This window comes from Kitasatospora sp. NPDC089509, assembly GCF_044749365.1.
In the GTDB taxonomy this organism is placed as follows: domain Bacteria; phylum Actinomycetota; class Actinomycetes; order Streptomycetales; family Streptomycetaceae; genus Kitasatospora.
The window spans coordinates 1-57,671 of sequence record NZ_JBIVHS010000002.1; the positions used below are offsets into that span (position 1 = coordinate 1).

Annotated in this window: 26 protein-coding genes and 2 rRNA genes (1 of these 28 running past the window's edge); 21 read left to right on the forward strand and 7 right to left on the reverse strand. The window is 73.9% G+C overall.

The window, feature by feature from the left end; all coding sequences use genetic code 11:
* The 3 genes from ACIP4P_RS03865 to ACIP4P_RS03875 all read left to right on the forward strand — a co-directional run.
* Nucleotides 1-1,028, forward strand: a 23S ribosomal RNA gene (locus ACIP4P_RS03865); the annotation flags it as partial.
* Between the two features lie 71 nt (nucleotides 1,029-1,099).
* Nucleotides 1,100-1,216: ribosomal RNA gene (rrf, locus tag ACIP4P_RS03870) — 5S ribosomal RNA — on the forward strand.
* A gap of 220 nt (nucleotides 1,217-1,436) precedes the next feature.
* Nucleotides 1,437-3,545: a phosphocholine-specific phospholipase C gene (locus tag ACIP4P_RS03875; protein WP_400914460.1), complete on the forward strand. Its 2,109-nt coding sequence runs from the start codon at nucleotides 1,437-1,439 to the stop codon at nucleotides 3,543-3,545.
* A gap of 79 nt (nucleotides 3,546-3,624) precedes the next feature.
* On the opposite strand, the gene ACIP4P_RS03880 is transcribed toward ACIP4P_RS03875, so the two are convergent.
* Together ACIP4P_RS03880 and ACIP4P_RS03885 are read right to left on the reverse strand one after the other, a co-directional pair.
* The gene (locus ACIP4P_RS03880; protein WP_350516630.1) at nucleotides 3,625-4,284 is read right to left on the reverse strand and encodes a hypothetical protein; all 660 of its coding nucleotides are present in this window, start codon (nucleotides 4,282-4,284) and stop codon (nucleotides 3,625-3,627) included.
* Between the two features lie 194 nt (nucleotides 4,285-4,478).
* Nucleotides 4,479-5,240: a hypothetical protein gene (locus ACIP4P_RS03885; protein ID WP_400914462.1), complete on the reverse strand. Its 762-nt coding sequence runs from the start codon at nucleotides 5,238-5,240 to the stop codon at nucleotides 4,479-4,481.
* 255 nt (nucleotides 5,241-5,495) lie between these two features.
* Here ACIP4P_RS03885 and ACIP4P_RS03890 point away from each other — a divergent pair, with 255 nt between their 5' ends.
* Both ACIP4P_RS03890 and ACIP4P_RS03895 read left to right on the forward strand, forming a co-directional pair.
* Complete coding sequence (locus ACIP4P_RS03890) at nucleotides 5,496-6,188, forward strand: LPXTG cell wall anchor domain-containing protein (RefSeq protein WP_400914464.1); 693 nt, start codon at nucleotides 5,496-5,498, stop codon at nucleotides 6,186-6,188.
* A 32-nt stretch (nucleotides 6,189-6,220) separates the two neighbouring features.
* Nucleotides 6,221-6,742 (forward strand): hypothetical protein, encoded by a 522-nt coding sequence (locus ACIP4P_RS03895; RefSeq protein ID WP_400914466.1) that lies wholly within the window; start codon nucleotides 6,221-6,223, stop codon nucleotides 6,740-6,742.
* 66 nt (nucleotides 6,743-6,808) lie between these two features.
* On the opposite strand, the gene ACIP4P_RS03900 is transcribed toward ACIP4P_RS03895, so the two are convergent.
* From ACIP4P_RS03900 to eccCa, 3 genes are all read right to left on the reverse strand, one after another.
* On the reverse strand, nucleotides 6,809-7,711 hold the full coding sequence (locus tag ACIP4P_RS03900) for a chitosanase (RefSeq protein ID WP_400914468.1): 903 nt from the start codon (nucleotides 7,709-7,711) through the stop codon (nucleotides 6,809-6,811).
* A gap of 93 nt (nucleotides 7,712-7,804) precedes the next feature.
* On the reverse strand, nucleotides 7,805-10,678 hold the full coding sequence (locus tag ACIP4P_RS03905; RefSeq protein ID WP_400914469.1) for a hypothetical protein: 2,874 nt from the start codon (nucleotides 10,676-10,678) through the stop codon (nucleotides 7,805-7,807).
* 193 nt (nucleotides 10,679-10,871) lie between these two features.
* Nucleotides 10,872-14,840 carry a type VII secretion protein EccCa gene (gene eccCa, locus ACIP4P_RS03910; RefSeq protein WP_400915331.1) on the reverse strand — a complete coding sequence of 1,323 codons (3,969 nt, stop codon included), beginning with the start codon at nucleotides 14,838-14,840 and terminating at the stop codon, nucleotides 10,872-10,874.
* 241 nt (nucleotides 14,841-15,081) lie between these two features.
* On the opposite strand from eccCa, the gene eccD reads away from it, so the two are divergent.
* From eccD to ACIP4P_RS03960, 10 genes are all read left to right on the forward strand, one after another.
* Entirely contained in the window at nucleotides 15,082-16,449 is a 1,368-nt protein-coding gene (gene eccD, locus ACIP4P_RS03915; protein WP_400914471.1) for a type VII secretion integral membrane protein EccD, read from the forward strand.
* An 80-nt stretch (nucleotides 16,450-16,529) separates the two neighbouring features.
* Entirely contained in the window at nucleotides 16,530-17,999 is a 1,470-nt protein-coding gene (gene eccB, locus ACIP4P_RS03920; RefSeq protein WP_400914473.1) for a type VII secretion protein EccB, read from the forward strand.
* Between the two features lie 105 nt (nucleotides 18,000-18,104).
* Nucleotides 18,105-18,437, forward strand: a complete 333-nt coding sequence (locus tag ACIP4P_RS03925; RefSeq protein WP_400914475.1) for a hypothetical protein — start codon at nucleotides 18,105-18,107, stop codon at nucleotides 18,435-18,437.
* Nucleotides 18,438-18,536: 99 nt separating this feature from the next.
* Nucleotides 18,537-18,836 carry a hypothetical protein gene (locus ACIP4P_RS03930; protein WP_400914476.1) on the forward strand — a complete coding sequence of 100 codons (300 nt, stop codon included), beginning with the start codon at nucleotides 18,537-18,539 and terminating at the stop codon, nucleotides 18,834-18,836.
* A 16-nt stretch (nucleotides 18,837-18,852) separates the two neighbouring features.
* Entirely contained in the window at nucleotides 18,853-19,335 is a 483-nt protein-coding gene (locus tag ACIP4P_RS03935; protein WP_400914478.1) for a hypothetical protein, read from the forward strand.
* A gap of 164 nt (nucleotides 19,336-19,499) precedes the next feature.
* A complete protein-coding gene (locus ACIP4P_RS03940) occupies nucleotides 19,500-21,683 on the forward strand; it encodes a hypothetical protein (RefSeq protein WP_400914479.1) in 2,184 nt (727 codons plus the stop codon).
* A gap of 44 nt (nucleotides 21,684-21,727) precedes the next feature.
* Nucleotides 21,728-22,210, forward strand: coding sequence for a YbaB/EbfC family nucleoid-associated protein (locus ACIP4P_RS03945; protein ID WP_400914481.1), 483 nt, complete (start codon nucleotides 21,728-21,730; stop codon nucleotides 22,208-22,210).
* Nucleotides 22,203-22,520: a hypothetical protein gene (locus ACIP4P_RS03950; RefSeq protein WP_400914483.1), complete on the forward strand. Its 318-nt coding sequence runs from the start codon at nucleotides 22,203-22,205 to the stop codon at nucleotides 22,518-22,520. The genes ACIP4P_RS03945 and ACIP4P_RS03950 overlap by 8 nt, the downstream gene beginning before the upstream one ends.
* A gap of 11 nt (nucleotides 22,521-22,531) precedes the next feature.
* Nucleotides 22,532-43,492 carry a toxin glutamine deamidase domain-containing protein gene (locus tag ACIP4P_RS03955; RefSeq protein WP_400914485.1) on the forward strand — a complete coding sequence of 6,987 codons (20,961 nt, stop codon included), beginning with the start codon at nucleotides 22,532-22,534 and terminating at the stop codon, nucleotides 43,490-43,492.
* On the forward strand, nucleotides 43,489-43,926 hold the full coding sequence (locus ACIP4P_RS03960) for a hypothetical protein (protein WP_400914487.1): 438 nt from the start codon (nucleotides 43,489-43,491) through the stop codon (nucleotides 43,924-43,926). Before ACIP4P_RS03955 ends, ACIP4P_RS03960 begins: the two co-directional genes overlap by 4 nt.
* An 87-nt stretch (nucleotides 43,927-44,013) precedes the next feature.
* On the opposite strand, the gene ACIP4P_RS03965 is transcribed toward ACIP4P_RS03960, so the two are convergent.
* The gene (locus ACIP4P_RS03965) at nucleotides 44,014-45,987 is read right to left on the reverse strand and encodes a hypothetical protein (RefSeq protein ID WP_400914489.1); all 1,974 of its coding nucleotides are present in this window, start codon (nucleotides 45,985-45,987) and stop codon (nucleotides 44,014-44,016) included.
* Nucleotides 45,988-46,202: 215 nt separating this feature from the next.
* Between ACIP4P_RS03965 and ACIP4P_RS03970 the strand changes: the two genes are divergently transcribed.
* The 5 genes from ACIP4P_RS03970 to ACIP4P_RS03990 all read left to right on the forward strand — a co-directional run bounded on the left by ACIP4P_RS03970 (nucleotide 46,203) and on the right by ACIP4P_RS03990 (nucleotide 53,799).
* Nucleotides 46,203-47,735, forward strand: coding sequence for a hypothetical protein (locus tag ACIP4P_RS03970; protein WP_400914492.1), 1,533 nt, complete (start codon nucleotides 46,203-46,205; stop codon nucleotides 47,733-47,735).
* A gap of 46 nt (nucleotides 47,736-47,781) precedes the next feature.
* Nucleotides 47,782-51,147, forward strand: coding sequence for a right-handed parallel beta-helix repeat-containing protein (locus ACIP4P_RS03975; RefSeq protein ID WP_400914495.1), 3,366 nt, complete (start codon nucleotides 47,782-47,784; stop codon nucleotides 51,145-51,147).
* Nucleotides 51,144-52,400, forward strand: a complete 1,257-nt coding sequence (locus tag ACIP4P_RS03980; protein WP_400914497.1) for a S8 family serine peptidase — start codon at nucleotides 51,144-51,146, stop codon at nucleotides 52,398-52,400. The genes ACIP4P_RS03975 and ACIP4P_RS03980 overlap by 4 nt, the downstream gene beginning before the upstream one ends.
* Nucleotides 52,401-52,588: 188 nt before the next feature.
* Nucleotides 52,589-52,993, forward strand: coding sequence for a hypothetical protein (locus ACIP4P_RS03985; RefSeq protein ID WP_400914499.1), 405 nt, complete (start codon nucleotides 52,589-52,591; stop codon nucleotides 52,991-52,993).
* A gap of 218 nt (nucleotides 52,994-53,211) precedes the next feature.
* Nucleotides 53,212-53,799 carry a sigma-70 family RNA polymerase sigma factor gene (locus tag ACIP4P_RS03990; protein ID WP_400914501.1) on the forward strand — a complete coding sequence of 196 codons (588 nt, stop codon included), beginning with the start codon at nucleotides 53,212-53,214 and terminating at the stop codon, nucleotides 53,797-53,799.
* On the opposite strand, the gene ACIP4P_RS03995 is transcribed toward ACIP4P_RS03990, so the two are convergent.
* On the reverse strand, nucleotides 53,739-56,726 hold the full coding sequence (locus ACIP4P_RS03995; RefSeq protein ID WP_400914502.1) for a BTAD domain-containing putative transcriptional regulator: 2,988 nt from the start codon (nucleotides 56,724-56,726) through the stop codon (nucleotides 53,739-53,741). The two genes, ACIP4P_RS03990 and ACIP4P_RS03995, sit on opposite strands and share 61 nt — an antisense overlap.
* A gap of 323 nt (nucleotides 56,727-57,049) precedes the next feature.
* On the opposite strand from ACIP4P_RS03995, the gene ACIP4P_RS04000 reads away from it, so the two are divergent.
* Nucleotides 57,050-57,671: the start of a BTAD domain-containing putative transcriptional regulator gene (locus ACIP4P_RS04000; RefSeq protein ID WP_400914504.1), read on the forward strand. 1,769 nt of this gene lie beyond the right edge of the window; 622 of the gene's 2,391 nt are visible here — the first part of the coding sequence; it begins with the start codon at nucleotides 57,050-57,052; its stop codon lies beyond the right edge, outside the window.

Consider the following 57,671-nt stretch of genomic DNA (forward strand, 5'->3'; position numbering starts at 1 on the left):
GGCGAAGCTGAGAACTTAAGCGCCAGTAAACGGCGGTGGTAACTATAACCATCCTAAGGTAGCGAAATTCCTTGTCGGGTAAGTTCCGACCTGCACGAATGGCGTAACGACTTCTCGACTGTCTCAACCATAGGCCCGGTGAAATTGCATTACGAGTAAAGATGCTCGTTTCGCGCAGCAGGACGGAAAGACCCCGGGACCTTTACTATAGCTTGATATTGGTGTTCGGTTCGGCTTGTGTAGGATAGGTGGGAGACTTTGAAGCAGCAACGCCAGTTGTTGTGGAGTCGCCGTTGAAATACCACTCTGGTCGTGCTGGATGTCTAACCTGGGTCCGTGATCCGGATCAGGGACAGTGTCTGGTGGGTAGTTTAACTGGGGCGGTTGCCTCCTAAAGAGTAACGGAGGCGCCCAAAGGTTCCCTCAGCCTGGTTGGCAATCAGGTGTTGAGTGTAAGTGCACAAGGGAGCTTGACTGTGAGACTGACGGGTCGAGCAGGTACGAAAGTAGGGACTAGTGATCCGGCGGTGGCTTGTGGAAGCGCCGTCGCTCAACGGATAAAAGGTACCCCGGGGATAACAGGCTGATCTTCCCCAAGAGTCCATATCGACGGGATGGTTTGGCACCTCGATGTCGGCTCGTCGCATCCTGGGGCTGGAGTAGGTCCCAAGGGTTGGGCTGTTCGCCCATTAAAGCGGTACGCGAGCTGGGTTTAGAACGTCGTGAGACAGTTCGGTCCCTATCCGCTGTGCGCGTAGGAGTGTTGAGAAGGGCTGTCCCTAGTACGAGAGGACCGGGACGGACGAACCTCTGGTGTGCCAGTTGTCCTGCCAAGGGCATGGCTGGTTGGCTACGTTCGGGAGGGATAACCGCTGAAAGCATCTAAGCGGGAAGCCTGCTTCGAGATGAGCACTCCCACCTCCTTGAGAGGGTAAGGCTCCCAGTAGACGACTGGGTTGATAGGCCGGATATGGAAGCCCTGTGAGGGGTGGAGTTGACCGGTACTAATAGGCCGAGGGCTTGTCCTCAGTTGCTCGCGTCCACTGTGTTGTTCTGAAACAACGACCGCCTTGCCGGCGGGTCGACAGTTTCATAGTGTTTCGGTGGTCATAGCGTGAGGGAAACGCCCGGTTACATTCCGAACCCGGAAGCTAAGCCTCACAGCGCCGATGGTACTGCAGGGGGGACCCTGTGGGAGAGTAGGACGCCGCCGAACAATTCTTCAGAAAAGCCCCCGCCGGGTGAACCGGGCGGGGGCTTTTCGCGTTTCCGGCCCCCGGGCTTCCGGCCGTGCGGCCGTGTCGGGAAGTTGGCTGGACAACAATTGGCCGAAAGCTCACGCGGCGTTCGCTGGAGGACTGTGTTCGACCCGCGTGCGATGTCTATGTTCGAGCCTTCTTCGTACTTGTGCAGTGCACGACTCGGAAGGACATCACGTGGCCTCCATCGACAGGCGTCGGTTCCTCCAGCTGGGCGGCGCCTCCGCGGCCGCCGCCGGCCTCGGGGCGTTCCCGCCCGCGGTCAGCAAGGCGTTGGCCCTGCCCGCGATCAGCCGGACCCGTTCGATCAAGGACGTCGAACACGTCGTCATCCTGATGCAGGAGAACCGTTCCTTCGACCACTACTTCGGCACCCTCCGCGGGGTTCGCGGGTTCGGCGACCCGCGCCCCACGCTGCTGCCGGACGGTCGGCCGAACTGGCACCAGCCCGCCGCCGCGGTGAAGACCGGCCGCTACCACGACCGCGGTCTGCCGGCCTCCGAGAAGGAGGTGCTGCCCTGGTACATCGACCCCAGGAACACCACCGAGTACCAGGCCGGTACCGACCACGGCTGGAGCAGCGGCCACCTCGCCTGGAACGAGGGGCGCCACGACCAGTGGGTGAACCAGAAGCAGGACGTCATGACGATGGGTCACCTCAAGCGCCAGGACGTGCAGTACCACTTCGCGCTGGCCGACGCGTTCACCGTCTGCGACTCGTACTTCTGCTCCGTCCACGCCGACACCGCCCCCAACCGCATCTACCTCTGGACCGGCACCAGCGACCCGCGCAACGTCTACGGCCGCAAGCCCAACGGGCCCGGCCTGGAGGAGCGCAACAACAAGAACGGCTACACCTGGACCACCTACCCGGAGCGGTTGGAGGACGCGGGGGTCAGCTGGAAGCTGTACCAGGGTGGTTCGGGTGAGCCGGGCACCCCGACGGACAACTACACCGACAACTCGCTGATGTTCTTCGAGCGTTACCAGACCGCCGAGGGCGCGTCCGGGCCGCTGGTGGAGAAGGGCGCGAGCGACCACACGCTCAAGGAGTTCCGGGCCGACGTCCAGCAGGGTCGGCTGCCCCAGGTCTCCTGGATCGTCCCGCCGTACAAGTACAGTGAGCACCCGTCCGCCACGCCCACCGACGGCGCCTACTACATCAACCTGGTGCTGGACGCGCTCACGTCCAACCCCGAGGTGTGGGGCCGGACCGTCTTCCTCATCAACTACGACGAGAACGACGGGCTGTTCGACCACGTCGTCCCGCCGATGCCGCCGGTGGTCAGCCGGCCGGGCGGCCAGGGCATGGTCTCCACCGACCTGGAGGCCAGCCTCGCCGACGAGTTGCTCGACCTCGCCAAGTACCCGGGCGAGATGAGCCCGCTGGTGCCGGGCGCGGACCGGGGCGGGCTGCAGCCGATCGGGCTCGGCCCACGGGTGCCGCTGCTGGTCATCTCCCCGTGGTCGCGCGGTGGTTGGGTCTGTTCGGAGACCTTCGACCACACCTCCGTGCTGCGGTTCCTGGAGGCCCGGTTCGGCATCGAGGAGCCCAACATCAGCGCCTGGCGCCGCGCGGTCTGCGGTGACCTCACCTCGGCGCTCGACTTCTCCGGCGCCGACCCGCGCCCGGTTTCGATCGCGGTGCCGGCGCCGATCGCCTCGCGGGGCAAGCCCTACCAGGTGCCGCTGCCCCAGCAGCTGCCCACCCAGGAGCCGGGCACCCGGCCGGCCCGCGCGCTCCCGTACGACCTGCGGGTCAACGAGGACGAGACCGACGACGCGACGGTGTTCCAGCTCAACATGGACAACCAGGGTGCGGCCGGCGCCTGGCTCTACGTCTACGACCGGACGGCGCCGACGGGGGCCCCGCGCCGCTACACCCTCTCGGCGGGCGACAGCTTCGAGGACCACTGGCCGCTGGTCGACGGCCGCTACCACCTGGTCGCCCACGGGCCGAACGGCTCGGTGCAGGAGTTCGAGGGCAAGACGGTGGGCGGCCTGGTCGCCCGCTTCGAGCCCGCGAAGAACAAGGTGCGGGTGACGGTCTCCAACCACGGGGACACCACCCGGACGGTCACCCTTGAGAACGCCTACGCCAAGGGCGCCAAGCAGGGCCGCACCATTCGGCCCGGTGACGACGCCCGGTTCACCTTCGACCTGGGCGGCGACAGCCGGTGGTACGACGTCACCGTGACGGGCACGGACGGACCGGCGTTCCGCCGCCGCTGGGCCGGGCACGTCGAGAACGGCCGCCCGGGCACCAGCGACCCCGGCCCGCGCTGACCGGATCCGCGTCGGCCCCGCTGAGGGACACCTGACCGTGGGCCCTGGCAGCACTGCCAGGGCCCACGGCCGTTCGCGGTCAGCCCGCGGGCTGCCAGGGGCGGCTGGGGACCCACAGCGGGACGGGGCCGCCGCGCGGCATGGCGCGCGCCGCGTCGTCCTCCAGCCGGTCGTCCACCCGGTCCGGATCGCCCTCGCTCAGCTCCACCAGCGCGGCGGCGGCGATCCGGGCGCAGCACAGCACCAGCGCCAGGGTGTCCTGGCGGCGGTGCCGCTCCCGGACGTAGGCGTCGACCCGCTCCTCGATCCGGGCGCGGTGGGACGGGCCGTCCCCGGCGGCCAGCGCCTGCACCCCGTGCCAGACCAGGGTCAGCGCGCAGGGCTCGGCGGGGTGGCTCACACCCTCCCGGTCCGCCTCCTCGCGGGCCTCGGCCGAGCGCTGCCCGAGCCACTCCAGCGCCGCCGGCCCGTCCTGACCGCAGGACCGCAGGAGCAACTCGGCGGCGTGCTCCGCCACGGCGGGCAGCACGGCCGAGGCGGGCACCCGCAGCCCGGGCGCGGGCGCGTCGCCGAAGGACAGCCAGGTGTCCGCGAACGAGGCCGCCCGCAGCCCGCCCACCCACGCCGGCGCCCCGCCGGTCGCCCCGAGCCACTCCCCGGCCCCCAGCCGGATCAGCCCCACCGCCACCAATCGCGCCGCATCCCCGTCCAGCCCGAGCAGCCGTCCACTCCGCACCACGCACCCCCGCCTGCGATCGTCACTCCTTGGCCACATCCCATCACAGCGCGACGGGAACGAACTAGGCAGGGTCACGTCACGAATCGGTGCCGGTGTGGGGGAGCCCTCCGGGCGGGCGGCGGGACGAGTCGGTGCCGGTGTGGGGGAGCCCTCCGGGCGGACGGCGGGACGCGGGTGGGGGCCGGGGCCCGGGGTCAGGTGGCGGTGGCCGTGGGGCGGCGTCGGCGTTCGGGCCAGGGGTAGCCGAGTTGGGCGGCGTACGCCCGTGAGCCTCCGCAGACCTCGGCGGTCGTGCGCGGGTCCTCGGCGGAGAGGCGCGACACCAGGGCCTCGGCCTGGGCGGCCGGGTGGTCGTCGGAGACCGGGATGCTCAGCCGGAACTGGAGCCACGGGTGGCCGTCCCGGATCGCGGGGCGACCGGGGTGGAGCAGGACGACGGTGAGCCGGTCGGGTTCCGAGGGCCAGGCGGCGACGGAGAGCAGCTCGCATTCCCAGGCGGTCAGCCAGTCGGTGCGCCCGTGGACCCGTTCCTCCAGCAGCCTGGCGACCGTACGGGCCGGCCACTCCCAGCCGTGGTCGGCGGCGGCCCGGTCGAGCTCCGCTTCGTACCGGTCGATGTCGAACCGGAGTTCCGGGAGGTCGACGGACGCGGCCACGGGGTTGCGCCAGCCGTTCCAGACCACGTGCCGCCCCTCGCGCCGGACGGTCACGCTGATGCCGCCGCAGCAGGCGTCGGCGCAGTGGGCCTCGGCGAGTCGGACCGTGCGCGGGGTGTCGGTCGCCCGCAGCGGGGTCCCCGGGGCGAGCAGGAACCGGGGGTCCTCGGCCGGTCCCGCGTCGAACACCTCGGCCAGGACGTCCCGGCCGTCGACGATCGGGCGGCACTCCACCGGGCCCTCGGTCCCGAGCGGCGGTACGACGATGCGGAGGGAGAGCAGGTTCGGTGCTGTGGTCACGGCCCGATGGTCCCGGAGTCGACGGGGCTTGTCAGCCGGGTTTCCGGCGGGAGGCGGCTGACCAGGGGCGTTGCCGGGCGGGTGAACCCCGCGGGCCGTGCGGGCCGTACTTGACGGTGACGGCCCCTGTGCCGTCCGTCGCCGCCTCGCGTGCCCACCGCTTCCCACGGGCGGAGTGGCCCGGGGCGGCCCTCGTGACCCCCACGAACCCTCAGAACCCTCAGAACCCTCCCAACCCTTCGAGGAGATGCACAGATGAAGCACGTACGCCGCGCTGCCGCGGTCACCGGTGGTGCGGTCGCCGCCCTGGCCCTGGCCGGTACCGGGCAGGCCTTCGCCTGGCACCCGAGCGACGCCTCGCTGACGATCGGCTGCCGGACGGACGCCGGCCACGTCGAGCTGGTGCTCGGCAACAACTACAAGGACGCGGGGGACTACACCCTCAGCCTGGTGGGCGGCACCGAGACGTACCACGGCACGCTCGGCGCGCACGCGACCGCCAAGGTGACCGTCGGCTACTCCGGCAAGGGCGACGACTGGCGGTTCACCCTGGCGGACACCCACGTGGACAAGCACGTCGCCGACGTGCCGCTCTGCCCGTCCGCCACGCCGACCCCGCCGGTCACGCCGACTCCGCCGGTCACCCCGACCAAGCCGGCGACGCCGTCCGCGACGGCCACCCCGACGCCCACCCCGACGTCGAGCCGTACGGTGACGCCGTCGCCCAGCGGCAGCCCGTCGGCGACCCCGACCGGCACGCCGTCCTCGCCCGCCGCGCACCCCTCCGTCTCGCCTTCGGCTTCGGAGAGTGCGAGCGCCGCCCCCGCCCTGGCCCAGACCGGTGGCGGCGGCAACACCGGCCTCGCGGTGGCGGGTGCCGCCACCCTGGTCGCCGGTGCCGGACTCGTCGTGGCGGCCCGCAAGGTCGGCGCCCGCCGCAAGGCCTGACGGCCGGCCGGGAACGCGGAAGGGGCGGCGGGATGTTCGTCGACGGGGCGTGGCGCCTCACGGTGGTCGGCAAGGACGCCGACTTCGACCAGCGTGCGGTGGTCCGTACGCCGTACGGCGTGCAGGTGCTGGCCGGTGTGGTGGGGGAATCCCTGGTCGTCGACGCGGACACCTGGGAGCTGCGGCTGGAGCACCTGTGGCCGGGCGGCGGCTGGCGGCCGGACGTCGAGGTGGCGCCCGGTCCGGTGACCGTCGAGGGCGGCCGCCGCACCCGGGAGGTCCGGGCGCGGGACTGCCGCTGGCCGGGCCGGCCGGCGTCGGACGTGCTGCACAACCTGGTGCTGCGTCTGGACGCGCTCGGCGTCGCGGCACCGGAGCGGTCGGCGCTCGGGTCGGCGCTCGGGTCGTCGGTCGGAGCGGAGGCGATCGGTCCGGCCTCGACGCCGTCGGTGCGCACCAGCGGCGGGCCGGGGACGGTGACCGCCCCGGCGGTCACGCGCGGCACGGCGACGCCCGGTACGACGAAGTACGGTGCGGCGACGGCTGGTTGGTGACCCGCCGGACGAGAACGGAGAGGGGCGGCTGCGCGAGCAGCCGCCCCTCTCCGCGTGGCCGGGCCGTCAGTTGTCGATGTGGTACGACTCGCCGTAGACCTTCCACACCAGCGGGGTGTGGAGGTCGAGGTTGCCCGCGCGCAGGAACACCTCCTGCTCGGTGTCCACCCGGTCGGTCTCCTCGTGGGCGGCCTCGGTCTTCATCGCGGCCCGGCGGGCGTCGAGGAAGGCCGCGAGGTAGGTCTTCTCGTCGCCGCCCTGGGCAGGGGTCCTGGCCTTCTTCATCGCGGCGGCGCGGATGCCGCCGAAGCTGACCGGCTCGTCGCCGGGGCCGTGCATCACGATGGCGTCGTAGTAGGCGAACTGGCCGAGGGCGTGCAGCCCGTCGGTCTGCGCCTGCATGACGGCCGGGTTGAAGTAGACCCGGTCCCGCTCGTCCGTCTGGGCCTGCTGGAAGGCCGGGTCCTGGGCGGCCTTCTTCCAGTCGGAGACGAAGTCCGGGTCCAGGCCGGAGTGGGAGGCGGAGCCGTTCACCTTCTGCAGCGCGGGGAGGTACTTGCTGAGCGGATTGCCCGGCTTGAGCTGCTCGTAGTGCTTGACCAGGTCGAGCATGTCGCCGGTGCCCGAGCAGAACCCGATGATGCCGCCGGTGTAGCCGCGGCCGTCCTTGATGTCCTCGATGTACGAGAACTGCGCCTGCCAGTTCAGCGAGGAGTTCTCGGCGCTGGACACCAACTTCTGGGCGATGTCCTTCATGTGGGGGTCGTTCAGGCCGGAGGCCGAGCCGGGGTCGGCCGTGGCGCTCGGGGTGCCGCCGGCGGACGGCGTCCCGCTGGCGGACGGCAGGGGCTGGGTGGTGCGGTGCGGACGGGCGCTGGCCACGCTCGCGGTGACGGCGGTGATCAGCACGGCGGCCGTGGCGATGTGCAGGGCCTTCGGCCGGGACGTACGGGAGTTGGCGGGCGGCATGCGGGCTCCGAGGTCGAGTTCGTCGGGTGCGTCGAGTCGTCGGGTGTGTCGAGTGGATCGAGAGGCGGGAGGACGGCGCCGTCCGGCGTCCGGTCAGGCCTCGGTGGCCGGCCCGGGGTCGGGATCGGCGGGGACGGTCGGGGGCTCGGGACGCGGCGCGGGCAGCGCCGCGCCCGGGGTCAGCCGGAAGCGCTCCGGGCGGGCGACCGCCCGGCGGTCGGCCGGGGCCACCCGGTCGCGGCGCTCCAGCCAGGCCCGCAGCCGGTCCCGGGCGCTGCGGTCCCGTTCGGCGTCCGGCCCGGTCGTGGCCGATCCGCCGGTCTCGCGCAGCAGCACCCGGGCGGGCCGGGCCGGGCCGTCACCGGGGACGGCGTCGACCACGGTGAAGCCGGTGCCCGGGGGGAAGGCGACCTGCGGCACGTCGCCGTCGGCGCCGAACACGGCCGTCCGGCGTCCGGTGGTCGACCAGACGACGAACTCGACGGCGGTGCCCAACTCGGCGGCGGGCGAGGACAGACCGGTGACCGGTGCCGGCTCGACCAGGGTCAGACCGGGCGGGTACGCCTCCAGCACCTCCGACGGGAGGTCGGTGCCGAGCAGCACCGCGCCGTGATGGCTCGGCAGTCGGCGCAGACCGGACGCCAGGCAGGTGAAGTACGGGGCGAGCGGACCGGGGGTACCGCCACGGGCCTCGGCGATCACCGCGTCCCGTCCGGCGGGCACGTCCGCGCCCTCGTGGTGCAGCAGGACGGCGACCAGGTCGGGCTTGACGTCGTCCCGGCCGGTCGAACGCAGGCCGGGAAGCCGGGTGACGGCGGGTTCGACCCGCCCCGCGCCGCGCTGGTACTGCTCGCCGAGGAGCGCGCGGAAGGCGTCCCGGTCCGCGGCACTGCTCACCGAGGGGAGCGCCATGGCGTCGGCCGGGCCGAAGTAGCGCGCGGCGAGGGCGAGCGACGGGGGAGGGGCGGGGGTCGGGGCGGCGGGCGTCTCGGCCACCTCCGGCGTCTCGGGCGCCTCGGCTTTGGCGAGTGCCGCGGCCGCCGTGGGCGTCGCGGCCTCGGTGGGTGTCGGTACGGGCGCTTCGACGGGCTCCTCGACCGGCGGCTCGGGTTCGTCGGCCGACTCCGGTGCGGGAACGGCCGGTTCGGCGGCCACCGGCGGGGCGGCGGGGCGTTCGGTGGCGGGAGTCCCGGCTGCGGCGGACGCCGTCGCCGTCACCTCGGCGGGGGCGGCGGGACCGCCCACCGGGCCCGCACCGCTGCTGGTGGCGAGCCCGGCGGGGGGAGCCGTCGGCGGGAGCAGGTCCGGGTCGGCAGAGGTGGGGATCCCCGGGGCGGCCGGTGCGACCGGCCCGGTGACGAATCCCGGGCCCCCGCCCGCCGGCAGGGTGGAGCGCGGCGGCGCGGACGGCCCGCCGAAGCCGCCACCGCCCACCGCGTAGCCCGTCGGCAGGGCCGGCGCCGGACCGGCGACACCGGCGACACCGCCCGGCCCGCCGGGCCGACCGCCCACCGCCCGGGCCGGCGGATTGAGCCACACCAGCCCGTGCATCCGGGCGAAGAACCGGGCGCTGCTCTCCGAGGCCGCGTCGACCAGACCGTGCAGCAGCAGCCCGAAGCCGCGCACGCCCGGGGCCGGCAACTGGTCGAGCAGGGCGGAGAGTTGTTCCCAGGTGTCGTGGGTGATCAGCCGGGCCCGTTCGCCGACCACGAGCAGCGGGCGGGCCGGATCGGGCCGCAGCAGCCGCGGTGCCCAGGCGTACGGCGGTTCGGGGCGCAGCCAGAGCCCGGCCGGGACGGCCTCCAGGCACCAGAACGGGAAGGCGTGGAAGACCGCCGGGCCGACGGTCTGCCAGGAGGCGCCGCCGTTGCGCCAGGCCGCGCCGACGGTGTCGTGGCGGCTGGTGGAGGTGAGCCGGATCAGGTACGGCTCCCAGGTGGTGGCGCCGCGGTGGTCGAGCATCCGGGCGGTGTGGACGCCCTCGTGCGCGACCGGCAGGCCGATCGAGGCGTGCACGGGGCGGCCGAGCCGCTCGGCGAGGGTGCCGGAGAGGACGGCGAGGGCGCCCGGGTCGGCCCAGGGCGCGGTGACCACCAGCTGGTCGGTGCCGGTCGGCAGGGAGAGCGCGGCGTCGGCGAACTCCTCCGGGGCGAGCACCGGTTGGGCGGGGGTGCCGACCAGCAGCGGGGTGGTGCCGGGCGGCGTGGCGAGCTCGCGCAGGAACGGCATGGCGGGCTCGGGCCGGGCGGTGACGTGACTGAGCCAGAACCCGGAGGCCAGCCGGTGGACGGCGACGGAGGCGGGCGGCGCGGTCGGGCCGGGCGCGGCGACGGTCCGGGAGGGGACGGCGGGCGACGGCCAGGCCCCGGCGTCCGGCGGGGCGGCTGCGGGCGGGACCGGGCCGGCGGCCTCGACGGTCTCGCGCAGTCGGCGGGGACGGCCCCCGGGCGGGCAGTGCCACCAGGTGGCGGGCTCGCCGGAGCCCTCGGGCGCGGTCACCTTGAGGGTGCCGTCGGGCTGGATGGCGACCAGGCCGTCCGGGGCGACCACCGGGATCCCGGCCTTGTCGGCCACCACCTCGGCGGGCCGTCGACCGCCGGGGCCGAGCGCGGCGAGGCCGGAGGCCGCCAGGATCAGGCTGGACGCGCCGCGGGTGCGGGCGATCGAACCGAGTTCGGACATCCGCTCGCGCAGGACCGGGGCGGCGTCGGCGGCCGCGGCCACCACCACGAGGGCGTTCGGCACCGGGCGCAGACTGCCCATCGCGGTGGCCAGTTCGGCGTCGCTGACCTCGCGCGGGGCGATGACGTAGTGCGGGCCGAACGGCCGCAGGACGGAGCGGGACGGGGTACGGCGCGCGGGCGCCGCGGCCGGCGCCGGGGACGGCGCGTTGCGGCGGCCGAACCGTCGGCGCGGTGCCGACTCGGTCGCCGGTCGGTCCGCCGCCCCGGACGGTGCCGCGCTCATCGCGGCCCCCCGGCGGTTGACGGGTGAGGCTCCACCTCAGCCATCGGCGTACGCCTCCCTGCTCGATCGTCGGGACCCGCACGAGCGGCGTCCCGGGCAGCTATACGGCGCCGGTACGGTCCGCGGTTCACCGGATCCGACGGCCCGACGCGGCCCCGCGCCGGGCCGTCGGATCCGGTGAACCGCACCGGACCTACGACGCCCCCGCCTCCTCCGGTTCCGGCACCAGCGCCGTCTGCAGCTGCACCGTGCGCCGCCGGGTGATGTGCAGCGCCCGGCCCGGCGGGAGCTGGCGGGGCTTCACGTTGCCGAACAGCACGCCCTCGCTCGGCGGGCAGGAGAGCAGCACCGCCGGGGTGTTGACCTCCTGGAGGCGGCGGATCAGCGGGTCGCTCATGCTCCGGGCGATGCCGTTGGCGCTGCGGGCGACGATCAGGTGCAGGCCGAGTTCGGTGCCCTGGGCGAGGTGGTCGAGCAGCGGGGCGAAGGGGTGGCCGGTGAGCGGTGCCGCGATCAGGTCGTAGTCGTCGACCAGGATGAACAGTTCGGCGCCGGTCCACCAGTCGCGCAGCTTGAGCCGGGCGGGGCTGATGGACTCGCCGGGCACCCGGCCCTCCATGGCCCGGGCCGCGCCCTGGACGATCTGCTTGAGCACGTCCACGGCGACCGCGTAGCCGAGCCGGTACTCCTCCGGGACGAGGTCGAACAGGCCGCGCCGGAAGTCGATCAGCATGATCCGGGCCTCGGCGGGGGTGTAGGCCGAGGTGATGCCGTTGACCAGGTGGCGCAGCAGGTTGGTCTTGCCGCTCTCGCTGTCGCCGAACACCATCAGGTGCGGCGTCTCCTCGAAGTCGTGCCAGAGCGGGGAGATCTCCCGGTCCTCCAGGCCGAGGGCGATCCGCAGCCGGCCCTCGGGGGCGGGCAGGGCGGCCGGTTCGAGCAGCAGCGGCAGCATCCGGACCTGGGGGGCGCGCGGGCCGGTCCAGTGGTCGTTGACGGCCTCGACCAGGTCGGCGACGCCGTCCGCGAGGTCGTCCGGGTCGCCGGTGCCGTCGATCCGGGGCAGGGCGGTGAGGAAGTGCAGCTGTTCGTCGGTCAGGCCGCGGCCGGGCACCTTGGGGACGGTGGCGGCGGCCCGCATGTTGATCATGGAGTCGACCGAATCGCCCAGCCGGAGCTCGAACTTGGTGCCGAGCTGGTCGCGCAGCGCGCTGGTGACCTCGGCCCAGCGGGTCGCGGTGACCACCAGGTGGACGCCGTAGTTGAGGCCGCGCCCGGCGATCAGGCCGAGCACCTGGACGAGTTCGCCGAACTCCTGGCGCAGGGTGTTCCAGCCGTCCACCACGAGGAACACGTCGCCGTGCGGGTCGTCCGCCAGTTCCGGGTCGCCGGCCGCGCGGCGCCGGCGGAAGGAGGCCGCGGAGTCGAGGCCGAGCCGGGCGAAGCTCTGCTCGCGGCGCGCGATGATGCCGTTGATCTCGGCGATCGTCCGGCCGACCCGCTCGGGGTCGTGCCGCCCGGTGACCCCGCCGACGTGTGGCAGGCCGCGCAGCGCGGAGAGCCCGCCACCGCCGAAGTCCAGGCAGTAGAACTGGACTTCGCGCGGGGAGTGGGTGAGCGCCAGGCCGGTGATCAGGGCCCGCAGCAGGTTGCTCTTGCCGCTCTGCGGGCCGCCGGCGATGCCGACGTGGCCGCCCGCGCCGGACAGGTCGGCGGTGAGCAGGTCCCGCATCTGCTGGAACGGCCGGTCCACCACGCCGATCGGCACCGACAGTGCGCCGCGCTGCGGCCAGCCCTCGGTGGTCAGGCCGTGCTCGGGGTGCGGGGCCAGCGGGGGCAGCAGCTCGTCCAGGGTGGGCGGCACGTCCAGCGGCGGCAGCCAGACCCGGTAGGCGGGCGGGCCGGCGTCGGTGAGCCGCTCGGCGGCGAGTTCCAGCAGGGAGGCGGTCGGCTCCTCCGCGAGGGGCTCGGGCTCGGCCGCCACCGGCTGCTGCCGCGGTGCCACGTACTCGGTGCCGTACGCGACGACCTGCCCGGCCATCGCGGCCTGCCGGGCCGGGCTGGGCCGCTGCTGGCGGTACGGGCCGGAGACGTAGGCGGCCTTGAAGCGGGTCAGGGTGGAGATGTCGCTGCGCAGGATGCCGTTGCCGGGCTGGGAGGGCAGGTGGTAGGCGTCCGGGACGCCCAGCACGCCGCGGCTCTCCATCGCGGAGAAGGTGCGCAGGCCGATCCGGTACGACAGATGGGACTCCAGGGCGTGCATCCGGCCCTCGTCCAGGCGCTGGGAGGCCAGCAGCAGGTGCACCCCGAGCGACCGGCCGAGCCGGCCGATCATGATGAACAACTCCATGAAGTCGCGGTGCGCGGCGAGCAGTTCGGAGAACTCGTCGACCACCACGAACAGCGTGGGCAGCGGGTCCAGCTGGACGCCGGAGGCACGGGCGGCCTCGTAGTCCAGCAGCGAGGTGTAGTTGCCCGCCGAGCGCAGCAGCTCCTGGCGGCGCATCATCTCGCCGTGCAGGGCGTCGCGCATCCGGTCCACCAGCGCGGCCTCGTCGGCCAGGTTGGTGATCACGGCGGAGGTGTGCGGGAGCGCGTCCAGACCGAGGAAGGTCGCACCGCCCTTGAAGTCGACGAGCACGAAGTTGAGCGTCTCGGAGGAGTGGGTCAGCGCGAGCGCCAGCACCAGGGTGCGCAGCAGCTCCGACTTCCCGGAGCCGGTCGCACCGATCAGCAGGCCGTGCGGACCCATGCCGCCCTGGGCGGACTCCTTGATGTCCAGGTCCACCGGGGTGCCGTCGGAGCCGAGGCCGAGCGGCACCCGCAGCCGCTGCTCGGCGGGCCGGTCGGACCAGGCCCGGCGGACGTCGTGCCGGTGCAGGTCCTTGATGCCCAGCAGCGAGGTGAGGTCGAAGTCGGTGGCGAGCGGCTCGGCGCCGTCGGTGGCGCTGCCCAGGCGGTACGGGGCCATCGTCGCGGCGTAGCGCCGGGCGGCGGCCGGGCCGAGGGCGTCGGGGCGGCCGAGTCCGGTGACGCTGTCCTTGCGGTTGCGGTCCGAGCCGACCAGCTCCAGTTCGCCCGCCGAGGTGATCCGCAGCCGCAGCTTGTGCTTGGCGTGCTTCCACTCCAGGGCGCCGGAGACGTCCAGCACGGTCGCGTTGCGGTAGCCGGCCAACACGGCCCGGCCGCCTGCGGGCAGGGTCGCACCGTCGACCACGATCAGGGTGTACGGCTCCTCGCGGCCGGGCTGGACGTCCGGCTCCCACGGCCCGCGGGCGGCGAACTCGGTGCCGAGCAGCTGCTCCAGTTCCACCACCGAGGAGGCGACCAGGCGCGCCGGGCCGGCGCCGTCGGTCTCGTTCGGGTGCAGGGCGTGCGGCAGCCACTTCAGCCAGTCCCAGTCGGCCCGCCGCTCCGGGCCTGTGACCAGGGCGATCCGCAGCTCGTCCGGGGCGTGGAAGAACGCCAGCTGCGCCACCACCGCCCGGGCCAGGGCGCGCCGCGCCTCGGCGTCGTCCGGGGCTCCGGCCTCGGGCTCCGACTCCTCCGGCCCGCGCAGCAGGACGTGGGCGTAGCCGCGCACGTGCACCGCGATCGGCTGCTCCTTGAGCGTGCCGTAGGCGTGGATGAACCGCCGCAGCGCGTGGGCGCACAACGGCTCCAGGTCCTCGACCGGCTTGGTGGCCAGCGGCGCCAGCCGCACCGCGAGGCGCTGGGCGCCGACCGCGATCCGCACGTCGCCGAAGTCGGGGTGGCCCGCCCGGCGCTCCCACAGCCGGGAGCTGCCTACCATGGTGGCCAGCGCGGCGGGCTCGGGGTGGCGCCAGGCCAGCGCCTGCTGCTGCTTGACGGTGTGGCGGCGGACCTGCCGGCGGATCTGGGACAGGTAGCGCAGGTAGTCCCGGCGCTCGCCGCGCAGCTGCCGCTTGCGGTCGCTCTCGCCCCGGATCAGCTGGGTGACCAGCATGCCGACGGCGGACAGGCCCATCATGCCGATCGCGACGTAGGTCATCGGACCGTTGGCGGTGTTCGGGTTGAGGAAGATGAACACCATCGACAGCGAACTCAGCGCCATCGGCGCCATGGTGAGCATCGTGGCCAGCCCGCCCTGCGGTTCGGGCAGGCCGGGCGGCTCCTGCAGCTGGATGTCCCCGTCCGGCATCTCCGGCCCGGAGCGCCGGGGCGGACGGTCGACCACGACCTGGCTCAACGGGGCTCTCCTCACACACGCGCGGGTTCGTCGACCCATCGCACGGACCGCGCCCCCGCCGCGGTTCACCGACCGGCGATCCGCCTGCGATCCGCCTGAGATCCGGGTGAACCGCGAACGCCGGGACGCACGTACAGCCCGTCGGAATCCGGCGGACCGTTCGGAGGACCAGCGGACCGGAGAGTGGGAGAGCATGAGTGGTGCAGTCGTCGCCGGCCTGGTCAGGCTGAGGTTCCGCGCGCCCGGGACGGCCTTCGAACTGGCCGTGCCGTCCGACGTGGTCCTCGCCGACCTGATGCCGGCCGTGCTGGGACACGCCGGCGCCGAGGCCGCCGAGGCCGGCGCCGAGCACTCCGGCTGGGTGCTCCAGCGGCTCGGCGGCGAACCCCTCGACGAGGAGCGCACCCTCGACGCGCTCGGGCTGCGCGACGGCGAGGAACTGCACCTGCGCCCACGCACCGCCGAACTGCCGCCGGTCCACTTCGACGACCTGGTCGACGGCGTGCGCACCGGCATGCTGGAGCGCCGCGACTCCTGGCGCCCCGAGCTCACCCACCACCTCGCGGTGGCCGCCGCCCTGGTCGCGCTGGCCGGCGGGATCGCCCTGCTGCTCCTGCCCGGCCCCGACCCGGTCCGCTGCGCCGCCGCCGCGACCGCCGCCGTGCTGCTGCTGTTCGGTGCCGGGGGCGCCGCCCGTACCGTCGGCGACGCCGGTGCGGGCACCGCCCTGGGGGCCGCCGGGATCGGGTACGCCGTCACCGCGGCGGCCCTGGTGCCCGGGCTGGACGGGGCGGACCGGCTGCTCGCGGGCGGCTCCGCCGGGGCCGGTGCGGCGGTGCTGGCGCTGGCCGCGGTCGGCGCCTCGACGCCGTTCTTCCTCTCCGCCCTGGTGGTCGCGGTGGTCGGGCTGGGGGCCGGGGCGATGGCCGTCCGGGACGTGCCGCCGGAGCACTCGGCCGCCGTCCTGGCCTGCGCCGCCGTGCTGTTCGGCGCCTTCGTGCCCGGGCTGGCCTTCAAGCTCGCCGGGCTGCGGCTGCCCGCGCTGCCGCGCAACGCCGAGGAACTGCAGGAGGACATCGAGCCGTTCCCGGCCCGGGACGTGCTGGCCCGCAGCAACGTCGCCGACGGCTACCTGACCGGCTTCCTGGTCAGCATCGGGCTGGCCTGCGTCGGCTGCCTGAGCCTGCTGGCCGGCGCCGACGGCTGGGGGCCGGCCGCCACCGCCGCCGACCTGTCGGTGCTGCTCCTGCTGCACGCCCGGGAGATCGGCAGCCTCTGGCAGCGGCTCGGAGTGATCCTGCCCGGCCTGTACGGGCTGGTGCTGCTGGCCGGGCGGCTCGGGCTGCGGAGCGGCCCGCAGGGCCGGCTGACGCTGCTGGCCGGCCTGTTGGTGGTCGCGGCGGTGCTCCTGGTGGTCGCCTGGACGGTGCCCGGTCGCCGACTGCTGCCCTACTGGGGGCGCGCGGCCGACCTGCTGCACTCGCTGGCGGCCGTCGCGCTGCTGCCGCTGGCCCTCCAGACGCTCGGCTTCTACCACGGGCTGCGGGCCGTCTCCGGCTGACGTGCAACGCCCAACCCCCTGCAACGCCGAACCCCCTGCAACGCCGAAGACCCTGACCCCACCGACCCCGGGAGACGTCCATGCAGTCCAGACGCGACCAGGTGCAGGCCCACCTGTTCGTGATGAGCCGGGTCTCCTCCGGGATGCTGCGCGGCGAACCGGACGCGCCCGACACACCCGTCGCCCGGACCACCCGGGGCGCCGTGGTCGGGCTCGCCGTCGGGCTGCTGGTCGGCGTCGGGGTGGGGGTCTACGGGCTGGTCAAGCCCGGTGGTGCGACCGGCTGGCAGAAGCCCGGCACCCTGGTGGTGGTCAAGGAGAGCGGCGCCCGCTACCTGTTCGCCGGGGGGCAGCTGCACCCGGTGCTGAACCAGGCCAGCGCCCGGCTGCTGGCGGGGGACCAGTTCCGGTCCGTCCAGGTCAGTGCCGCCTCGCTGGCCGGCGCCGCGCGCGGTCAGGCGGTCGGGATCGTCGGCGCCCCGGACGGGGTCCCGGCCGAACGCGACCTCGGCCCGGCGGACTGGTCGGCCTGCGCGGTCACCGTGGCCCAGGGCAACCGGACCGTACCGGAGTTGGCGCTGTCGGTCGGCCTGCGGCCCGGCGGGCGGGCGCTCGCCGACGACCAGGCGGTGCTGGCGGCCGGCGCCGACGGCGCCCCCCAACTGCTGTGGCGCGGGCACCGGTTGCGGATCGACGCGGCCGACGGGGGCCTCCGGGCGCTCGGTTACGGCACCGCCGTCCCGCGCCCGGTAGCGGCCGGGTTCCTGGACGCCCTGCCGGTCGGGCCGGACCTCAAGGCCCCCGACCTGCCCGGCCGGGGTACCGCCGGACCGGCGCTGGCGGGCCTGCCCAGCAAGGTCGGCCAGCTGTTCGCCGGCGCCGGAGGGGAGCACTACCTGCTCACCCAGGACGGGCTGGTGCCGCTCGGCGAGACGATGTTCCGACTGGTCCAGGGCGACCCGCGGACCCAGCAGGACGCCTACGGCGGCGCGGTGGTCACCCCCGGCCAGGTCGGCCCGGCCGACCTGGCCGCCCACCCGGCGCCCGCCGCCGTCGCGGCCGCCTGGTCGGGTGCCGAACTCCCGCCCAAGCCACCGCAGTTGGTGGCACTCGGGGAACGGCAGGCGCCGTGCGCGGAACTCCACCCGGCGGCCGGCCCGAACGCCGTCGCGCTCACCCTGGCGGACGGCGCCGGCGGAGCGCCTCCGGCCGCCCAGCCGGGCGTCGTCCCGGCCTGCGGCGGCGCCGACCTGATCGCCGTCCGACCGGGGGGCGGCGCGCTGGCCGTGGCCGCCACCGGCTCCGGTGCCGGGTCGACCCTCTACCTGGTCACCGATGCCGGGGTGAAGTACCCGCTGCCCTCGCCCGGTGCCGCCAAGCAGCTCGGCTACGCCAAGACCGTGCCGACCGCCGTCCCGCACCGGCTGCTGGACCTGCTGCCCACCGGGCCGAGCCTGGACCCGGCCGCGCTGGCCGGCGGCGGCGTGTCCGGCGGTGGAGCAGGCGGTACGGCCGGCGGAACCGCCGCCGGAAACCCCTGCGGGAGCTGAACCGCACCACCCCGCGCGCCCGTTCACCATGCCGGTCGCGCCCGCCCGCCCCACCAGGAGGCGTCGGCGAACGGCCGACGCCCACACTTCGAGAAGGGAACACGCATGGCCGGCAACAACATGCTCAACGATCCGGCGGTAGTCCAGCAGGTGCTGACCACCGTCGAGGCGCAGGACCAGCACATGCAGGAGACCCAGCGCCAGATCAACGCCATCACCGAGGAGGTCAACGCGCACTTCCAGGCCGCCGCCAGCACCGTCTTCGTCGAGAAGATGCAGGACTGGCAGGCCAAGTACGACCAGGTGCGCCAGCAGTACAAGACCTTCCACGACCTGCTGACCAGCGGTTCCGGCCTGATCCAGGGCTCGGGCCAGGACGCCGTCCAGATCGTGTCCGGCCTCGGTGCCGGCGACGACATCGTCAACGGCCTGAGCTGACCGGGTCCTTCGCCCCGACGCCGGCCGGCGGGCGACACCGCCGGCACCACCACCGACCGGCCGCGGGCCGGGACCACCACTGATCGAAGGGGACGAACGATGTCCGACGGCAGGATCGAACTCCACCACCAGCAGATCGACGAGGCTGCCGCGATGCTGCGCCAGCAGAGCCAGATGATGCACGAGATGATGCAGCAGACCCAGACCTTCCTCACCCAGGGCCTCGGCCACGAGCTGCACGGTGACTACGCCGACGGCGGCCAGGCCTACGCCGACGTGCTGGCGAAGGCCGACACCGCCATGACCGACGACATCGCCAAGGCCGCCGCCGCCCTGGACGAGGTCCACGGCCTGATCCGGGACTCGGACAAGCGCGCCGGCTCCAACTTCAGCTACTAGGACCGGGTGAGCCGCGGTGTCCGACGACAAGCCGGCCGACGACGACCCGAAGAAGAAGCCGGGCGACGACCCCGAGAAGAAGGGCGGGGAGGACGACGGCAACACCTTCAAGGTCACCGACTCCTACCTGCTCGACTTCGCCCAGACCAAGCTGACCAAGATGCTCCAGGACCTGAAGACCCACCCCACCCGGGTGGCGCTCCAGCAGTTCGTCCTCGGCATCGGCGGCGGGCAGTTCCCCGGCGACTACGCCAGCCTGCTGGCCGGCGGCGGGACGGTGCTGCCGAGCGTCAAGCAGATCGAGTCGCAGTTCGGCAAGTACTGCCAGTCCCTGGAGAACCAGTTCAAGTCGCTGGAGGACCAGGTCCAGAAGATGATCGACGACCTGTCGAGGGCCGAGCGGGACCTGAAGAACGGCGCCGACGACGCCCTCTCGGCCGCTCAGATGATGTACCTGGTGCAGGACGTCCTCGGCGGTGGCGGCGGCCTCAAGGTCTGACCCGCCCGCCCCCGACCGAGCCCCGTCCGACGGCCCGTGCGCCGTCGCCCCCGACCCGCGGGGCGGACCGGCCCTCTCCCCCCGGCCCGCCCCGCGACCCCCGCGCCCGACCCGACCAGTCCGACCAGACCGACCCGACCGACGCCCCTGGAGTGGTGACCCGCATGGCCGACAAGACCTGGGAAGACGTACTGACGGTCTTCGCGAACTCCGGTCAGACCACCTTCACCCAGCGCTCCGCCGTCACCGGTGACGACAAGGTCCAGTGGATCGCCAACCACAAGGTCGAGACGCTGAACTACTTCAAGCAGACCGGCAACGACAACTACGACTGCTGGTGGTCGTACAACTTCACCGGCAGCGACGGCGGGCAGTGGAGCTACGTCATCGGCTGCAACCTCAACTGGGGGCAGTTCCAGGCGGAGACCACCGACCTCGGGAAGTGGATCCGGCAGGGCTACGACGTCCTGATGCCGCTCGCCCACTCGCCCGCCGAGAACGACACCATGAGCGTCTGGAGCTTCGACACCGCCGTCTCGACGCTCCAGGGCGCCGAGCAGCTGCTGTCCACCTGGGCGCCGACGGTCAACGGCTGGGCGGGCGACATCGCCGCGCCGGGCTCCGACTGGCAGGGCAGCGCGGCCGGCCAGTTCAAGACCATGCTGAGCATGTTCGGCGGCGAGATCCAGGACCTCGTCAAGGACCTCCAGGACAAGCACGTCGCCAGCTACCTCAAGGACGCCCGCGACGCCATCGGCAACGCCGTCCTGAGCATGTGGTACGGGCAGGACAACTACCGCAACAGCCGCAACGCCTGGCCGGTCAACCCGCTCTTCGACGCGCTGATGGAGGGGATGTCCACGGCGAAGGTCACCGTCAACGAGACCACGATCACCAACTCCTTCTCCGACGGGCCGACGACCACCGCCTACGGCACCCCGCAGTTCACCATCACCACCGCCTGGGGCGACCCGAACGGCGACGACTTCTGGAAGAAGGCGGAGAAGCGGGCCAAGGAGGTCTGGCTCAAGAACGTCGCCGACTACCTGGACAAGGCCGCCAAGGACGCGTCGACCACCCTCGACAAGGCGTACGTCCCCGCGATCAAGGCGCTGGGCGCGGGGGTGAAGACCCCCACGATGCACACCCCGTACAACCCGCCGCCGACGGACGACACGTCGAAGAACGACCCCTTCTCCGACATCAGCAAGAACCTCAGCGACATGAACGACAACATGAACAAGTCGCTGAACGACATGAGCAAGGGGATGAACGACAACTTCAAGAGCCTCACCAGCGGCGGTCCGAACGGCCCGGACGGCCTCAAGGGGCTCGGCGACGGCCCCGGCTCCAAGGACCTCGGCCCCGGCCCCAGCCTCACCACCGGCCCGAACGGGGTCGGCGGCCTCGGCGACCACGGCGGCCCGGGCGGCCTGCCCTCGCTGGACGGCGGCGGCTCCGGCGTCCCGCTGCTGGACGGGAACGGCAAGCAGGTCTACGACAGCAACGGCAACCCGATCACCGTGCCGCCGGGCAGCCACATCGACCCGACCACCCACCAGGTCATCGGCCCGGACGGGCGGCCCGTCCTCGGCCCCGACGGCAAGCCGATCACCGCCCCCGACGGCGCGAGCGTCGGCACCGGCTCGGGCGAGCACATGAAGGTGCCGCCGGGCTCCCACGTCGACGACCAGGGGCGGGTGATCGGCCCGGACGGCCAACCCGTGCTGGACGGCAACGGCAACCCGGTGGTCGTCCAGCCCGGCTCCCGGGTCGACTCCGACGGCACCCTGCTCGGCCCGGACGGCACCCCGATCTCCGAGGTCTCCCAGCTGCTCGCCGACCAGCGGCACGCCTTCGACAACGGCTTCGCCGGCAGCGGGGGCGGCGACGGACTGCTCCCCGGCAGCGACTTCGGCGGGGGCACCTACCACCCGTCGACGCTGTCCTTCGGCGACTCCGGGGGGATCGGCGGCGTCGGCGGTGGCAGCGGCTTCCCCGGCACCGGCCTGATGCCCGGCGGCCGCAGCGGCATGAGCGCCAAGTCGCTGGCCGCGGGCGGCGATCCGAACACACTCCAGGCCCGCACCGCGGCCCAGGCGGCCGCCGAGGCCGAGAAGGCCGCCGCCGCCAAGGCCGCGGCCGAGGCCGAACAGGCCGCGCTGACCGGCAAGGGCATGTCCACCACCGGCGGCATGCCGCCGATGATGCCGCCCGGCGGCGCGGGCGCCGGAGCCGGTGCCCCCGGCCAGAAGGACAAGGACCGTCAGCGCACCACCTGGCTGGCGGAGGACGAAGAGGTCTGGGGCACCGAGTCCACCGCCGTCAGCGGCGTCATCGGCCGCTGAGGCCCGACCCCCCCACCCACGCACCGACCCGAAAGGACCCCCCCATGCCCGCCACCGCCGACCCCTTCGGCCCCGACGGCCTGTTCGGCTCGATGAGCGCGGAACTGGAGGAGGCCATGGAGGCCCTCCGGGCCCAGACCGCGAAGGCCGAGGCGGTCCAGGCCGACCTCGCCAAGTCCTCGGCCACGGTCACCTCCAAGGACCGGATGGTGACCGTCAAGGTCGGCCCGCAGGGCCAGGTCCACGCGCTGACCTTCCACAACACCGCCTACCAGGAGATGGCCCCCGCCCAGCTCGGCGGCCTGCTCACCGACCTGCTCAACGAGGCCCGGGCGCAGATGGGCGACCAGGTGATCCAGGCGATCAAGGGCTTCGAGGGCGTCGGCGACATGCTGCGGATGTCGATGACCGGCGGCAGCGACCTGGACCGCCTGCTGGAGCCGCTGCGTTCGATGCGCCCCGGCTACGGCGAGGACGCGGAGGCCGAGCGCCGCCGGGCCGGACGCCAGGAGGAGTTCCGTGAGTAGCTCCGACAACGTCTTCGCCAAGACCCAGGACCTCAAGCGGCGGTTCGCCGAGTTCGGCGACCTCACCAAGCTGATCGACAAGATCTCGGACGAGGTCAAGGGCATCAACGACGCCAACAAGAAGGTCGGCGGCGACGACGACATCGGCAAGCAGTACCACTCCCAGGTGGACCAGGCCACCAAGGACCTCGAAGACCTGATCAAGAAGATCAGCGAGCTCGTAGCCAAGGCCGGCGACAGCGGCATCAACCTGGTCGCGGAACTCGACAACGCGGAGGACACCGCGAACGACATCATCAAGAGCCTGTAGGAGAACCACCCTTGTCGTACTCGTCGATCGATCCCGGTCCGAAGCTCGCCAGTTTCTTCGGCGTGGTCTCGGGCTCGCCCTGGCCCGAGGTCCACGAGGGCGACCTGCGGGAGATCCGCGACGCGTACGAGCAGTTGGCGAAGGACCTGCCGGACCTGCGCCAGCTGATCGCGACGGTGGCGGTCAAGGCCCGGCAGGAGTTCGAGGGCGAGGCCGCCCAGCAGTTCAGCGTGGCGATGAACCAGTTCATCGGCGTCGGCGGCGGCTCCGACTACGTCTCGGCGGCGGCCGACACCGCGAAGGCGCTCGCGGACTGCGCGGGGGACGTCGCCAACCAGGTCGAGTACACCAAGTGGATGGCGATCGCCCAGCTGGTCGACCTGCTGTTCGAGATCGCCCTGGCGACCTTCTGGGCGCCCTTCACCTTCGGCGCGGACTTCGCCGGGCTGTCGCTCAAGTACTTCTTCACCCGCGAAGCGCTGTGGCTGCTGCTGAAGTACCTGATCAAGACCATCCTGATGCACACCTTCTCGGGTCTCGTGAAGGGCATCCTGATGGACTCGATCATCCAGGGCATCCAGATGGACCAGGGCAACCGGCACTCCTACGACATCGACGCGTTCAAGCAGAGCGTGCTGAACGGCGTCATCGGCGGGCTCATCTCCGGCCCGGTCAGCGTGTTCGGGATGGGCCTCGGCAAGCTGATCGGCAGCCTGGTCGGCAAGAGCGGCGGATCGATCCTGGCCAAGGAGCTCGAAACCGTCCTCAAGAACGGCGACAAGGAGGCGCTCAAGCACCTCCTGGACACGGCGACCAAGCACGTGGGCGACACGGCGCTGGCGGACCTGGAGAAGGCCGGCGCCAAGTCGATCGGCAAGGGCCTGGGGGACGGTCTGGGCGACGGCGCGGGCAAGGGGCTGGGCAAGGGCCTCGGTGACGGGCTCGGCGAGGGGGTCGGCAAGGGCCTCGGCAAGGGCGTCGGGAAGGGCCTGGGCGACGGCCTCGGCGAGGGCGCCGGCAGCGGCCTGGGCAAGGGCGTCGGCAAGGGCGTCGGCGAGGGCGCCTCCGGCGCGGCCGGGAAGGTGCTGAGCGACGCGGAGGCGAAGGCCTTCGCGAAGTCGATCGGCAAGGAGATGTTCCACCTCGAACCCTTCCTCAAGCAGGGGTTCGGCACGGGCACCGGCTCGCTCGTCCGGAGGTTCGGGGACACCCTCGCGGACAGCTTCGAGAAGCACCTCGGCGGCGTGCTGGGCAAGGACGCGGCCAAGAGCCTGGGCAAGGAGTACGCCGAGGCGTTCGTCGCCGGCTGGACCAAGCACGGCGCCGCGAACGACTCGCTGAGCACCGTGCTGCGGAGCGTCCTGGAGCACGGCGGGTCGGACCTCGGGGAGCACGGCATCTCCGCGCTGGCCGACCACCTGCCCAACCTGGCCGCCCACATGGGGGAGGGCAACCGGCTCTACCGGCTGGGCGTCATGTTCGGCGAGCAGCTGGTGGAGGGGGCGCAGGGCAACCTCTCCGAGGGCCTCTACAACCTGATCTTCGGCGACAACCACCAGTTCACGACCAGCTTCAACACCTTCGGCGCCGGCATGACGATGGGCCTGGTCGGCAAGGGCGTGCACCACCTCGTCCACCTGAGCGGGGTCGGCCACAAGTGGGCGTCCTACATCGAGCACATCCAGACCAAGGCGCTGGACGACGGCAAGGGCGCCTACTACCCGGCCCACCACCCGCTGACCCTGCTCTCGCTGGCCAGCAACCTGGTCGGGCACGCCGCGCCGTTCCCGGTGCCCCGGTACGGGCCGGGCCAGGAGAAGGTGAACGCCGGTCACGTCCTGGCCTACTCCCGAGGGACGGGCGAGGCGCCGGACGTCGAGTACGCGGCGCTGTTCGCCAAGGCCTTCGGCCGGGCCGATCTGGAGACGTTGTTCGCCGACCCGGCGCCGAAGCCCGTGCCGACCACCTCGGGCGGGGGCGCGAGCACCACGGCCAAGGGCAAGCCGGATCTGCCCGGCGCCGGCGGCGGGAAGGTCGGCCGGCCGACCCCGGTGGCGACCGAGGGCGGCGGCAAGACCGTCACCGACCGCCCCAAGCCGGTCCGGACGGGCAGCAGTTGGAGCGACACCACGCTGGTCGACGAGCCGGTGGGCCAGGCCCGTCCGGGCAAGACCGTCGGCGGCCTGGACGAGACGAAGCACGCCACCGCCACCACCTCGCCCCAGCCGGCCCCCGAGCAGCCCCGGCCCGGACGGACCACCGGCGGCGGCCCCGAGCACGGCCCCGCCGACCCGCCGCAGCCGCCCACGCGCAAGCGCGGCCGGGACACCTACGAGAGCGGCTCCGGCGGCACCGACCTCCCGCTCCCGCCGGAGCCCGCCAAGCGCCCCAGGGCCGGGCAGGACGCGGCCCCGCGCCCGCTGGACTCCTTCCTGCACGAGTTCTCCGACGGCGGCTACCGCGAGCCCGGCCCGGCGGCCCGGCACGCCCTGGAGCAGGCGGTGGCGGGCCCGGACGGACCGAAGAAGTTCGCCCACCCCGAGGAGTTCGTCAAGCTGATCAACCCGGACGGCGGCCACAGCCTGCTCGGGGACGTCAACTGCGTGGCGGCCGCGATGGCCTTCCACTCCACCTTCCGCGGTGAGCCGCAGGTCGCGCCGACCCTGGCCGAGCCCCACCCGGGCGCGGCCGGCGACCTCCAGCACTGGGCCGGGCACTCCGCCGAGTACCTGGGCCTCGGCGACGCGGCGCTCGACGAGGTGGCCCTGCGGGTCGCCGCGGGCGGGCCCGGCTCGGCCGCCGTCGTCCTGGCCTGGACCGAGGACGGCCGGGGGCACGCCTGGAACCTGGTCAACGTGCCCGGCGACGGCCTGGTCTGGGTCGACGCCCAGCAGGGCCTGCACTCCCCGGGCGACCGGCCGCTGCCGCAGGACGTCACCCGGGTCTGGGCGATCGCGCACGACGCCGACAACTGGCCGCTGCGCGGTGACGGCCCGTTCAACAGCGCCGCCGACCACCCGGACGAGCAGTCGGCCCGCCCGAGGCCGGCGGACGCCTTCACCGGTACGGACGGGCCGTCGCACCCGGGCGCCGACGACACCCACCTCACGCACGTCGAGCCCGTCCACGTCGAGCCCTCGCACGTCGAGCCCCCGCACGTCGAACCCGCCCGCCCGGAACCGGCGTTCGCGCCGCCGGGCGAGCGCGTCCCGGTCGACCCCGACGGCCTCTGCCTGCTCCACTCGGTCGCCGTCGGCCGCCCCGAGGCGCCGATGACGGTCGACGCGATGAAGCGGGCGGTCTCCGACCACCTCGCCGAGCAGGGCCCCGGAAAGCTCCCGCCCGAGGTCGCCCGCGGCTACCGCAAGATCGCCACCGCGGACCTGAGCGAGCAGTTGACGAAGCAGACCCGCCCCGAGCTGCTCAACGGCCTGCTGGACCTCGGCGTCGCGGACGTCGGCACCCACGAGGTCGTCCCCGCGCCGCTGCTGCGCGACCGCTACGTCACCGCGCTGGCCAAGGAACTCGCCGGTCCAGAGGGTGACTCGGCCGCCGCACGGGCCCAGGCCGAGCAGACCGTGAAGTGGAAGTTCAAGGACCCGGAGGCCCAGCGGGCCGCCGAGCAGTACCTGCGCGACCACGGCCAGGAGCCGGCCGCCGACCCGCACGACCTGCGCCGCCAGTACGTCGACGAGCGGGTGGCGCAGGGCGAGGACCGCGGCACGGTCGAGCAGGAGGTCGGCTGGAACCTCGCCGACGGCGCCGTCGGCTCCCGCGAGCAGTTCGAGTTCCTGCTCGGCCGCCCGGAACGGATCGGGCTGCACGACCTCTCCGACGCCGACCTCGCCGACCTCCAGGTCTGGCACCGCACCATCTCCGACGCGCCGCTCTCGCCCGCCGAGTTCGCCGGCCTCCAGGACGCCGTCAAGAACTGGGAGCGCTCCTGGTGGCGCGGCTTCGGCGAGACCTTCCCGCCGCTGCTCGCCGACGCCCTCGGCCTGCGCCTGCGGATCCTCGGCCCGAACGGCAGCGGCGGCCACACCGAGTACCTGCGCTACGGGCCCACCGACGGCCACCAGGTGACGGTGTACTACAACGGCACCAACCACTACGACGGCAGCCGCACGCCGCTCCCGGCGCCGACCGTGGACACCTCGGCACCGAAGCGGACGGCCGGGCACGACGGCCCGGTGCTGCCTCCCGTCCCGCACAGCGTGGCCACCGTCAGCGGCGGTGCCGGCGGCGAGCTGGGGCCGACGGCGGGAGTCCCGAAGCCCGAGGTGAAGGCGGAGAGCACGCCCGCGCCCAAGGTCGAGTCCGCGCCCACCTCGACGGAAGCCCCGAAGGAGACCCCGAAGGAGACCCTGAAGGAGGCCCCGAAGGAGACCCTCGCCCCCAAGGCCCCCGAGACCGAGCCGCACCGCCCCGAGGTGCCGAGCATCGTCATCACCGAGGCGGAGCACGACCCGCTGCTCCACCCCGCCCCGCCGGCCTCCCCGCCGGCCTCGGTGCTCGCCATGTCCGTGTTCTCCACCGAGTCCGGCGGCAGCCACCACAACCCGTACGAGGACCCGGCGTTCACCCCGAAGAAGCCGCTCGGCCCGGACGAGCTGCGGCTGCCACCGACCCGGATCTCGAACCACCGCCGGCTCTCCGCCTCCGACCTGGTGGTCGGCCTGCACCACGGCGACACCGCCGTCCACGAGGAGATCGTCAAGCTCTTCGAGTCCGCCTTCAAGAACGACCTGCCCGCCGCCCGCACCCTCGCCAAGGACTACTTCGACCCGGACGCGCTGCGCCCCCGGCTGACCGCGCTGTCCCGGGGCGACGTCTGGGAGGCGCCGTTCAGCGCCAACGGCTGGGCCGGGAAGATCTCCGTCCGGGTGGACGTGGACGGCCTGGTGCACCAGGACACCGCGAAGAGCGTCGAGTTCGAGAACGGCTCGGACCGGCACGCCTCCATCGGCCTCCAGGACGACACCCTGCACCGCTTCAACGCCTCCGTGCAGGCGAAGGCGAAGGCCGGGAAGGTCGACGTCACCGAGACCGTCGGCTACCAGCACGACACGGTGCAGGGTGGCACCTCGGTCGAGTTCGGCCGCTCCATCGCCCGCGGCAAGACCGTCGAGCCGGGCGCCCTGTTCGCCGGGAAGCTGCACCTCGCCGTCGACTTCTCCGAACTCACCCACCACGGCGAGCCGGTGAGCACCGAGCCCGGCGGGCAGGTGCACCGGCTGGACATCGGCGCCACCGTCGGCATCCCGGTCCGCGACACCCTGGACGCCCACGGCACCCCGGTGCCACCGGACCGGGACAAGCTGTTCGCCCCGCCGCAGCGGGTCGTCGACGGCAAGCGGCTCGGCGGCTCGGACATCGTGCTCGACGTCTCCACCCACCGCCACGGCCGCCCGGACGCCGACCACCCGATGCAGGAGGTGCTCGACGGCGTCGAGAAGACCGCCGAGGAGACCCTCGGCGACCTGTGGCCGGCGCTGCGCGAGAAGCTGACCGCGGAACTGGACACCACCCGGCTGCAGCAGGACCTCAAGAGCATGATGTCCGGCGAGCCGACCCGGATCGAGGTGGTCGACAGGACCGGCCTGGTCACCGGCTCGGTGGAGATCACCGCCTCGGTCAAGGCGATGTGGCAGCACGGGAACACCCCGCAGACCGAGTTCAACGTCGGCACCGGCGTCCAGCGGGTCCGCACCGAGCAGGAGAGCAGCGCCGACGGCCTGCAACTCCCGCTGCCCGGCGTGCTCTCCGGCAGCGCGGTCGACAAGTCGACCGGCTCCGGTGGCGGCGGCCTCCAGCTGATCAAGGACACGGTGCAGATCTCCGGCAGCAGCCAGGAGGTCCTGCTCACCACCAAGACCAAGGGCCCCGGCGTGGTCTACGACGGCCGGGCCGAGCTCACGCTGACGTTCGAGAAGGACTCCCCGTTGGGGAAGAGCGGCGGCACCGCGACGACCTCGGTCGACTTCCGGACCCTGATCGAGCAGGCCGAGGCCCGCAACGTCAAGGACACCGGCACCGGCGACCCGACCCTCTTCGTCGCGACCGAGTCCGCGCCGCCGAACCGGCCGAAGACCTTCGAGCCCGGCAAGACCGTCCCCAGCCCGCCCGACGGCGTCTGGCGCCGCCCCGACGGCACCGGCGGCGGCTTCGGCGACACCGCCACCGTCCGCGACCTGCCCACCGTCGGCCCGCTCCACCACGAGGTCGACCGGCTGGGCCGGGAGGTGCTCGGCGGCGCCTGGAAGGACGTCGAGCGCGACGTCCAGCAGCTGTTCAGCCACCCGATGGTGGCCTCCCACCTGACCGCGATGACCCGCGGCACCAAGCTGGAGCTGCCCGAGCAGACCGCGGCCGCGCTGCTCAAGCACGGCGTCAAGGTCTCCGCCACCGCGCACGTCACGGAGCTGGAGTACAAGCGGCCCAACGCCAAGGCCGAACTCAACCCGGTCGACGAGACCACCTCCTTCAGCTCCGGCCGCAAGCTGCTCTCGGACACCAAGTCCGGCCAGGGCGCGGCCGGCGGCACCGCCACGCTGGTCGGCAAGAACACCCTGGACGTCAGCGGCGGCTACTCCCGCCAGGTCCGCGACCGCGACGGCTGGCGCGACGGCAGCTCCCACAAGGTGTACGCCAACGGCAAGTACGCCCGCCCGCAGGAGATCTACGACGCGGGCATCGGCGTCGAGGTCAAGCTCACCGTGGACGGCAAGGAGCACACCGTCACCGTGCCGATCCGGGCCGAGGTCAGCCTCGACGCCACCGAGACCGGTCACCACACCGTCGGCGCCGACGGCCGGGCCCTGTTCACCGGCCCCGGCACCGGCACCCCCGTCCCCCACAAGGGCCCCGCCGAGCCGCACGACCCGCCCGGCCGGATCGCCGACCGCGGCGCGATGAGCGCCTCCGACGTGGTGCACAGCCTGGGCAACGGCGACACCGCCGTGCTGAACGGCATCGAGAAGACCCTGCGGCGGGAGTTCGGCCACGTCCCGGACGACGTGCTGAGCAAGATCAAGAGCCGCTTCGACCCGATCGCCCTCAAACCGCAGCTGTCCAAGCTCAGCCGCGGCGGCCGGCTCACCGAGCACCTGAAGATCCACGGTTGGGACACCACCGTCACCGTCAAGGCCGGCCTGGGCAAGGACTTCCGGCACACCGACACGGTCGAGAAGTTCGAGTTCGAACTCGGCACCCAGACCCGGGTGTCCACCGGTGTCAGCAAGGACCGGCGGGTCCGCGACGTCTTCTCGGTGCCGCTGCGCTTCAAGCTCCCGTACGTCGACCTCGGCCTCAACCTCGCCCGCCGCAACGACTTCGTGCACGGCTCCACCGTCGACACCACCGGCGCCGTGGTCTCCAAGGGCAAGACCGTCGAACCGGCCGGACTGTTCAGCGGCACCGCCGAGTTCACCGTCCACATCGAGTCGAAGAAGCTCGGCCAGAAGGTCACCGCGCCCGACCTCACCGTGCCCGTGCACACCACCGTCGCCGTCCCGCTGCGCGACGCCCCCAAGCACGGCGAGAGCGGGCCGGCGCCGCTGAAGCAGCCGCTCGACCCGCCCGCCCGGATCGAGCGGACCCACCGGCTCGGCTCCTCCGACGTCGTCACCGACGTCCACCCGCTGCGCCGAAACCCCGGGGACGAGCACCGGTCCGTCGGCGAGACCGCCGTGGCCGGGATCGACCGGCGCGGCGCGGCGGTGCTCGGCTCCGACTGGGGCGGGATGAAGCAGAAGATCCTCGCCGAACTGGACCTCACCAAGCTCCAGCCGCAGCTCAAGTCGATGATGTCCGGCCACGAGATCGTGGTGAAGCACGGCCGCAGCACCGTCCGGATCACCGCCGCCGTCTCCCGGCTGGAGCACACCGGCGAGACCGCCCAGACCGAGTTCAACACCGGTACCCAGGTGCAGAAGACCGTCGCCAGCTCGGACGGCGTCACCAGCTACGGCGCCGGGCGCGGCAACACCATCAGCGCTTCCGTCCAGGGCACCAGCAACCCGCTGCCGGTCGGCCCGGCCGTCACCGCCGGCGGCTCGGTCACCCACTCCTGGGGCCACGACCAGCTCGACGTCCAGGCCCAGCGCAGCACCGCGGGCGCGGCGACCAAGACCAAGCTCGCCGGCAGCAGCTACACCGGCGAGGCGACGCTGTACTTCCGGATGGAACGCCGCCCGCTGCTCCCCCTCGGCGACCCGAACCGGCTGGTGCCGCCCGGCGACGGCCACACCCCGGCGACGACCGTCGACCAGCTCAAGTCCGCCGCCGGACAGGCCTGGCGGGACCTCCGCAAGCTCGGCACCACCGTGCACGGCGTCGACACCGCCAAGGTCGGCTTCGAGGTGTCGGTCGAGGCCGGGGAGGGGCGCCCGTCCAAGGGGCCCGCGCCCACGGCCTTCGAGGCGCCCGAGCACCGCAGCGCCCCCGCCCCGCAGCCCGCGCCCACCGAACCGCCGGTGGAGACCGTGGTCAAGGCGCCGCCCGCCCGGGTCTGGAGCGAGGGCCTGCGCGACATCGACGTGATGCGCTGGCTCGGCGACGCCGGCGGCGTCCAGGACATCCTGCGGCTGCGCGGGCCCGAGTTCTTCGGCACCCGCACCTGGGAGCGGATGGAGGGCGTCGCCCGCAACACCGCCGACCACGCCCAGCTCGCCAGCCACTTCGGCTCGGCCACCCGCGGCGAGCCGCTCGGCACCCCCTCGCCCGGCCGCCGAGCGCTGGTCCCGGACGGCGGCGTGCAGGTCAACCTCAAGGTCCTGCAGCTGGAGTACGACCGCTCCGACGGCAAGGTCGAGCTCAGCCCCGCCAACGCGACCTCGACCAGCTCCACGAAGACCCGGCTCGACTGGTCGCTCTGGGGCGGCCAGGTGCAGGGTGGCGTCAAGACCGAACTCGGCCCGGTCGAGGGCACCTTCCAGGGCATCGTGGGCGGCTCGCACCGCAGCCGGGAGGGGCTGTCGCTCGGCGACTCCGGGCAGGTGGTCTCGCACGCGAAGTTCAACACGCCGATGGCGCGGTACGACGGCTTCGCGGAGGTCGAGGTCGTCTTCTTCAAGGGCGACCAGCGGGTGGTGGAGAAGGGCGTCATCCCGATCACGGTGGACATCCCGGAGCGGGAGACCACCGACGCCACGGTGATGAGCGACCACTACCTGGCGTTCAGCGCCGACCGGCCGGACGGGCTGGCGACCCCGAAGCACCCGGCGCCCGAGCCGGCGCCCACGCCCGCGCCGGAGGCGGAGCCCGCCGCGAAGCCGAAGGCCGAGCCGAAGGCCGAGCCGAAGCCTGAGCCGAAGCCTGAGCCGAAGCCCGAGTCCAAGCCTGAGCCGAAGCCTGAGCCCAAGCCCGAGCCGAAGCCCGAGCCCAAGCCCGCCTCCGCCGAGGAGGACGTCTTCCGCTCCCTCACGGACGAGCCCCGGCCGTCCGCCCCGTCACCGGAGCCCACCCCGACCGTCGGCCACGTGAAGACCGGCCGGCCGACCCTCGTCGACGCCGGCCCGCACGAGCCGCAGGTCGCCGTGATCGAGACCGTGCCGGAGCCGGCGCCCGCCCCGGCGCCGGTGCACAGCACCCCCAAGCTGTCGGACCTGCTGCCCAAGTCCTCCTGGTGGCGCCTGTTCATCGACCCCAACGTCCACGCGGCGGCGCTCTCCCACTCGCCGGGCGACGCGGCGAACTACCTGGACGCGACCAAGTACCCGGGCTTCCGCCGGGGCATGACGGAGCTGTTCCGCGAGGTGCTGGACGGCTCGCCCGGCGGCCGCGACTGGTCGCGGATCGACGTCCGCGCCTACGAGGAGCTGCACGACCTCGCGACCCGTCACCTGGTGGTGAAGAAGGAGCCCGACGGCCCGGAGGCCGCCAAGGTCTGGTCCGGCTCGAACGTGGCCTCGGTGTGGTCCGGTACCAAGGACGACACCCTCACCACGATGCGCGGCACCGGCCGCACCACCGTCGCCTCCGACCTCGCCGACGAGCGGATCGGCGGCCACAAGCTGGTCGCCGACTTCACCTCCGGGGGCCCGGTCGCGCGCGAGGACAAGCAGCCGCTCGTGCTGTTCACCCGCGGCAAGAGCCGCGAGGGCATGATCTCGATCAACTACCCGCACGGCACCGCCCCCGAGCACGTCCAGGCCGCGCTGGACCACTACTACGCCGAACTCGGTGCGGCGACCGACGACCGCGGCAGGCTGGTCGCGATCGCCCGGGTGACCAGGTCGCTGCAGATGATCCAGCCGTTCACCGACGCCAACAGCCGGGTGAACGTCAGCGTGCTGATGCAGAAGTTCCTGCTGGAGAACGGCTTCCGGCCCGCCGTCCTGACCAACTCCTTCGAGCTGTTCCTCGGCGGCTACACCGCGCACGAGATCGCCGACCACCTGGTCCAGGGCATGGACCGGTTCGACAAGCTGGCCGCGGGCGCCGAGGGCGACCTGTTCAACACGGACACCGGCCCGGGCGGCCACGTGCTCACCCAGGTCGCCGACGCCATCGGGCTGCCCGGTGGAACGGGCCCCGGCGACGAGGCCGTCCAGCACCACCAGGTGCTCGCCCTGGTCCGGCTCGGCCGCTCGCTGTACGGCGACGGCGTGCCCGCGCTGGACGAGTCGGGCGTGCACCTGCTGCGCAGCGTCCACGGTCTGTCCGGCCTCGCGGAGGCGAAGTTCCCCGGTAGCCCGATCGCGCCGGCCGTGGCGTCCTACGCGCACCACCTCCACGGCCTCGGCGGCGACGCCGTGACGACGGAGCACCTGCGGACGACCGCCGACGCGGTCGGCGACGTGCTCGCGGAGGGGCTCCCGCTCACCGAGGACAACATCCGCGCCAAGCTGCGCCCGGTCACCACCTCCGACCTGCTCGACGACGCCGAGCTGAAGAACTGGCGGGGAGCCGCGCACGAGGAACCGGCGCCCGCGACCGTCCCCGACTCCGGTGCGCGGAAGGTCTCCTGGGACGCGGTGCAGTACCGGGCCCCGGAGGACGGCAAGGCCCCGACGCCGTTCGACGTCCACGAGCTGTCCGACGGCACGCTGCTGAACGCGGACGGGCTGGCGGAGAAGCTGATGCCGAAACTGTCCGACCTGGACCCGGGCTCGTTCCGCGTCGTGTTGAAGGCGGAGCACGGTGCGCTGGGCGACGACCCGCTGTCGGTCGTGCGGCAGACGGCGGACCGGCTGATGACGCCGATCGACCTGCTGCTCGCCGACCACGAGGGCGCCGTCCGCCTGGTGAGCTTCGACGACTTCGGCCGGCCCAGCGCTCCGGTGCTCCTGGAGACGGTCCACCCGGCCGGGACGGCCTGGGAGACGGTGCAGTACCACGCCCCGGAGGACGGCAAGGCCCCCACGCCGTTCGAGATCCGCGAACTCTCCGACGGTGGTGCGCCGTTGACCGCGGACGTGCTGACGGAGAAGCTGATGCCGAAGCTGTTCGACCTGGACCTGGGGTCGTTCCGGCTGGTGCTGAAGGCGGAGCACGGTGCGCTGGGCGACGACCCGTTCGCGGTCGTGCGGCAGACGGCGGACCGGCTGATGGCGCCGATCGACCTGCTGCTCACCGACGGCTTCGGCGCGGTGCACCTGGTGAGCTTCGACGACGCGGGGCAGCACGGTGCGCCGAAGCTCCTGGAGCTGCACCACCCGACCCCGACCGAGCACCCCACGCCGACCTCGACCGAGCACCCGACCCCCGCCGACCGCTGGACGCCCGACGAGCACACGCCGCACGGCGTGCCCAAGCCCATCGAGCCCCACGTCGCCTTCGACACCTTCGACGCCACCGAGGGCCCGCGCGGCCCCGGCGGCACCAAGACCCCCCGCCCGAGCCTGCGCCCCGGCACCGACGGCCCGGCGCCGAGCCTCAGCCCCAGCTCGTCCAGCCGGGTCCGCCGCCTCAAGCACGCGGGCCCCAGCCCCAGCCACTCGATCGACGACCGCTGGCGCCGGCTGCGCCCGTCCACCAGCGGCGGCACCCAGGGCGACCAGTTCACCGTCGGTGGGCCGATGGAGACCACCGGCCCGCACGACCAGTCCCCGCCGCTGCGCCCCTCGCAGTTGCTGCGGGTGCCGACGCCCGACCACGAGACGGAGCTGCGCCCGCTGTGGGCGTCGGACTCCGCGTCGGAGAGCGGTTCCGACTCCGCGATGGACTTCGTCTGGGAGACCGGTGACGGCCACGTCCACCACCCCGAGCTGTGGCAGGACGGCGCCTCGTACCTGACGCCGTTCCTGCCCTCGTCCAAGGACGCGCAGGGCAACCTGGTCCACCGCGGCGACGTCGAGGAGGTGTCGATCGGCGGCCAGGGCTTCGTCCGGCTGTACCTGGTCTCCTCGGGGGACGCCCTGCCGCTCGGCCTGCACGACGGCGGTCACCTGGAGCTGCACACCGGGGACGAGCACGCGCTGCTGGTCATCGGCAGCGAGGACACCGCCGTCCGGGTCGCCAACGGTCTGACCGGCGGCGACCTGGGCCGGACGAAGATCTCCTCCGTCCTGGTGGACCGCTCGATCGCCGTCGACCTCAGCCTGAAGGCCGGCCACGGCCAGGACGGCCACGTCTCCCCGGCGTACTCGCTGACCGAGGCGAACGTGGTGCGCGCCGACCACGAGGCGCTGTCGCACGCCCTGGAGCACGCCGTCGGGGCCTCGCTGCAGCACCTCGACGGCTCGTCCGACCCGGCCCGCTCCGGCGGCGGCCCGGTGCCGGTCTCCGGCCTGCCGGCCGGTGCCGCGCGGCCCTGGCTGGAGAAGGAGAACCCTTACCCCAAGCAGGAGTTGACCACCCAGGCGGAGCTGGACGACCACCTCAAGAAGGTGGCCGAGCAGCGCGCCGAGTGGGCCCGGCACGTCGCCACCTGGGAGCAGTACGCCCAGAAGTCCGACGAGCGGACCGGTCACCCGCTGCTGGACGCGGCGGCCGCCGCCCGGCCGCTGGACGAGCGGGTCGACGAGCTGAAGCAGTTCCTGCTCGACCACGGGGTGCAGCCGCCGAACGGCAAGAGCCGGATCAACGCCAAGCTGGACGGCTGGATCCAGCGCATCGACCACAAGATGCGCCAGGTCGCCGACTGGATCGGCGCCGCCGACCACGTCACCGAGGCGCTGAAGGAGGGCCGGACCCTGCACCAGGGCCTGGACACCCTCCCGCAGTCCCACGACCTCCCGGACGCCGTCGACCACCAGGCCGCCCTGGAACTGCTGACGATCCGGCAGAACCACGCGGCGGCCGAGCTCACCAAGCTCTGGGAGGACCCGAAGACCCCCGCCGAGACCCTGGTCGACACGATCGGCGCCGCGCTCGGCACACCGCTGACCACGCCCCCGCCGGGCGCCGTCGAGCGGGTCCGGGCGCTGCGCGACCACGCGGAGCAGCACGCCGCGCAGGACCTGCTCGGCAGCCGTCCGCTCACCGAGTACGCGACGGGCCTGGTGCTGTCCGCCCAGGCGGAGCACGACGGCACCCCGGTCCACGAGCTGATCGCCGCCAACCGGAGCCTGCTGACCTTCGACGCCGACCGCACCATGCTGATGTTCGGCAACGGCACCGAGAAGGTCGTCCGGGACTACCTGGACGGTCGGTACGCGGGCGAGCCCGACCAGGGCGTGGGCCGCACCCTGCGCGAACTCACCGAGGCCAGCCGGTTCGTGAACGACTGGCCGAAGCTGGACGCCGGCAACCTCAGCCCGGCCGTCGCCGGAGTGGTGGGCCGGGACGTCCGCCACCACCTGGTGCTCGACCAGGTACGCCGGATGGCCGACGCCGGGAGCGGCCCGCTGCCGCCCGGGCTGATGCGCGACGGCCGCGAGCTGTCCTTCGACCCGACCAGCGCGATCGGCAAGCGCCGCCAGGCGCTGCTGGACCTGCTGGACGAGCGGAAGCTGCCCACCGCGTTTCTGACGGCGGACGCGGCCCACACCGCGGAGCGCAACGCCGCCAAGGCCGCCGAAGCGGCCAAGTACCCGGGCGCGTCCGTCCACGACCTGTTCCAGGGCCCGGTGGACACCGCCGACCTGGTCGGCACGGCGCTGCGGGTGAGCCGCGAGAAGCCGCTCTACCCGCCGGTCGACACCCCCGTCCCGGGCGGCGACGTCCAGCCGGAGGCGCCGCACCCCGGCGAGTCCGCCCCGGTGCTGCCGACCACCCGGCCCGGCGGCGCGCTGATCCTCGGCCCCAAGCTGGGCGCCGACCCGGCGGCCCGGCAGGAGGCGCTGCTGCGCGGCCCCAACGTGCCGGGGGAGCGGATGGTGACCGTCGAGTCCGGTCCGCACGGGCCCTGGTTCACCACCGAGCACGGCGAGGTGCGGCAGCTGACCCCGGAGGCCTTCGCCGAGGCGCTGACCGGGCTCGGCGTCCACCCCGGCGAGACCGTCACCGTCCACTTCGCCGGGGAGGCCCCCTCGGACGACGTCCGCCGGGCCCTGACCGGGCACGCGAGCACCGCCACCGGCGCCCGGGTGCGCACCGACCTGTACGGCGGCGAGCGCACCGACGCCGACCTGCCCCAGTACACCGAGGCCGGGGTGCTGATCCCCGGCCCCGGCCGGTACGGCGACCACCTCAAGGTGCTGGAGAAGCTCCCCGGGCTGGCCGACGAGAAGCTGCTGGTGCTCTCGGCGCAGGGCGGCGGCTTCGTCGACCGCGCCGGGCAGCCGCTGACCGCCGCCGAGGCCGCCGAACTGCTGCTCGCCAAGGGCTCCGCTCCGGACGCCCCGGCCCTCGCCGTGGTGGTCACCGGGGAGGAGGCCGGGGTCGGCGAGGCCGCCCGCAAGGCCTTCGGCAAGGAGCTCAGCCAGGCGCTCAAGGACAAGGACGTCCACGTCGAGGTCCGGATCGCGCTGCCCGACGAGCGGGTGGCCCGCTACCACGACGGCGCGCTGATCACCGACGGCCACGCCAAGGAGCCGGACCCGCGCCCCTGGGACGGCTCCGGGCCGACCGGCGGCGGGCAGAAGTCCGTGTTCACCAGCGGGGACGTCCGGGTCGAGGTGGAGACCACGAAGGACGGCCGCGGCTTCCTCTTCGCCGACCTGACCGCCCCCGGCACCGACGGCTACCGCACGCTCGACACCAAGCAGGAGTACCTGGAGTACACCCAGCGGAGCCGCACCGGCCTGGAGACCGTGCACCGGCCCGAGGTCGACCTGCCGTGGGCCTCCGCGATGCGCGGCGACGCCGACGGCAAGGGCGCCAAGGGCATCGCCGTGGTCGTGGTCGACGACCGGCGCGGTGGACTGACCGTCACCAAGCCCGACGGCGGCACCGTCACCCTGCCCTGGCGCGACGGCGCGAGCCTGATCGGGCACGTCCTCAAGGAGAGCGGCTTCCCGGCGGACGGCGAGGTCGGCCTGGTCGGGATGCACGGCGACCTCACCGAGGGCCCGCACCTGGAGCAGCTGGCCCGCTGGATCAGCGCCGACACCGGCCGCACCGTCCACTTCAAGGCCAACCCGATGACCACGGTCGAGACCGGCGACGGCACCGGCAGCACCAAACTGTCCGTCACCGCCCGGCTCGACCACGACCTGCCGCCGCGCGACTTCCGCACCGGCGCCGCCGACTTCGACGCGGAGAAGTTCAAGGAGAGCGGCTTCTTCGTCACCGACAGCCTGAGCGGCGAGGGCGGCAGGCTGCCCTGGAAGATCCCGCTGCCGGACCGCGGCACCGTCTCCTACCCGCTGTACACCCGCCCGGAGGGCGACCAGGGGCCGCAGCACGTGGGCCGGTCCACCTGGAACATCAAGGACCAGTGGAAGTTCTGGGGCTTCGACCAGGGCGTGCCGCTGGACGTCCCGTACGTCGGCGTGGTCGAGAAGCTCAAGGACTCCACCCTGCCCTCGGGGCGGATCCACGACCCGCGGCTCGGCGGCGTGGACGTGTTCCAGGGCGTCGAGATCAAGTGGAACCCGGACGCCCGCCGGTACGTGGACGAGGGCCACGGCGACCCCGAGACCGCCAAGGTCGAGGTGGGCACCCACACCCCCGGCACGTACTCGGTGACCGCCCACGTCGGCGGCGAGGCGCTCGGCCGCTCGGTGCGCCGCCGGGCCAGTTTCGACGACGGCGCGGTCAACTCGCTGGGCAGCGGCGCCCACAAGCGGCAGCAGACCGATCTGCTGCTGGCCCGCTGCTTCGCCTCCGACAAGGACGTGGCGGCGACCTTCGCGGCCTCCGCCAAGGTGCGCACCGTCGCCGTCGACGGCCTCTTCTACAACGCCGGCAAGCCCGCCGTGATCGCCCAGGCCGGCGGGCACGCGCCCGGCAAGGTGCTCTGGGTGGAGAAGGGCAGGACCGTCACCCACTACCGGGCGGACGGCACCGACGAGGCAGCCCCGGGCGGCCCGAACGCGGCGAAGCCGACGCTGCGCCGCTCCGACTCGCACACCAGCGACGTCACGGCGACCCCGGCCTCCCAGCCGGCGAACACGCCCAGCCCGGCCGGTTCGGACGCCAGCACCGGTTCGGCGGGCTCCCAGCACCCCCGGCACCGGCCGATCGTCCCGGTCGACCCCGAGCCGGGGCACGTCCACCGCGCTACCCCGGATCCCCGGCCCGAGTCGCACGCTCAGCCGGAACCGCAGGCACAGCCCGAGCGGGTGCACGAGATGGCGGACGCCCTCGCCAAGTCCCTCCAGGGCACGGACGCCCGCTGGTTGGCGGACCCGGACAGCCCGGCCGCCCAGCTGCACGCGACCGGCAAGGCCGTCTCCCGGTTCCCCGAGGACCCGCGCTTCCTCTCCGTCGCCTTCCACTCGGAGCACGCCGACGGCGCCCCGACCTGGCGCGGCAGGCGGGTCGGTCCGGAGGAACTCGCCGACGTCCTGGCCGAGTTGCGCGAGCGCGGGATCTGGCCGGAGGGCAAGGCGCTGCGCTTCCCCGCCTGTGAGTTCGGCACCGGCGGCGCCGGCTCGTACGCGGCCGAGGTGATGAGGGCGCTGCGCGGCAAGGTGACCGGCCCGCTGGAGGCGTACGTCCCCGAGGGCAAGCTGTGGTTCGTGCCGAAGCCCACCGGCCCGTTCACGGTGGAGTCGGAGGGCCCGGGCCACCTGGTGGTGGCCAAGGCCGTCGGCTTCGACGCCAACGGTCTGCCGGTCGTGGTCCCGGGAGGAAAGTGGCTCAAGGTCTCGCTGCCGGAGGAGACTCCGGGGCAGAGCGCGGGGGAGCAGTCCCACCACGAGCCGCACGTCGAGGAGTTGGGCGCCCACCTGCCCGCCGACCTGTCCGCCGCGCACGGTCCGCACGATTCGCACGGTTCGCAGGGCCCGCACGCCGAGCTGCCCGAGGGCCTGCACTGGTCACCCGGTCCGGACGTGCCGCACGACATGCCGGGCGCGACGCCCTTCGGCAGGCGCGCGCTCTACGACGCGCCCGAATACGCCGCCGCGGCACGCGACTTCGAGCTGAAACTCGGCGAGTACTGCTTCAACTCGAAGGACGCGGAGGCGGCCACCCGCAAGACCCTCGGCAAGCTGCTCTCGGTGTTCCAGAAGGCCTACCCCGGGAAGCAGCTGCCCGAGCTGGTCAGGGCCCTGCTCAAGGACGACCCGACGTCCTCCGGGCAGGTCGGCACCCACCTGTCCGGGCCCGAGATGGCGGCCCTGCTGAAGGAGGGCAACACCCGTGAGCTGATGACGGCCTTCTTCAACGGGGCCTACTTCGGCGACTCGGAGATGAGCCTCAAGAAACTGTGCAACGAGATCATCGAGGGGAAGGACTGGAAGCGGGCGGAGGACCTCGGCCTGAACGTCGCGGCGCTCAAGGAGTCCCACGCGTTCCTGGAGGGCAACTTCCGCAAGGGCATGCACGAGCTGCTCGGCCGGATCAACCCCAGGACGGCGACGATGTTCGAGAACGACGTCTTCGGCACCGGCAACGTGCTGTCCCAGTCGAAGACCCCGCTCTCCGACGGCTTGGGCTACCTGACCAGCCTCCGTTCCCGCACCCCGCGGCCGGACTCCGAGATCCCGGCGCCGTCGGCCCGCGAGTTCAAGCTCAGCGGCATCGAACTGAGCAAGCGCGAGCTGGAGTTCCTGAAGGTCAATCCGCTGGCCTGGGGCATGACCGGCATCGAGGTGCGCAAGGTGCGCTGGGAGGACGTCCCGCACCTGGAGAACGGGGCACCCGACCTGGAGGCCCTCCGCAACCAGCCCGGCGTCCAGGACGTGTTCGTCGAGCGGGACCCGGACACCCGGCAGAACACGGTGTTCACGGTGGTGGAGAACCCGAACGGCCGGCTCGGTGCCGGTGAGATCGGCCCGGACCAGCCGCTCAGCCTGCGCACCGGCGAGATGGTGCACAAGCTGGACGAGGGATCCTCCTGGCACAAGGAGGCCAACGGCGAGAAGGGCATGCGGCTGGTCGCGGGCATCTCGGCGACCGCCGCCAAGATGATGACGGCCTTCAAGCTGCTCGGCGTCACCGACGTCGAGCCCGACCACATGGTCAAGGCACTGCTCGGCTGGATGCTGCCCACCAGCGACCACTCGGTCTACGAGATCCTCAAGGGCGTCGAACTGACCGGCACGATCACCCCGTTGCACGAGTCCACCCTCAAGTCCGCCGAGGAGATGTACCGGAACCTGCCGGGGATCCCGCTCGACCGGGTGCGCGAGCTCGTGGGCAAGGACGGCATGCTGCCGCACGAGCAGGTCTACGTGGAGAAGATCAAGCAGGAGGACGGCGGCTTCGGTGAGCCGGCCGCCCGCCACCGGACGCTCGTCGAGGAGCGCTACGGCATCTTCAAGCAGCTCGCCGAGCACGTCCCCGCGGACCGGATCAACGCCGCCGACGAGGTCGTCGAGGGCGTCCAGAAGTGGCTCAGGGACAACAAGATGACGGCGGCGGAGGTGATGGCCGGGCTCACCCCGGCGCACTTCTACGCCCTGGCCGTCTACACCGGCCCGGCGTTCCCGCTGATCAACGTGATGATGCGGTTCGGCGGGTCCTTCGACAAGGCGATGCACGTCCAGGTCAAGCACATGCTCTTCGGCTCGGACGTCACGCCCAACTCGCTGTCCCAGCACCCGGCGATCAAGGACCTGCTCCGGCGGACCGTCTTCGCCAACAAGGCGGAGGCGAACGCGCACCAGGCGCACGTCATGAAGATCGTGGAGAAGGAGGTCCTGCCGGACCTCAAGCGGGAGATGCGCGAGCACGAGAAGATGCTCCGCTCGGCGCTGGACCTGCTGCCGGCCGCCGAGGGCAAGGTCTACCGCGGCAGCGCGGCCATCTCCTTCAACGGGGTCACGGCGCTCTCCCCGGTGTACGGGCGCAAGAGCATCACGCACCACGACTTCACCAGCACCAGCCGCAGTTCGGCCACCGCGATCAAGTTCCGGGACGGCCGCCGGAAGACGGCGGTCACCGAACCGCTGCTGGTGGACATGGAGCTCACCGGCGGCGGCGCGGCCAAGGACATCTCCGCCTTCTCGGTGGAGATGCAGGAGCAGGAGGTGCTCGGAACCCCGGGGAGCAAGTTCACGGTGAAGGAGCGCCGGCACGTGGACGGCAAGCTCAGGATCGACATCAAGGAGGCCAACTCGGCCACCTCCTTCCCGTCGCCGGGCACCCCGGGCTCGGCCACCGCCCGGGTGGACACCGAGATCCTCCAGTCCCACCTGGCCAAGCTCTCCGGCCTGCGCGCGATCCGGGACAAGGGCGACCTGTGGGGCCTGGGCATCGACATCGGCGTTCCGAACGCGCGCGGCCTGGGCGCCAAGTCGATGGCGCACGCCTTTCCCACCGACCTCGTCAAGCGGGCCATCGGCGAACACACCTGGCACATCGCCACGTTGGCGGCGGAGCTCCACTACGGCCCGGGCAACGTCGACCTCAAGGCGCTGCAGCTGACCCGGCGGGTGACGGACCTGGTCCGCGACAGCCTCAAGCTCGGCAAGGACGCCCCGGTGACCAAGACGCACCTGGACTCCTACGTGCGGGTGCTGACCAAGGCCGACGAGTCCGTGCCGGTCGCGCCGCTGGACCGCCAGCGGCTGCTGAAGGCGGTCAGGGCGGCCAAGCGGGACGGCGCGCGGGTGACCACCGCCGACGTGACCGGGGCCTGGCAGCGCCTCTCGCTGGCCGGGCCCGGCACCCCCGGAACCCCGGGCGGCCACCGGCCGCCGGGCTCCCCGCTCACGCCGCTCGCCCCGAACACCCCCGGGACGCCCGGCACTCCGGTCACGCCGACCGGACACGAGGCCGCCCAGCCCGGTGGCTACAACCCGGCGGGGGACCTCCGGCGCCAGCCCGTGCTGACCATCGGCGCGCCGCCGAACCAGAACGCGTTCCACACCAAGCTGATCGCGATGGACAAGTTCCCGCTCGACGACCGCTTCTTCACCGTGGCGCTGCACTGCGACTCCGGCATCCCGACCCACTACGGCCAGCCGATCCACCCGGGCTTCGTGGTCGACGGGCTGATCCAGCAGAAGGCGAGCGGCCGGTGGGACGGCATCAAGCCGATCCAGTTCGCGGCCTGCAACCTCGGGTACGGGATCACCGGGAGCTACGTGGCCGACGTCATGACCGAGCTGTGGCGGCGCGACCCCACGATCACGGCGGCGGCCTACGCCGGCGACGGCCCGGTCTGGTTCGTCCCCCGGCTCAACGAGCAGGGGCAGGCGAACCACGGTCTGCGCGGTGACCTGGTGGTGGCGCGGCAGGTCGGCATCACCAAGATGAGCCGCCCCGGCATCTCCGGCGGCGGCAACTGGTACCGCTTCGACCGCCCGGCGGACGGTACGCTCGGACCCGAGGTCCTGAAACTGGGCCCCTACCTGCCGTCGGAGGGCGACGCCAGGGACCGGCCCGACCACTACTTCCCCGCCGGGCAGGACGACTTCGACCCGGAGCTCAGGCTCTTCGGCGCCGTCCCCTTCGACGACGAGGACCCGGCCGACCACCAGCGGCCGCCCCTCGGGCTGGCCGACCAGATCTTCCAGGAGCTGAACACATGACCGCGGAGTTCACCCTCGCCGCCGTCTTCGACGCCGTCGACCCGCTGACCGGGCCGGAGTTCCACGAGGACCACCCGGTGATCGAGGACGCGGCGGAGCGGGAGGCCCTGGTCGGGTACCTGGCCTCGGCCGCCCTCGTGCTGATGACGCCGAGCCTGATGGACGACGTCCTCGACCCGGAGCGGGCCGGCGCCGTGCCGATGGACTACCGCTGCGACGGGCGGTGGATCTGGACCGACACCGTCACCTACTACCTGGACCGCTACGGCCTGGAGCCGGACCCGGGGCTGCTCGCGCACGTCCGGGAGCGGGTCGCCGCGGGGGCCGGGCCCGAGGAGCTCGCCCCGGACGTCCAGGAACGGGCGGTGGAGTACCTGCTGGCGCCGCCGGCCGCCGGGCAGGAGACGGTCTGGGAGGTCACCGAGGGCGCCTGAGGCCCTCGGGCCCGTCTTCGAACGACGGACGACGGCCCCGGTCCGGTGGGCGATCCACCGGGCCGGGGCCGTTCCCGTGTCCCGCGGTCAGCCGGTGTGCCGGCCGCGCCGCCGCTCCCGGGCCAGGCCGAGCGCCACCCCGCCCACCACCAGGGCGCCGCCCGCGGCGGTCAGCATCGTGGACAGGCCCTCCGAGCCGGTCGAGGCCAGGCTGTCGCCCGAGGACCCGGCCGCGGCCGCCGCCGTGGTGCTGCGGCTCGCCGAGGGCGTGCCGGTGGCGGTGCCGGTCGGCGCGGCCGTGGTGGCGCTCGGCGCGGCGGTCGCCGTGCCGGTGCTGCTCGGCTTCGGCACCGGGGTGCCGGTCGGGGTGGCGGTCGGGCCGCCGGTCGGGGTCGGCGTCGGGGACGGGGCGGGGGCCTTGCCGCCGCGCTCGGCGAGCTGCTGGGCGTACAGGCTCTCCGGCTGCACCGGGGTGCCGGTGGACACCGTCTCCCCGGTCTGGCGGCCCTCGACCGGGGTGCCGCGGGTGCCGAACGCCCAGTTGTGCGCGGTGGGCGGGTTCTCCACGCCGTAGTAGCCGACGTTGGCGTTCCACATCACCTGGTTGGCACCGGCCCAGCCCTGGCCGGAGCCCGCGTTGGCCCGGTTGGTCAGCGCGAGGTCGTCGCTCGGGCCGCGCGAGTGCAGCATCGTGATGTCGTCGTACAGCGTGCCGGTGGCCCAGCGCTGGTGCGGGCCGGCGTCCAGGCGGAACCCGCCGGTGTTGTCCGAGGTGCAGTGCGAGAACACGTTGGGCCCGGCCACCCGGGCGCCGGTCAGCCAGGCGTGCACATTGCTGCCGCTCACCTTGCAGTTGACGACCAGGCTCTGCTGGCCGTCGATGCTGTACGCGCCGGGCTGGGCGAACGGCGAGCGCTGCGGGACGGCCTTCTCCATGCCGGTCGCGCTGGTGTCGCTGATGGTGACCCGGGAGGCGGTGGCGCCGATCGAGCCGATGCCCGCGCCGAACGTGTCGGCGGCGATGTCACGGGCCCAGGCGTCCTGCACGGCGGCGAAGTCCACGAAGCGGCTGGCGAAGTAGCCGTGCTCGTCGTAGCCGGGCGCGGAGGTGAAGGCCGAGCCGTCGGCGCTGAAGCCCTCCACCCCGACCTGGGAGATCCGGCCGGGGAAGTCGTACGCCCACACCTTGGCGTGGGTGTACTGCTTCTCCAGGGCGTTGGTCAGCGGGATGTCGACGGTCACCTTGTTGCCGTCGATCGCGGTGACGGTGCGCTGGAACTGCTGGCCGTCGTTCGGGGTCCACGGCTTGGACGGGGTGCCGTCCGGGCGGGGCGGGATGTGGTCCATGCCGATCGCCTTGATCCAGGCGTCCTCCTGGGGGCGCTGCACCACGATCTGCTGGCCGACCTTGAGGCCCGCGGTCGAGTCCAGGGTCAGCGTGGTCGCGCCCACCGGGACGTAGTCGTCGGTGACGGCGTGGTCGGCGCCGGTCTTCTGCGGCGCGCCCTCGCCGGCCAGTTCGACCAGCGGCCGCGGCTCGCCCGAGGCGATCAGCTTGGTGCCGTTGCCCCCGCTGCCCGCACCGCGCAGCACCACGCCGGAGGCCTTGATCCGCAGCGGCTTGCCGACCCGGAAGGTGCCGGCCGACAGCTGCACCGCACCCCGGAGCCCGTCCGACCCCTGGGGCATCGCGGCGACCTTGTCCAGCGCCGCCTGGATGCGGTCCGCGTCGTCACCGCTGCCGGCCGGGTCCAGGGTCACTACGGCCTTGGCGGTCGGGACCGGCTGGGCGCCGTTGCGGTACCCGGCGTAGGAGAAGTCCGGGATGCGGTTGCCCTGGGAGTCGTGGCCGTAGACCAGCCGGCCGTCGGCGACGTGCAGCCAGTCCGTCCCGCTTCCGGCCGGCGCGTCCGGCGCGTCGGGCGCGGACTTGCCGGGGGTCGGGTGCGGACCGGCGGCGAGGGCGGCCGGGGCCGCCCAGCCGACGGCCAGTCCGGCCAGGGCGGAGACGGCGACGGCGGCGCGCAGTGCGGCGCGCCGGCCGGCACGGGCATGGGACATGGACTCTCCTCGGTCGGGGCCTGGAACAGGTCGACAGGGTGAACGCCCCGCCCCCGCCGGGCGGTTCAGTCCGCCGTGGGTTCCGTGCGGAAATTTCCGCCGCGACGGTGAACCGGACCCGCCCGTCCGTCCGTGCTCCGTGGCGGAGACTTCGGCGGCACGGCGCCGGGTCTCCCGATACGGGACATCGGGACGACGGGAGCCGGGTAGCTGTGGTGGGCACGAGCCAGGACGAGAACGGCGGCGCATCGACGGGGTACCAGCTGCCGGTGCTGGCCTGGGGGATGGACGAGGAGGGGACGGAGGGGCCGAGCGGCTCCGCCGAGGCGGCCGCCGCGCCTGCCGCGCCCGTTGCTCCGGTCGCCCCTGCTGCCGCCGTTGCCCCGGCTGCTCCTGCCGCGGCCGTCGTGGCCGTCGCAGCCGTCGCGCCTGCCGCGCCTGCCGCCGTGCCCGAGCCGACGCCGGAACCGGGGTCCGGGCCGCAGCCCGCCGCCGGCCCGGACCCCGAGCCGGCCGCGCCCGGCCGGCCCGGCGGCCCCGGCGCCGCCCGGCTGGGCGCGCTCAAGCGCGCCCTCACCCAGGCCCCCGCCCGGGCGGCGAGGCACCTCGCCTCGGTCGCCCCCTCAGCCGCCGGCCCGGCCGCCACCGGGTCCGGCACCAGCGGGACCGACGAGCCCGGAGCGCCCCAGCCCGCCGAGGAGCGCTCCGGCCGTCGCCGCGTCCCCCGCCCCGCCGTCGCGGCCGCCGCGGTCGGCGTCGTCCTGATGGGCCTGCCGCTGGTGATGGGCCACGGCGAGGTCGGCACCGACGCCGTCGAACCGCTCGGCGGCACCGGCACCAGCCGCCCGGACACCCCCGCCCCGGCGCCCGACGCCCCCGGCAGCCCGACCGGGACCCCGGCCACCGCCTCCGCCACCCCCGGCCCGGCGACCCCCAGCGGCACGCCCACCGACCCGGCCGCGACCCCGGCCCCCGGCACGCCCGTCGCCGGTGCGCCCGCTCCCGGTGCGCCCGACCAGGCGGCCGCACCCGGCGCCGCGGTGGTCGCCGGTGCGCCGCTGGCCCAGGCCGCCGGCCCGGCCCCCGCCGCCCACGCCGCGCCCGGCACGGCCGCCCGACCCGCCGGCGGAACCGGCGGCGGGTCGGGCGGCGGGTCCGGCGGCGGTGCCCCGCAGGCCCCCGCGGCGCAGCCCCCGGCCCAGCCGGCCCCGGCGCCGCAGCAGCCGCAACAGCAGCCCCAACAGCCGCCCGCCGCCCCGCGCTACAGCGCCCTGGCCGGCCCGGGCTGCGCCGGCGCCGGCACCGGCTACAGCGAGAACGGCCGCTCGGCCGGCTCCCGGGACTGGGTCACCAACGACGACGGCGGCACCGGCTGCGGCGGCGCCTACACCTCGGTGCCGATGTCCGGCGACCGCAACAAGGACGACGGCAACTCGGTGACCTGGACCTTCTCCACCGGTCCGGTCGCCTCCGGCAGCTGCCGGATCTCGGTGTACATCCCGAACAGCGGCGACCTCAAGGCGGTCGGCGGCGCTCCCGCCTACTACACCGTCCAGAACGGCGGCGGGTCGGCCGGCTCGTTCACCGTCAACCAGCCGCAGAACCGCGGCGACTGGGTCGGCGCCGGGACGTACCAGGTCAGCGGCAGCCGGATCAGTGTCACGCTGCACACCCGGGGCATCGACTGGGGCGGCACCGCGGGCTCCCGACTGGCCGCCTCCACCGTGAAGGTCGACTGCTCCGGATGATCCGCCCGCAGCGCACGAAGCAAGCAGACGAAAGGGAAGGCGAGCCATGTCGCGCCATGTGCTGACGGTGTGCCAGGAGCAGGGGGCCGGCGGCACCTACCGCACGATCGGCGAGGCCCTGGAGGCCGCCCGCCCCGGGGCGGTGATCTCGGTCCGCCCCGGGCGGTACGAGGAGAACCTGGTGATCACCAAGATGGTCACCATCGCCGCCGAGGACGTCCGCGGCACCGTCCGGATCAGCCCGCGCCGCGGCTGCGTGGTCCAGGTGGTGGCCGAGGCCGTCCAGCTCACCGGCCTGGTGCTGCACGGCCAGGACGACGAGCTGCCCGCCGTCGACGTCCCGCGCGGCCAGGCCGCGCTGCAGGACTGCGAGGTGGTCGGCAACTCCTGGACCGCCGTGCTCACCCGCCAGCAGGGCGCCCTGGCCATGCGCGGCTGTCGGATCGTCAACTCGGCCGGCGCCGGGATCGTCGAGACCTCGACCGGCGCCAGCGTCATCGAGGACACCGTCATCGAACACCTCGGCACCTCCGCGCTGGTGATCGGCGAGAACGCCAACCCCGTGGTGCGCAACTGCGTCATGCGCGACGCCCGCGGCAACGGCGTCTGCGCCAACGGCGAGGCCCGCGGCACCATCGAGGACTGCGAGATCTCCACCACCGACAAGCCGGCCGTCGCCCTGGAGGAGCACAGCACCACCCGCGTGCTGCGCACCGCCGTCCGCGACACCGTCCTCGGCTTCTACCTCAGCTCCGCCGCCCGGGTCGAGCTGGAGGACTGCACCGTCACCGCCACCACCGGTCACGGCTTCGTGCTCGGCAACGGCACCGACCCGCTGCTGCGCCGCTGCCGCGCGGTGCGCACCCGCGGCCACGGCATCCACGTCACCGGACGATCCCGCGGCACCTTCGAGGACTGCGAGGTCAGCGGCGCCGAGACGGTCGGCGTGCACGTCGACGACTTCGCCGGACCGGTGCTGACCGGGCTCGCGGTGCGCGACTGCGGGGACACCGGCGTCGACCTCGGCGGGGAGAGCGCCGCCGAACTGGTCCGGCTGGAGGTCGTCGACGCCGGCGGCGCCGGGGTGCGGATCGGCGACGGCGCCAACCCGCTGCTGCGCCGGATCACCGTCACCTCCGCGCGCGGCAACGGCGTCGAGGCCGTCCGGGACGGCCGCGGCCGGCTGGAGGACTCCACCGTGCTGGCGGCCGGCCGCGTCGGCGTGCTGATCGAGGACGGCGCCAACACCTTCGTCGGCGGCACCACCGTGCGCGGCGCCGAGGGCGACGGCGTCCGGGTCGGCGCGAGCGGCGTGGCCACCCTGCGGGACTGCGAGGTGGCCGACTCCACCGGGGACGGCCTCGCCGTCGAGGAGGGCGGCGAACTGACCTGCACCCGGGTCCGGGCCCGGGCCAACGGCCGGCACGGCGTCCGGATCGGCGTCGGCGCCCGCGCCGTGCTCGGCCGGCTGGAGGCGCTGGACAACGCGGCGGACGGCATCCGGGTCGACTCCACCGACGCCGTCCGGGCCACCGACTGCACCGTCACCGGCAACCGCGGCTCCGGCCTGCGCCAGACCACCCCCAGCACCCGGCTGTCGGTGGAGAACCTGCAGAGCCGGGAGAACGGCTACCCCGACGCCCACGGCTCGGCGAGCGCCGACGCCGGGTCGCCGCGCCCGGCCGCGGCCGAGGTGGTGGCGGGGGAGCCGGGTGGGCCCGCCGAGGCGGAGCAGGCCGGGCCGGCCCCGGCCGCCGTGCCGCGCGGCCCGCTGGAGGTGCTGGAGGCGCTGGTCGGCCTCGCCGCCGTGAAGGAACAGGTCGCCACCCTGGTCAACCTCAACCGGCTGGCCCGGCGGCGCGAACTCGCCGGGATGCCGGCCCTTCCGATGAGCCGGCACCTGATCTTCGCCGGGCCGCCCGGCACCGGCAAGACCACCGTCGCCCGGCTCTACGGCTCGATCCTGGCCGAACTCGGGGTGCTGCGCAGCGGGCACCTGACCGAGGTCGCCCGGGCCGACCTGGTCGCCGCGATCGTCGGCGGCACCGCGCTGAAGACCACCGAGGTGTTCAACGAGGCGCTCGGCGGGGTGCTGTTCATCGACGAGGCGTACACCCTGTCGGCCGGATCCGGCGGCACCGGGCCGGACTTCGGCCGGGAGGCGATCGACACCCTGGTCAAGCTGATGGAGGACCACCGCGACGACGTGGTGGTGATCGTGGCCGGCTACTCCGCCGAGATGACCGACTTCCTGGCCTCCAACCCCGGTCTGGCCTCCCGGTTCAGCCGGACCGTCGAGTTCGCCAACTACGCGGTGGACGAGCTGGTCACCATCGTCGGGACGGCGGCCTCCGGGCACGGCTACGAACTCGCCGACGGCACCCGGGAAGCGCTCACCACGCTCTTCGAACGGATGCCGAAGGGGCCGGACTTCGGCAACGGGCGGGCGGCCCGCAAGGTCTTCGAGGAGATGGTCGACCGGCAGGCCACCCGGCTCGCCACCCAGCCCGAGATCGCCGACGAGGACCTCGCGGTGCTGGTCGCGGCCGACACCGGGATGGTGGACGCCGCCCCTGCCCGGGCCGTCGACAGCACCGAGATCCTCGCCGAACTGCGGGCGATGGTCGGCCTCCCGGCCGCCAAGGAACAGGTCGAGGACCTGGTCAACCTGATCACCCAGGTCCGCCGCCGCGAGGAGGCCGGCCTGCCGACCGCCGCGATCAGCCACCACCTGGTCTTCGCCGGGCCGCCCGGCACCGGCAAGACCACCGTCGCCCGGCTCTACGGGCGGCTGCTCGCCGAACTCGGCGTGCTGCCCACCGGCCAGCTGGTCGAGACCGCCCGCGCCGACCTGGTCGGCCGCTACGTCGGCCACACCGCCCAGCTCACCAAGGAGGCCTTCGAACGGGCCCGCGGCGGTGTGCTGTTCGTCGACGAGGCGTACACCCTCACCCCGCGCGGCGGCGCCGGCAACGACTTCGGCCAGGAGGCGGTGGACACCCTGATGAAGCTGATGGAGGACCACCGCGACGAGGTGGTGGTGATCGTGGCCGGCTACGAGGACGAGATGGACGGCTTCCTCGCCTCCAACCCGGGCCTGGCCTCCCGCTTCTCCCGGCGGATCGAGTTCGGGCACTACACCGACGAGGAACTCGTCACCATCGTCGGGCTGCACGCCGAGAAGGCCGGCTACGTCCTGACGCCGGACACCGTCGACGCCCTCACCGCGGCCTTCACCGCGATGCCGCGCGACCGCACCTTCGGCAACGGCCGCACCGCCCGGCAGACCCTGGAGGGCATGATCACCCGGCAGGCCGGCCGGCTCAGCCGCCTGGACGTCTCCGACCTGGCCGACCTCAGCCTGCTCCTGCCCCAGGACGTCGCCCCGGCACGGTCGGGCAGCGCGGTGTGAGCGGGCTGCGGCGCGCGGCCGGGACCGTGGTGGCCGGGGCGCTGACGGCGGGGGTGCTGGCCGCGGGCGTCGCCCCGGTGGCGGGGGCCGCGCCGACGCCGACGGCGTCCGGGGGGTCGACGGCTCCGCCGGAGGTGACCCAGGCCCGGCCGGACGTGCAGAAGAACGGCTGTCTGCAGCCCTCGGACCGGCCCGCCGACGGCGCCGGGTGGGCCCGGGCGGAGCTGCGCCCCGAGGGCGCCTGGCCGGTGAGCCGGGGGGCGGGCGTGACGGTCGCGGTGATCGGCTCCGGCGTGGACGCCGGGGCGCCGGCCCTGGCCGGGCGGTTGCAGCTCGGGCCCCGGCTGTACGGCTCCGGCGACGCCGGCCGCGACTGCGTGGGCTACGGCACCTTCGCGGCCGGGCTGGTGGCCGGGCGCGGCACCGACGGCGCCCCGGCCGGGCTGGCCCCCGACGCCCGGGTGCTGGCGGTGGCGGTCACCGACGACGCCGGGTCCACCACCCCGGACCTGCTGGGGGCCGGGATCCGCGCGGCCGTCGACCGGGGCGCGCGGGTGATCGCGGTCGTGGTGCCCGTCCCCGGGCCGAGCGACGCGCTCTCCGCGGCGGTCGGGTACGCGGCGGCGCGCGGCGCGCTGCTGGTCGCCCCGGTCGGCCCGGACACCCGGGGGACCGGCGGCGCGCCGGTGTTCCCCGCCTCCTACCCGGGGGTGCTCGCCGTCTCCGCCGCCGGCGCGGGCGGCGCCGCCGCCGGGGGCGTCCCGGACGGGCGGGTGGACCTCTCCGCGCCCGGCCAGGCGGTGACCGGACCCGGCCCCGGCGGCGGCGTGTTCACGGCCTCCGGCCCCGGCTGCGCCACCGCCTACGTGGCCGGTGCGGCCGCCCTGGTCCTCGCCCAACGCCCGGAACTCACCCCGGAGCAGCTCACCCGTCGGCTGGAGGCCACCGCCTACCATCCGGGCACCCGGATGCCGGACCCCTCGGTCGGCTACGGCGAGGTGGATCCGGTGGCGGCCGTGACCGCCTCCTGGCCCACCGCGGCGCCCGCCCCGGCGGCGGCCGCGCCGCTGGTGATCCCGCCGGGCCCGGACGGTTCGGGGCACCGGCGCGCCCTGGCGGTGGCGGGCGGCAGCGCGGGCCTGGTGCTGCTGATCGGCCTCGGCGGGCTGGCCGCCCGGCTCGGCCCTCGGCGGACGGCCGCGACCGGCCCGTCGGGGCCGGCGGTGCGCGGCTCCGGCGGCTCGCGCGGCTGAGGGCCCCGGGCGCGGGCGGAGGCGCCCGGTACGCCGTCCACCGTCGTCCGCCCGATCGGCGACGTCGGATCGGCCATCACGTCACGAAGTGCTGAACATCCGGAAGCAAGTTATCCGTTCAACTACACGACAGGACGAACGGAACGGCCCTGGTCCACGGGCCGGGCGGACGGATGAGGCGGGATCCGATGGCGAGGACGACGGTCACGGTGGCGGGGCGGGGCGACGAGGAGACGGCGCGGCGGCTGATCGGCTCCTGGCTGGCCCAGGAGCCCGGGTGGGAGGACGCCCCGGACTGCGCTGCGGACGCGGCGGCGCCGAGCGGCTGGAGCGTGCCGCCGGCGTCCGTGCGGGAGGTGCTGGCGGTGGCTCGAAGACTGGCCGTGCAGGGCCTGGCCGGGCGGCCGTGGCCGGTACCGACCGCCGCGGAACTGCTGCTCGCCCGGGGCCTGGTGGTCGACGAGCACCCGTCCGCGGCCGGCTGGAGCGAGCGCGAGCGGGCCGAACTCGGCGGTTGGGTGGCGGTGCTGGTCCGGCGCTTCGGGGAGGCGGGTGTGCAGCGGCTCACCGCGGCGCTGGCGGCCCGTCGCTGACGTCGGCGGCCGGGGTCCGCCAACGCGGGCCGGGGTGCCTCGAAGGTCCGCCAAAGTCCGCCAACGTGAGGGGCGCGGAGGTCGTTGGTCGATCGTTGGGCGGAATTTGGCGGCGGCTGGAACGGTGATCCCGTCAGGGCGAGGCCCCGGGGACCGACACCGAACAGAACCCCGCCGCTCCTCGCCGACGCCGTAGTACCGGAGCGAAGGACAGAGCCGTGGCCGTGGAAGCCGCCGCTTCCCCCGAAGGCGCCCCGCAGGGCACCGACCAGCCCGCGCGGGGCCGTGCGACCCTGGACCAGGACACCCTGGCGGAGCTGTACCGCCTGCACGGCCCGTACCTGATGCGGGCCCTGCTGAGAGTCACCAGCGGTGACCGCGGCAAGGCCGAGGACATTCTCCAGGAGACCCTGCTGCGGGCCTGGCAGAACCCGGCCGCCATCGAGCGGGGCCTCGAACAGAGCCGCCCGTGGCTGTTCACGGTGGCCCGCCGGATCGCGATCGACCACTACCGGATGGCCTCCGCGCGGGTCCAGGAGGTGGCCGACGAGGCCCCCGACGAGCGCCCCGCCACCCATGACGCGTACGACCAGGCGCTCGCCGCCCGGGACTTGGAGATCGCGCTGGCCGAGCTCCAGCCGCACCACCGCGAGGTGCTGGTGGAGCTGCACCTGCGGGGCCGGTCGATGGTCGAGGCGGCGCAGGTGCTGGGCGTGGCGGTGGGGACGGTGAAGTCCCGCAGCTTCTACGCCGTACGGGCGCTGCGGCCGATCCTGGAGGCGCGGGGGATCGGCGTCGCGGTCTGATCCCCGGCCTCGCACTCGATCACCGCGATCCGCGCCCCGAGCTCGGCGGCGCTCCGGGTGTCGCCCGAACGCCGGTAGAACTCCCGTGCCCGGCGCAGGCGTTCGGCCGCCTCCGGGGGTCGGTCGGTGGCCAGCAGGAAGTCCGCGTAGTGCTGTTCGACCGCGGCCTCCAGGTGCAGCGCCCCGCTGGCCCGGCAGCGGTCCGCCGCCTCCAGCCAGCCCTGCTCGGACTCGGCGGTCCGGCCGAGGAGTTGGAGGGCGTACGCCTCGTCGGCGAGCGCGAACAGGTGGAAGGTGGCGTGCGGGTGCGCGGCGAGCAGGCGGCGGGCCTCGCGGGCGTGCCGCAGCGCGGTCGTGCCGTCGCCGGCCTGGGCGGCCAGCGTGGCGGCGTTGCTCAGCACGGCCGCGCCGTGCTCGTGCAGGCCGAGGACGTCCAGCCGGCGCAGGGTGGCGTCGGAGAGCCGCAGCCCCTCGGCGAGTTCGCCGTGGTCGGCGAGGGCGACCGCCAGCACCGCCATGGTGTAGACCTGGGCCGGCCCGTAGTGCTCGGTGGTGCGGTCGGCGGCGCGGCGGGCCAGGGCGAGGGCCTCGACCGGGTGCCGCTTGCCGCTGAGCGCCCGCGCGGTGGCCGCCTCCACCAGGGCGATCGGGACCGGGTCGCCGGTTCGGGTGGCGGCGGTGAGGCCGTGCCGCAGGCAGTCGAGCCGGTCGGTGAGCCGGCCGGCCCCGAAGTAGAGGCAGTTGGCGAGGAAGGCGAGTTGCCAGGCGCGGTCGTGCTCGCCGGCCTCGGTGCCGGCCGCGACCAGCGCCCGGACGGTCGGCTCCTCTATCCGGAACCAGTCCAGGGCCGTCCGCACGTCCGGGAGTTCGGGCAGGACGGGGGGCGGAAATTCCACCGGCTGCTCGAACTCGGTGAGGTGCGGCTGGAGTCGGCCGGCGCCCGCCATCGCGGCGGCCAGGTAGTAGTCCAGCAGCCGGGTGAGCGCCGCGTGCCGCCGGGCGGGCCGGTCGCCGTCGAGCAACTCCCGGCTGTAGAGCCGGATCAGGTCGTGCCGGCCGTAGCGGCCGGGGGTGGTCTCGGTGAGCAGGTGGTGGGCGGCCAGCGCGCCGAGCGCGCCGCGGACCTCGGCGGGCGGGGCCTCCAGCAGTGCGGTGGCGGCCGGCACGTCGATCTCCGGGCCGGGGTGCACCGCCAGCAGCGGGACCAGCCGGGCGGCGGTCGGCGACAGCCGGCGCAGCGTGAGGTTGAGGGCGGAGCGCACGCTCACACCGCCCTGGGCGTCCAGGGCGGGCAGCCGGGTGCGGTCGTCCTCGGCCTCGGCCACCAGGTCGGCGACGGTCCAGGAGGGCTGGGCGGCCAGCCGGGCGGCGGCGATCCGCAGGGCGAGCGGCAGGTGGTCGCACAGTCCGGCCAGCCGCAGGGCGGCGGCGGGTTCGGCGGCCAGCCGGTCCTCGCCGAGCACCTGGGCGAGCAGCGCGAGGGCGTCCGCCTCGGGCAGCGCCTCCAGGCGCAGCAGGGCGGCGCCCTCGGTGACGATCAGGTCCTCCAAGGTGTGCCGGCTGGTCACCACGGTGGCGCAGCGCGGCCCGGCGGGCAGCAGTTCGGTGACGTCCTCGGCGCTGCGGGCGTTGTCGAGCAGCACCAGCAGCTCGCGCTCGGCGGTGAGCGTGCGGTAGAGGGCGCCGCGCCGGGCGTGGTCCTCGGGGATCTCGGCCTCGGCCAGTCCGAGGGCGCGCAGGAAGTGGGCGAGCACCTCGGCGGGTGCGCTGGGGTGGGCCGGGTCGAAGCCGCGCAGGTCGCAGTGGAGGGTGCCGTCCCGGAAGCCGCCGGCGGCGGTGTGGGCCCAGCGGACCACGGTCGCGGTCTTGCCGGCGCCGGCCGCGCCGACCACGACGGCCAGCGCGTGGTCGGGGCGCTCGGGGCCGCAGGCGTGGTCGAGCCAGCGCAGCTCGGCGGCGCGGCCGACGAAGCCGGCGGTGCGGCGGGGGAGCGGCGCGGTGGTGGGGCGCGGTGCGGGGACGGCCGGGTGGGGGAGGGGCGGCGGGGTGGGCGTCGGCGGGTCCGGCCGGGTCGGTTCGGCGGGGGCGGTGCGGCCGGACGCGGTCGGGGCGGGTGCGGCCGGGGCGGCTGCTGCGGCGGGCGTCGGTGTGCCGTGGTCGGTCACGGTCCACGGCGGGGTGGCGGTGTCGGCCGCGGCCGGTGCGTCGGCCAGCACGGTGGACAGCGCGGCCTGGAGCGCGGGGCCCGGGTGCAGGCCCAGTTCGGCCGCGAGCGCGGCGCGGGTGCCGTGGTAGAGCCGCAGCGCCTCGGCCGGGCGGCCGGCCTGGTGCAGGCAGCGCACCAACAGGGCGACGGTCGGCTCCTGGAGCCAGCCGGTGTGCAGGTGCTGTTCGAGGGCCGGGAGGGCGGCGGCGCCGTGGCCGGTGCGCAGCAGCCGTTCCGCCCGGTCGTGCAGCACCTGTTCGCGGACGCCGTCCAGCCGGTTGGCGAGGGTGCGGCGCTGCTCGGTGTCGGGCAGGTCGGCGAGGGCGGGGCCCTCCCACAGGTCGAGTGCCTCGCCGAGCAGGGCGGCCGCGGCGGTGTCGTCGGGTTCGGCGGCGGCGCGGGTGGTGAGGGCGGTGAGCCGGTGGAGGTCGACGGCCTCGCGGTCGCCGTCGAGGAGGTAGCCCGGGGCCTGGGTGTGCAGGGTGAGTCCGGTGCCGTGCAGCAGTTTGCGCAGGGCGGCGATGTGCCCCTGGAGCGCGGCCCTGGCCTGGGCCGGTGGTTCCTCGGCCCACATCAGGTCGTAGAACCGCTCGATGCGCACGCACCGGCCGAACTCCAGGCCCAGCAGGGCCAGGACCGCGCGGCGCTTGGCCCCGGTGATCGGCACGCTGCGGCCGTCCGCGGTGCTCAGCTCGGCGGGCCCGAGCAGCCGAATGCGCATGCGCTCCCCCCGTGTCTGCGGCGACCGGCGGAACTGCCGGGCCGGGCTATTCAACCATCTGGTCCAGGATGTGAGTCTACGCGCGTCGATCGACCGCGGGTGAGCACGGTCGAAGCGGCGGAGATGCCGTGGACATGGTAATCACAAGGTGAACTCCGTACGAACCTTGGGTGTTGCTCCTGGGGCTCCCGAGAGCCCTGAATCCCTTGCTGCGCTTGGTAGTTGTGTTTCTTTACCATTCGATCCGGGGGCTTGGACGAAGATCGGCCCGCTTCGTATTCTCGGCGCGTTCCGTCAAAACCTTCGGCCCTCGGGGAGTGAGTGTGCGCGTCCGGCTGCTGGGCCGAGTCGAACTCCATGACGAGCAGGGGCGCCCCGTCGCCCTGGCGGGTGCGCGCCGCAGAGCCGTGCTCACCCTGCTCGCCAGCGAGCTGAACGGCCACGTCCCGGTCGAGCGGCTGCTCGACACGGTCTGGGAGGGCGCGCCGCCGCCCACCGCCCGCGCCGCCCTCCAGGGGCACGTCTCCGCCGTCCGGCGCGGCCTCGGCGAAGGGCTGACCCTGGTCACCCGGGCCCAGGGCTACGTCCTGATCGGCGAGCCCGAGCTGGTCGACGCCAAGCGCTTCGACCAGCTCGCCGCCGCCGCCGAGGAGACCACCGACGCCGAACGCGCCGCCGCCCTGCTGCGCGAGGCCCTCGGCCTGTGGGACGGACCCGCCCTCACCGACTGCGGCTCCGCGACCCTCACCGCGACCACCGGCCGCCGCCTCGACACCGCCCGCGCCCACGCCGTCGAGCGGCTCGCCGAACGCCTGCTGACCCTCGGCCGCGGCGCGGAGGCACTCGACGACCTCCGGACGGCCGTCAGCGCCGACCCGCTGCGCGAACCCACCGCCGCCCTGCTGGTCCGCTGCCTCCACCAGGCCGGCCGGGCCGCCGACGCCC

What these genes read in the sequence shown, in the direction of transcription:
- eccCa (WP_400915331.1), bottom strand. Translation starts at nt 14,840, where the DNA reads ATGCCGGACGGGGACATCCAGCTGCAGGAGCCGCCCGGCCTGCCCGAA.
- ACIP4P_RS03995 (WP_400914502.1), bottom strand. Translation starts at nt 56,726, where the DNA reads ATGCGCATTCGGCTGCTCGGGCCCGCCGAGCTGAGCACCGCGGACGGC.
- ACIP4P_RS03945 (WP_400914481.1), top strand. Translation starts at nt 21,728, where the DNA reads ATGCCCGCCACCGCCGACCCCTTCGGCCCCGACGGCCTGTTCGGCTCG.
- eccD (WP_400914471.1), top strand. Translation starts at nt 15,082, where the DNA reads ATGAGTGGTGCAGTCGTCGCCGGCCTGGTCAGGCTGAGGTTCCGCGCG.
- eccB (WP_400914473.1), top strand. Translation starts at nt 16,530, where the DNA reads ATGCAGTCCAGACGCGACCAGGTGCAGGCCCACCTGTTCGTGATGAGC.
- ACIP4P_RS03975 (WP_400914495.1), top strand. Translation starts at nt 47,782, where the DNA reads ATGTCGCGCCATGTGCTGACGGTGTGCCAGGAGCAGGGGGCCGGCGGC.
- ACIP4P_RS03940 (WP_400914479.1), top strand. Translation starts at nt 19,500, where the DNA reads ATGGCCGACAAGACCTGGGAAGACGTACTGACGGTCTTCGCGAACTCC.
- ACIP4P_RS03895 (WP_400914466.1), top strand. Translation starts at nt 6,221, where the DNA reads ATGTTCGTCGACGGGGCGTGGCGCCTCACGGTGGTCGGCAAGGACGCC.
- ACIP4P_RS03985 (WP_400914499.1), top strand. Translation starts at nt 52,589, where the DNA reads ATGGCGAGGACGACGGTCACGGTGGCGGGGCGGGGCGACGAGGAGACG.
- ACIP4P_RS03890 (WP_400914464.1), top strand. Translation starts at nt 5,496, where the DNA reads ATGAAGCACGTACGCCGCGCTGCCGCGGTCACCGGTGGTGCGGTCGCC.
- ACIP4P_RS03930 (WP_400914476.1), top strand. Translation starts at nt 18,537, where the DNA reads ATGTCCGACGGCAGGATCGAACTCCACCACCAGCAGATCGACGAGGCT.
- ACIP4P_RS03965 (WP_400914489.1), bottom strand. Translation starts at nt 45,987, where the DNA reads ATGTCCCATGCCCGTGCCGGCCGGCGCGCCGCACTGCGCGCCGCCGTC.
- ACIP4P_RS03925 (WP_400914475.1), top strand. Translation starts at nt 18,105, where the DNA reads ATGGCCGGCAACAACATGCTCAACGATCCGGCGGTAGTCCAGCAGGTG.
- ACIP4P_RS03900 (WP_400914468.1), bottom strand. Translation starts at nt 7,711, where the DNA reads ATGCCGCCCGCCAACTCCCGTACGTCCCGGCCGAAGGCCCTGCACATC.
- ACIP4P_RS03960 (WP_400914487.1), top strand. Translation starts at nt 43,489, where the DNA reads ATGACCGCGGAGTTCACCCTCGCCGCCGTCTTCGACGCCGTCGACCCG.
- ACIP4P_RS03905 (WP_400914469.1), bottom strand. Translation starts at nt 10,678, where the DNA reads ATGAGCGCGGCACCGTCCGGGGCGGCGGACCGACCGGCGACCGAGTCG.